This is a genomic window from Rouxiella aceris, assembly GCF_012933545.1.
Lineage (GTDB): Bacteria > Pseudomonadota > Gammaproteobacteria > Enterobacterales > Enterobacteriaceae > Rouxiella > Rouxiella aceris.
Window position 1 is genome coordinate 400,137 of record NZ_JAADJU010000004.1, and the last position, 47,805, is coordinate 447,941.

Sequence of the window (47,805 nt, forward strand, 5' to 3'; positions counted from 1 at the left end):
AGGAAATAAAAGCCCTGATCCACGCTTCATAGTTTCGTCCGCAATACTTTGTGAGATGGGTACCGAGCGTTTCTTACCGCCCTTAGTCTCCACGAACGTCACTCTATTATTAACGATATGCTCAGATTTAAGATTCACCACTTCCCCCCAACGCCCGCCCGTGCTTAAACACATGAGAGCAACGAGACGATTCTCTCCCTCCAGCCGAGCCAACAACCTTGTAATTTCATCGTTAGTCATAAACGACATGGCTGACTGGGATTCTTTTAGTTTAGCGATGCCACGCAATGGGTGCTCCCCATGATACAGGCCTGCATCGATGAGGAAAGTAAAGACCCCACCCAACAAAACTAAGTTTCGATTGACGGTGGAGGACTTAACACCCTGCGACAAACGTCTGGCTCTAAACATCGTGATTGCATTTTTATCTAACTGAAATCCACAGGGGTCATTAAGGCACCGATTAATCAATTCCAGCTTAACCTTATCCTGATCGCCGTATTTGGCATTTTTGCCGTTGTACAGCCACCATAGCTCTATCAATTCTGATAGGGGGCGCTTATCTGCCGGTTTAGATAGCCATTCTTTTTCGTGGTAGTTAACCGCGACATATTTCTCGAATGCTACCGCCTCATGTTTGCGATCGAACTTACGCCGGATGCGCTTTCCGTTGCGCCCCTGCGGTCTCATGTCCACTTCATAACGACCGTCGTCGAGCTTCTTAATTGACATAGTGAAGCCCTCCAAAATCGACGGAACTGCAAATACTTTGTAACTCTATGAAATGCAAAAAATCATTGTGTAACGTTAGCCAGTCTTTTGGCCGGAGTGCGGCAAGGTTTTGTTGTCTTGCCCATAGTGTGCGAGAACCGGCGCTATTTGGCCGGACTCCGGCGCTATCTCATCCGTCATAAACCACAGTGTGTATTTCATAAATTTTGGATGACTGAGTATTTTCATCGCTGCCTCTGCACTCATTCCCTTTGATCTAGTTTCATAGCTAGACAACGTGCTATAGGGAACGCCGGTTAACTCACTGAATTCCTTCCTATTCAATCTTTCTGATTCACGAATCAGCTTGATCTTCTCTGAAATGTCTATTGACATAATTCCCCCATTGCATGAAACTTTGCAAATCGTAGTAATTACTTGTTGTTTGTAGTAACTACACCATAATCAATTAAAAGCCATTACAGGCAACTAATTGCACTATTGGAGAGGGTAACAGATGAGTAAACAAGTCGTAAGTCTTTCAGATGCACTGCCATATCAAGAATTTGCTAAAGCAATTGGCAAATCGTCGGATGCAGTCAGAGGGATGATTGAAAAGGGAAAATTACCAGTCGTTGAAATGCGCAATCCAGAAAATCCAACTGCACGTGGTGAATCATGGATTTACCTTCCTGCTTGGAACGCTGGCATGAAGTTGGCTTTTGAAAGTCGTCCGAAGGAAATCCGTGACGGTTGGCTAATGTGGCTAGGATTGGGTGAGCCGCAATGATCCATTCAATTAAACAACCGATTTCAATAGCGCCATTGCTTTGGAATAACCAATGCCAGCGTGTATTAGATTCAAAAATCACACATGGTAAAGGTCGCAAGGGCGTGATTATTCGCACCCGCCGCAAAAGCCGTTTGCCTTGCCTTAAGAATGCTTTTTCATGGGGGTCGAAATGACAGTAATCACTATCGCCACTGTAATGAATCAACCCGCCGGTTTACGTGCTGCTGTTGGTGAGCGTTTGGCTCCGGCTCGTTGGGAAAGCTCCTGTGATTTTTACAACAAAATGAGTGAGCGTGAACGCTTAACCGTCTGTTTCCACGCTCAGTTAAAACAGCGTCATTCTGTTATGAAACTGCAAGAAATGAATGAGAGTGACCGAGAGCGTATCGTGTGTGCGATTGATGAGCTGCGTGCTGCCTTTGCAAAGTACCGCAGCCGAGGGATTAGCAAGTCGGGGTTTATTGGTCGCCTTACTATTAGCGAGCGCCGCTCTTTATTCTTTCAAGCTGAATTAAGTGAAGAGGAATTTAGTCAACCTTATTGGCGTATTGACGATGAGCACTGCACATGGCGCGAAGCGCTTTTCCGAGCATTAAGAGAGCTGTTTAGCTTATTTGAAAATGCGCCAACAGTATTAACATCGGTAAGACCTGAAACTTATCTGCACTAATTAAATATAGCCATTTTTTAGAGGCGCTTGATTGCGTCGGAATTCCTATTATCTGGAGTTTAGAAACCTATGTATCAGACTATCGGCCAAGATATGCGAAATAAAGCGAATAACGACACACGAAACTGGATTTTGAATAAAGCGAGAAATGAAGCAAAGGCCGACGCCGCTGTCAGTTTCTCATCCCATCTTGATCGGCTGGCGACCCATGCAGCAGTCAATCACCTGTCTGATATCGAAATTATTGAGCTTCTGCGCCAAGAGTCTGAAAAATTCGACCATGCAGCGCGTACCCATAGTGTAGGGGGCAATCATGGGTGAGTGTCCGCGAGTCATCATCAATGGCGTATACGCCATCATGAAAACTAACAGTACCGATTACATTCTTGCTGACGTAAAGACGGATAAGAAAACACGTCAGGTTTATTACCCGAGCGTTGCAGTTTATTCGAGTGAGTTAAAGCTCACCGCCGACATTATCAATCTCTGCGCTAAGCGCGCTGTATTCCTCAAAACCATCAACAGTATTCGCGAGTTAATGAGCGAAGGGCATCGTATTGCTGAGCTTTGCCAGCAAGCCATTAACCAATTAAATAAAGAATCGGAGCAATAACAATGCCGGATTTAATGGATTTAGTGCAGGAAAGAGAGCTTGAGGTTTTACGTCACCAGATTGCGGCAAGTCGTATCACTGGCGGCATATCTGCGTCAATTTGCGAAGACTGCGACATGCCAATCCCCGCGGCCCGTCGTGCAGCGTTCCCCGGCGTGATGCGTTGTGTCCCATGTCAGGAACTCACCGAGCAGCAGCAAAAACATTTCAGGAAATCATGATGATTAATATTCCGGTTGGCGATAAGTGGGGCATCACCAGTGACAGCTTGCAGTTTATTTTAAACAAAACAAAAGTAGCGCAGTCAGGGACCAAGAAAGGACAAGAGTATTTAGAAGCCGTGGGGTATTACCCGCGAATGTCTCAGCTCGTAAACGGCCTAATGCATTTTCACATCCGCGATTCAGACGTTAAGAGCTTTGTCGATTTGTCTGATGAGGTAGAGCGCATCAGTGCCGTCTGTGGCGAGGCATTTTCACAGGTAGGTGAACTGAGTGCCGGCTGATTCAAGGGGGCAACATGCCCCTACGTCACCCCCTCCATTTAACACCGCCGACAAAGCCCCGTTTGTCGGCGCGTATCCTTGGAACGCCCCACGCCCGGCCATTTCAAAAGAGAGACCGCTTACCCGTGATGAATACCATCAGGGGCAAGATGCCTTATGCAAGATTGCTGCCCTGCCTAACTTCATCGGTGGTATTTTTTCCGGCCGCCATGAATACCTGCTTAAAAACTCTGGGCTGCTGACTGCACATCGTTTTTTACTCAACGTTTTTATTCCGCGTATCTGGCCGCGTATCCAGAGGATTAATGCTAAATATGCGATGAAAACAGACGGGAAAGCCTATCCGCTATTTGTTGATGACATGGCCCGTTTGGCGGGTATGAATGACAAGCAGCTAAAGCAGCTCGCCGCCCGTATTGCAGCCCATCATTTTGTCGGTTACGAAACGCTGAGCGATGCCTATATTAAAGAGCACGGCGGAGAACAAGCCGCTCTTTTCACCGATCGGGCTCAGGCTACGATTTACGGGCAACTAGCCGGTGATGTGCTGGATTTTAACGTCATACCCATGCACTGGAAAAAGTACTGTAAGCGCAAGTTAGATATGCGTTGTGTATTTTCCAGTATTGCCCGTCTGGTTAATGATGAATGGTGGATCCGCCAACTTAAAGCGCAGCGCACGCAGTGGCGTGAATCGCTGCTTATCGCCGCCGGTGAGGTGAGCTTACAGAAATCAGGTTATGCCAGTAAGCAAGCCATCCGCGACGTACGCGCGCGTCGTATGGCAAACATGGAATATCTGAAATCCCGCGAACTGGAGAACGTAGATACCGGTGAGCGTATTGATCTCATCGACAAAGTGATGGCCAGTATTTCCAATCCTGAAATTCGCCGTATGGAGCTCATGAGCACGATCGCGGGCATTGAAAAATATGCGGCCAGCGTGGGTGATGTAGGGATGTTTATCACGATCACCACCCCATCGAAATATCACCCGACACGCATGGTTGGTAAGAAAGAAGACCGCCGCGTTAACTTCAATCACCGCTGGGACGAAGAAGCATTTTCTCCGAAAGACGGCCAGCGCTATCTGGTGAAAATCTGGGGCAAGATGCGCACCGCGTTTAAAGACCACGGGCTAAAGGTCTACGGTATGCGCGTTGTAGAACCTCATCACGACGCAACACCGCACTGGCACATGATGCTTTTCTGCGATCGGGCTCAGCGTCAGGCGGTCATCGATATTATGCGCAGCTACGCGCTGAAAGAAGACGGTCACGAACGTGGCGCACAAAATCAGCGCTTTGAGTGTAAGCATCTGAACAAGGGCGGTGCTGCGGGCTACATCGCTAAATATATTGCGAAGAATATCGACGGTTACGCGCTCGATGGCCAGCTTGACCATGAAACCGGTCAAGCTCTGTCTGATACTGCCGCCGCCGTTACCGCGTGGGCGTCGGTCTGGCGCATCCCTCAATTTAAATCTATTGGCGTTCCTACCATGGGCGCTTACCGCGAATGTCGACGCATCCGTGGCGTTAGCCTGACCGCAGACTTTGACGAGCTTGTAGAGGCTGTGAGAGTCGCAGCGGATGCCGGTGATTTTGCGGCATATATAGAGGCACAGGGTGGCGCGAATGTTCCTCGCAATACGCAGACCGTACGAACGGCCCGCCACGTTATAGACGAGCTCAACGAGTACGACGAAGAGGTGCAGAAAGTCATCGGTATTTTTGCGCCACACCTCGGCGCTGATCACGTCCATGAGACACGCACGACTAAATGGCAAATTGTCGCTAAGTCTGTGGCCGTTGCCCCTCATCCTTTGACTTTAAAAAGCGCCTTCGGCGCGCCTCGGAGTCCTGTCAATAACTGTGGGGAGGTTCAGACAGGACTCGGACAGTGTTTGCCTTCTAAGCCTTCTGAGTATGCCGCAGCGGTGATGAAATTAGTTGAGCGCGGGGATTTGGGTGGAATGAGCCGGACGTCGCCAAGGTGCTGGGAGGTGCTGCAAGACGGCAATCACCAGCAATAAATCGCCAGCAACAAAGCTTTAATCCGTCAAAACCTCGTGAGCTGGCCCCGTCAGCGCGATTAACAAAGAAGGAGCGCGTAAAATTGGTCCGAATTAAACATAATTTGACTCAATACGGCATTTCTCCTACTCGATGGGAGCTTGAGGCGTTAGCCCGTGGAACTGCGATGAGTATAAATGGTAAAAGATTTTCCTATCAAGCATTTGATAAGGAAGAAATCGTTGAGGATATAGGTTGGGGTTGTTATTGATTTCCTTGCTTATTATACAATTTTGAATGAATGGTTTTTTGACAAATACACTGTGTTTTTTACCACTATCCAAAATTGATATTTATTGTTATTTTCTTTCGTTAGTACATACTGTTGCGCGAAATCAATAGTTTCTGTTGTACTGAAGTAAAAAACTTTAAAAACGGCCTATTGACCAATAGTAAGTTAAATTTAATGTGTCCTGTTCTTTGCACATTGATAAATCGTGAATTATTCTAATAACAAGCATATACCTACATCAAATGTATTCATTTAAATGGCTGATTGTTTGGTCATGCAGGTTTAAAGGAGATTAAACCTATGTTACAGCAAGCAAATGCAGTTCAGACTCAACAAGGCGTAGCAGCATCGCAAAATACGCAATCAGAATATCACTATCAGGTTGATATTGGACAATTACCACAATGCCCACCTGCTACTGCTCTAGCATTAAACAAAGACGGTTGGAGGTTTACTTCTAACCCTTTGACTAATAACTGTTTCGCTCCTGCACTTAAAAAAAGTCCGGCGAGGTCTTTCTCTTCTCCTTCTCAGGCTTGCTCTATGTGGGGGCTTTCGATGTATGAATCGGAAGCAGAGGCAAAAGATGCATATGCTAAGTTGAAAAAATCCATAAAAAACATAAAGAAAGTAATTGGTGATCATCTTTCAGTGGGCCAGTTGACCGTTGATGACGGCAAATGTACCCAGACAGGTAGCAATGGACACTTCGATTTTCACCCATTTGTTAATGTACCTTTCACTCAAAAATTTCACATTGTCTGTCAACTGCCATGATTAAATTAAAATCTAAGCGTATCAAGGCTACACATTTCAGCGAGTATACTTGGTTTGCTGATCTAATTGAGTTCGAAGGGCCTCTTCTTAGCCTTTACCGAGGGAGCGGATATAAAGATGCTTTATATTTCTGGTTGGATAACTCAGAACGTGCAAATAGATGGTGTTTCGTACCTGTAGAAAGAGCTGATTTAGATGATTACATTGCTCAGAGAGTTACTCTGAGTGATTTAATATTAAAAAATGATGAAGTTGTTATTTGTAATCATTATGCCGCTACTGATAGGAAAAACTATAACGTTTTGAAAATTGCCGACTTCCCTGTCGAGTATCGTCCGGATGATGACTCATACCTTTATGAGGAAATAGCAACGCAAGATGCTTTAAATTTAAGAGCTGAGCAGACGCAAAGTTTTATGCTTGGTCTTGATAATCAATTGTTTATTGATGACCTATCAATTATTCCGCGTATTTTCCAGCAACTCTATTGTTTCCATTATGGGTTAGCCCATCTTGGTATGACATCTGTGAGGGATGTTATGGGGAAATTGTTAGGTAATTGGACTGGTGGTGCATCTGCTGTAAATATCTTTACAGGTTTAAAAAATATAATTCCTGTAATACATCGGCCTCAGATTGCTTCACTACAGTTCAATTCCCCCGGCCATATCGAGTTGAATTTGTTACCAAATTTAGCACTCAGTATTGAACAGGTTGCTGCAAGGCTTTCAAGCCCGATTCGAACGAAACGAGCTGATGCTTTATATAAAAATACTTACTCGTACTTTAAAGATAATGGTCTTTCGGGATTTGATGATGAAAGGGGGTTGGAAGTCAGAGATATTTCCCCTGAAACATTGGAGAATATAGTTCAGCGGGTTAGGATTTTCTTTAAATGTTTTGGGTGGACAGATTACCACTCGAAATTTAATTTGATTGATGCACACCCACTTCAGCAGTTGAGAGCTGTTTTGGCATACTATCGGCGTTTAAAAATACTTAATCAGTATATTATTGACGATAAGCTTGAAATAGGACGTTCTCGGGTAGTTGGACGGTGAGTATTTCAATAGTGCTGTCTCTATATTATGTGATTAATTTATGAAGCACCTTTGTTATACGGGCATTGACACAGTTGTCATGCTATTTTGAATGCCATTGATAGTGTTTTATTTTTAAAGTATTTGGAGTGATGTGAGTGCTGAGTAAAGTAATTTAATAGCTGCATTTATAGTGCATGATATTGCATTGAATTATCCGTATGCTGTATATCAAGCCGTGCCTCTTCTGGCGCGGTTTTCATTGGGTCGGGCAACTGCATTAAAAGCGACACATAAAGCGGGCAGGCGTGGCGGGGATAGCATTGCGCGCAAAGGGTGTTTGCAGGGTTTTATTCCCGCGCCTGAACGGGCCGTGGTGAGGTTCTCTATTCTTCACGCGATGTTGATGTGCGTCGGCGCTTTCGCGGCGTGTGGTGCATCTGGTGGCCTCATGGCGCAGGTGTAAAAAAGCCGCCCTGTCAGGCGGCGAGGTCATATCTGTTCTGGGTTTATAATTCGTAGTCGGTGAAGCGGATCACCTCCTGCCCTACCCACTGGTTTAATTCCTTCATCCGCTCCTGTAGCGGTACCAGTTCGTTACGCACAAACACCTTGGCCGCTTTCTCAACGTCACCAAAACCACCGGTATTGCTGGGAATAATCCCCATCATCTGCGGCGGGACGCGGTGCGCACTGAGTAAGTCGTCGCGCGTCGCGTTCTTGATGTTAAAGAAATCATCTTTGGTTGCCACTTCGCTGAGCGGGATGATTTTAATCGCGTCGGGTTTGCCGTTCGGCGCGTGATAAAAAATGTTCCTGAAATTCCCGTCGCCTTTCGATTTGCTCATCATGTCGCGCAGTGCCGAGATATCTTCTTTGTTTTGCGCGGGGTCGGTCACGTACATCACGTAGCCCGCGTGCGCGCCGTTCTGGTAATACTTGCGGCGGTATAGCGTTGCCGACTCGTTGAGCCATGCGCTGTTTAAGGCGCTGAGGTATTCGGGAAGGCCGTAAAGCTCCTGATTAATATCAGGCTCTTGCAGATGGAAGATGGTATCCGGTGCAAAGGCGTGCGGTGCGATATAATTTTCGACGAACCAGTAAAGCCCCTCCTCCACGCCGCGACGGGTATATTTGGCCGGTGACGTTTCCAGTCTCAGTAACTGGCCGGAGCGGCTCTGGCGCTGTTCCATAAACCCGTTGCCAAAGACAATATAATCCAGCGCATAGCGGCTGAACTGCTGCTGAGAAAGCAGCGGGTGCGGGATAAAGGTGCTGGCGAGAATATTACGCTTCACGTACATCGGCGAGCTGTGATGAACAGCGGCGCGCATACTCTTTGCCAGCCCCGGAAAGCTGACCGGCGGCTCGTACCACTTTCCGTTATTGATGCACTCCACGTAATTGAGAATGTCGCGGCGATCCATCACCGTGGCCGGTTCATCAAAGCGAAAAAATTCGCTCTGCTGTACGTTGCTGGTCGGGGTGAGTTTCCGGGCTTTGCGTGATTTTTTGCTGGTCATATTAGTGCCATTCAATCGTAGATTTATATTGCTTACCGGAGCCCGCGGTTAGCGGCTCGTTGATGAGCGCGTGCATCGTCGCCCACGCCACGTCGGCGTGGCTGGCTTCTTCGCTGCGACTTGCCACATAGGTGGACTTTGCGCCGCTGGCGGTCATGGTTTTGCGGATAGCCATAAACGACGCGGTGATGTCGCTATAACCGGCGTCATACTGCAAACAACCGCGATGAATGGTGTTTTTGGCTTTCAGCACCATCTCGGTTTTTACTTCTGGTGTGTACTTAATTTCACGCGCCGCCGGGAAAAACTGCCTGACGAGCTGATAGACGCCCTGACCGACGGTGGTCGCATCAATGCCGATATATTCCACATTGTATTTTTCAGTGAGCGCCTCAATCGCTTTGGCCTGTGCGTCGAAATCCATGCCCTGCCACTGGTGGCGCTCCAGAATGCGGAAAATGCCGCCCTGCTGCTCTGGCGGGGCAATCACCACGCATCCAGCACTGTCACCGCCGTTGGCTTCTGACGGGTCGTAACCGATCCACACCGGTTTATCCTCAAACGGGTGAAAGGCGTAGGGGTTGAAGTCCAGCCATTCTTCTAAGCTGTCCACCATGCAGCTCTGCAATTCCTCAAACGGAAATACTGACGCCTTATCATCGACAAATTCACACATCAGCAGGTTTTGATATTCCGACGGGCTGTATTCGAGTGAAAGCTGGTTGATGTCGAACAGGTCGCAACCGCCCGCCAGTGCGTCATCAATCGTGACAATCTGCCGCCACTGGCCGTCAGCACACGTGACGCCCCCGGCTAAATGGCTGTGACTGAGGTCGAGCTGAATACGTTCGTCTTTGTTGCGTCGGCCCTTGTTAAATAGCTCGCCTGACCAGAACGAATAGGCGCTGTGCGTCAGGCTGGAGGGCGTTGAAAAATAGGTAGTCCGCCATTTTTTGTGCAGCGACATCCCGGAGGCGACTTTGCGCAGCTCCTGAAATTTGGGGATCCAGAAATATTCGTCCAGATATAAATTGCCGGTGTAGCTCTGCGCGGTGCGGATATTCGTACCAAGAAAGAACAGGCGCGCCCCGTTAGGGAGCTGCATCGGGTCGCCTTTCAGGTCAACGTCAACCAGCCGGGCAAAGTCGATGATGTAATTTTTAAAGACGTGCGCCTGTGACTTACTGGCCGAAATAAAGATTTGGTTACGGCCGGTTTTCAGCGCATCGAGCAGAGCCTCGCGGGCAAAAAAGAAGGTCGCGCCAATCTGGCGAGACTTAAGAATATTGCGGATACGGTGCTGTAATCCCGCCTGATACCAGCCGCGCTGATATTCGAATGCATCCTCGATAAACACCTCGCCAAGTTTGGCAATGGCTTCATCGCTGAAGACGTTTTTCTCGACCTTCTTGCGCTCCCCCTTGTTGCGGTTTGCTACCGCCGGATTGAGATCCGCCTCGCTGCCCGTCGACATATAGCGGTTCACCCGTGCCAGCCGCTCAATCTGTCGGCCTAACAGGTCAATTTCTTTGAAGTCCTGCCCGTCTTTTTTGCTTTTCATCACGAGCTGGACGACCCGCGCCTCGATGCTGGTTTCAATGCGGGAAATCGGCGCCACGTGGTCCCATTTATCCCGCTGTTTCCAGCTCTGCACCGTCGGTTTTTTCAGGTTCAGCGTCTCAGCGATTTGCGCCACGGAAAACCCCTGCCAGTAAAGCAGGGTGGCCTGCCTGCGCGGGTCACTGATGAGTGTCGTGCCGTTGTTGTCGTTCATGCTTTCGCTCTGGTTGGAAAGAATAAACGCCACGCTACGCACCACAGCAACCCCGCGCATTACGCCGCTGTTGTATCAAAGATCGTCAGACGGCCATCGCTGGTCGTCGGGGCGTTAGCTCGGGAAACTGGCCCTCTCAGAAATACCCAACGAGTGGAGTCAGTCAGATGGCAAAGAAAGTATCGAAATGGTTTCGTATCGGTGTCGAGGGTGACACCTGCGATGGCCGCAATATCGAGGCAAGCGACATCCAGCAAATGGCCGCGTCGTTTGACCCGCGTGTTTACGGCTGCCGTATCAATCTGGAGCACATCAAAGGCTTATTACCGACGGGCGACTTTAAACGCCTCGGCGACGTCAGCGAAGTCAAAGCCGAACAGATTGATGATGATTCGGCGCTTAACGGTAAATGGGCGCTGTTCGCCAAAATCACCCCGACTGACGAGCTGGCCGCAATGGTCAAAGCCGGTCAGAAGATTTACACCTCCATGGAAATTCGTCCGAATTTCGCCAACACCGGTAAAGCCTATCTGGTCGGGCTGGCCGTCACCGATGACCCGGCCAGCCTCGGCACCGAAATGCTGGAGTTCAGTGCCCGCGCCACGGTAAACCCGTTCGCCGGTAAGAAAGACCAGCCCGAAGACCTGTTTTCTGTCGCGACGCTTGCTGTGCTGGAGTTTGAAGAACTCCCCGACACGCTGCTGACCAGCTTCGCCGAGAAAATAAAAGGCATGTTCAGCATCAGGCAGACCACCGACGACGCCCGTTTCACCGACGTGCAGAACGCCATCACCGTGGTGGCAGAAACCGTGCAGGCCGAAGGCGAGAACGCAGCGACCCGTTTCTCCGCGCTTGAGCAGCAGATAGCGGGGCTGAAAATCGAGGTGACCGCCGGTAGCGAGGCGTTTGCCACGCTGAAAACCTCACTGGATAACACCGAGAGCTATAGCCAGCCGCGCCGCCAGCCATCAGTCGGTGGTAACGGTGGCACCACGCACATGACCAACTGCTGACCGGCTTTGCCCGGCAATCACTCCCTATTTTGACTGAGAGACACTATGCGCCCGAATACCCGATTTAAATTTAATGCCTACCTGACCCGCTTGGCCGAACTGAACGGCATCGCCGTGGTGGATTTAAGCAAGAAATTCAGCGTGGAGCCGTCCGTCACGCAAAGCCTCATCACCACCGTGCAGGAGTCATCCGAGTTCCTGAGCAGCATCAACATGGTGCCGGTGGAGGAAAGCGAGGGGGAGAAAATCGGCCTCGGCGTGACCGGCTCCATTGCCAGCACGACCGACACCGACAGCGGAAAAACGCGCAAAACCGCCGACTTTATGGCGCTCAAGTCGCGTAAATACAAATGCGAACAGGTCAATTTCGATTTCCACATTCGCTATAACACCCTCGACCTGTGGGCGCGCTATCAGGACTTCCAGATCCGCCTGCGTGATGCCATCGCCAAGCGTCAGGCGCTCGACTACATCATGGCCGGATTTAACGGCGTGACCCGCTCGGACGATTCAGACCGCGCACAGTATCCGCTGTTGCAGGACGTGGCCGTCGGCTGGCTGCAAAAGCTGCGCAACGAAGCGCCTGAACGGGTGATGGATGAGGTCACCGATGAAACCGGCAAGGTGATTTCTGACAAAGTGCGCATTGGTGCGAAGGGCGATTTTGAGAACATCGACGCTGCTGTGATGAATGCCACCGATTTTCTGCTGGATGCGTGGCACGCCGAAGACCCCGGCTTAGTGGTGGTGTGTGGCCGCAAAATGCTGTCGGACAAGTATTTTCCGCTGATTAACAAGACGCAGGAAAACAGCGAGAAGCTGGCCGGTGACATCATCGTCAGCCAGAAACGCATCGGCAACCTGCCCGCCGTGCGCGTGCCGTACTTCCCGGACAACGCGCTGTTAATCACTCGTCTCGACAACCTGTCTATCTACATCATGGACAGCGCACACCGCCGCCATATCGATGAGGTTGCCAGCCGTGACCGTATCGAAAACTACGAGTCGCTGAAAGTGGACTTTGTGGTCGAGGACTACGGCTGTGCGGCGATGATTGAAAACATCGAGCTCGGTGATTTCACGCCGGTGAAGCCGGAAGAAAAAGCCGTCAACAACGGTGAGACCGTCAAAACCGAAAGCGAGGCGTAAACCATGCTGAGTCCCGCACAGCGTCACATGATGCGGGTCTCTGCACAACAAGCCTCAGCGCAGCGGAAAAGTGATCCGCTGCGTTCGGCACTGCCTTACGGGCAAATGCTGGTGAAGCTGCGCGGAGACCGTCTGAAACTGAAATCCATCCGTTCCGTGGAAAACAAAGCGTTGCACAAGCGCGCCATGCTGCCGTCGTATGCACCGTGGGTCGCTGGCGTACTGGCCGGTGATGCCGGTACACAGGACGACGTACTGATGACCATGCTCCAGTGGACGCTCGATGCGGGCGACATTTCCGGTTCGTTTGAGATGGCCCGTTATGCCCTGAAATACGGCCTCAGCGTGCCGCATAACCAGCGCCCCGTCGGTTATCTGTATGCCGAAGACGTGGCGCTGGCCGCCATGCGTGCCTTTAAAACCGGCGAACCGGTGGCGGCTTCCGACCTGCTGACCGTTATCGAGATGACCCTCACCGCCGATATGCCGGACGAGGTGCGCGCCAAACTGCATAAAATCACCGGGCTGGTGCTGCGCGCGGACCAACAGCCCAAGCAGGCGCTGGCCCATCTGAGCCGCGCGATGCAACTCGACATTAACACCGGTGTGAAAAAAGACATTGAACGACTGGAGAGAGAACTTAAGCCGGTGCTGCCTGCCGCGGCGGCCAAGCCCAAAGCCGCCCCGAGTGCGCGCAAGGTCAAGCCGAAAATGGCACCGGCCAGGCGCGGACGCCCGCGCAAGGTTTAACTCTCCGGTTGTGAACAGAACGCGCCCCGCGCCGGACGGCACGCAGGCTGATGCAGGTTTTAACCTTGTCTGATGCCTGCGTCCACCGTCCACCTATTGAGGTTTCAAAATGGACATTGTTATGACCGCAGCAGCGGACAGCGCCACGGGGGTTATTCCGCCCGTACCGGTAGACAGCCCGGTCATTACTAACACGTTTTTCTTTCCCGACGTTGACCCCGTACAGGTCAGTGAGCGGGTGCGTCTGGGCCACGTTGTCACCGATGAGCGAATGAGAGCGGCCATTAAGTCGGCCATGGCGGAAGTGAATGCCGAACTTTATCTCTACCGCGAACAGCAAATCCGGGATGGACATAAACGGCTTGCAGACGTGCCCGCCGAGGTGCTCGACGGCGAAAGTGTGAAGTGTTTCCACTACCTGAGCGCCGTCTGTGCGATGACTACCGCCGTGATTTTTGAACGCTATCGCAGCTATGACTCCAGCGCAAAGGGGGACAAAAAAGCCGAGGCGCTGGAGGTGTCGGTTGATGACCAGTGGCGGGATATGCGCTGGCACCTGTCGCGCTTGCAGGGGCAGGCGCGCGGCATGGTGAGCCAGCTCTGATGAAAGTTCTCGCACAACAGGGGGAGACACTCGACGCACTGTGTTACCGACATTACGGGCGCACCGGGGGCGTGGTCGAGTCGGTGCTGGCCTCAAATTTCGGGCTGGCTGAGCTCGGCGATATTTTGCCGCACGGTACCGCCGTCGAGCTTCCCGATGTCGATACCGCCGCCACTTCTGAAACCGTTCAGCTATGGGACTGACGATGGAAAAAATCACTTCTTCGATGGCCTACGCTATCGCCACCTTTCTGGCCTTTCTCGGCGCGTTGACGCCGCAGGATGTTGCTTTCTTGGTGGGTGCCGCCGTGGCCGTTGGCACCTTCTTTGTAAACTGGTACTACCGCCGCAAAAGCTACAAGTTGCTGGAACGTAACGGTCTGACGCGCGGGGTTTACGATGAGCTCAATCGTTAGACGTTGCAGCGTGGCCGGGGTGCTGGCGCTGGCTTTACTGTTGCCAGACCACCGCGCGGTTAAAACCTCCGATGCGGGTCTGGCGCTGCTGGCCAATCTGGAAGGGTGCCGCCTCAATCCCTACCAGTGCAGCGCCGGTGTCTGGACGTCGGGCATCGGCCACACCGCTGGCGTCAAACCCGCACAGGCGATCACCGAGCCTATTGCGGCGCAAAACCTGATTAGCGACGTGCTGATGACCGAGCGGGCCGTCGATAAGTGTATGCGCGTTGCCATGCCGCAGCCGGTGTATGACGCGGTGGTCAGCTTCGCGTTTAACGTCGGCACTGCTGCCGCCTGCCGCTCGACGCTGGCGTTTTTCATCAACAAAGGCGAATGGGGCAAAGCCTGCCAGCAACTCCCGCGCTGGGTGTTTGTCAACGGCGTGAAAAGTGATGGCTTAATCAACCGGCGCAGTGCCGAGCTGAAACATTGCCTTAAGGGGGTGTCATGAAAGTGGCTGTGTGTTTTTTACTGGTCACGCTGCTCCTGCTGGCCGCTGCGCTGACCGGCTTGCAGTCAGTGAGAAACAAGCTGACGGCGGCCAATGACAGTATTACGCAGCTCAAGCGCGACTTAAAAACCAGCGGTCAGGCGCTGGATGAGTTAAAAGCCAGCGCCGCGCGCAACGAGCGCGCGCAGGTTGTTTTACGCGGCCAGATTGCCGCCGCGCACACACTCGCCACACGCCGTAACCAGACCATCACGAGACTCCTCAATGAAAATGAAACCCTGCGCCGCTGGTATCAGTCTGCTTTGCCTGATGACGTTGCAAGGCTGCACAACCGCCCCGGGTTCGCCACCCCCGACGGTTATTTACGCTGGCTGTCCGAGGGTCAGCAGTTGCCCGATGCCGGCCAGCCAGCCGAAAACGAACGGCGACCTGAGTGATGATATTCGCCAGCTTGAGGGCGCGCTCGTGAGCTGTGCGCTGCAGGTTGAAACCGTGAAACAGTGTCAGGAGAACCATGATGTTAAAACCGGCCAGCCTCAAAAAAGCGCTCTTTAAATCGGTGCCGCTGCTGCGACAAAACCCCGACATGCTGCGCTTGTTTATTGATAACGGCGCGATTGACGGGACGCTGGCCGCCTCGCTGTCGTTTGAAAATCGCTACTCGCTGGACGTCACCATTACCGATTACACCGGTGACATGAATCTGCTGCTGGTCCCGGTCAATGCGTGGCTGCGTGAGAACCAGCCCGACATCATGACCAGCGATGAGGGTAAGAAACACGGCTTCACCTACGTCGCCGATATTAATAACGATGACAGTATCGACCTGCGTATGTCGTTACGCCTGACAGAACGCACCATCGTGAAGGAGACCGGCGGCGCGCTGCACGTCACTCAGCTCGGGGAGCCGCCGGAGCCGGTACCGGTTATTCGCCCAACGGCGCTTTATATCAACGGCGAACTGGTGAGTCAGTGGGATGAGTGAGTTTAAAGCCTTTGACGACAAACTGGCCGGACTGCTGGCCAGCCTTTCACCGGCCTGCCGCCGCCAGATGGCCGCCGAGATTGCCAAGCGGTTACGCGCCAACCAACAGCAGCGTATCAAACGCCAGCAGGCACCGGACGGCTCCCCGTATGCGGGCCGTAAACGCCAGCCTATCAGGGGCAAAAAAGGACGGGTGAAGCGGGAGATGTTCGCCAAGATGCGTACCACCCGCTACCTCAAGGCCAAAGGTTCGACCGAGGCGGCGACGGTGGAGTTTGCAGGCAAGGTTCAGCGCATTGCACGCATCCACCAAGAGGGGCTAAAAGACAAGCCGAACCGCCATAGCCAGCCGGTGCAGTATGAGGCGCGGCCATTGCTGGGATTTAGTGCGGCTGACCGTCAGATAGTTGAAGATGTGATCCTTTCCAGACTTATTGAATAAAAGGCCGCATGGGAAATGTGAATTACTTAATGGAATAGTATTGAAGCAAGATAAAATGATACAGTCGATTAAGATCTAGGATCTTATGTTATGCCTCAACTGCAAAACCATGATATCTAGATGAGTTGGCGCAATTAAGTTCGTGCGTAACGAGGAACCCGTCTCATAGCAAAACGGCCCTTAAAAACAAAGGCCGTTTGTATTTTATTTCATGCTTGCTGAATGTTAGTAAATATCTTTTCGTAATAGTCGATGGCCGACGTAGACATGAAGTTGCGCGGTGCCTCACTAAAATGAGCAAAGGCAATGTTTTTATAAATTGAAAAACTCTTTGAATTTTGCTCAAAAAATTGACAAGAACTATTTAACTGATGAATTGCCTCCAGTGCATAAAATTCATACGCATGCCCTTGAATTAAATATCCAGGGTGTGAGTAAAACTTCCTTTTAAGAAATTTATTGGTTGTTCTTGTTTCTGGCGTAAAATGCACACCAAATCCATTCCACAAATTCTTCACACGCAAAGTACAGCTTGGGTCAATCACAAAAGATCCATTTATGTATTTAAAGATAACACCACACAATCCCCCAAAATTGAAAATTTGCTGCCCATTAACTTTCGACAGTAAATTAAACTTATGAATAAACGATATCTTTTTTTCCAGCTTTTTCCAATCGTTAATGAAGCCATCGATTTTTGGATTTCCCGCAAGAAGAGATGATAAGATTTTTTTCAAAACTTTACTTGTCCAAAAATCATTTTCATAACTATATCCGAATGTGTAAAAAACAAAATCATTATCAATTAAACCATTTGATAATATTTCGTCGTGGTCTCGATCCATGAAGATAATGTGAGAATCTCCATCTGACAATGACGACAAATTTTCCACTATGGATTTAAGTGTTGTTTTTCCTCCTTCAACTTTTATCTCATACTTTCCATCAAAGAAGTTAGATATAATTGAATTATAAAATATATAGTCTGGAAGCTTAGTGATGTCGTTGCTTTCTCCTTTGCCTTCAATATGGAAAATTAAACTAACATCTCTGACTGTTGCCTCTGCAAACAATCCGTTTGGAGTTCTTGAAATGAAATCGTCTTCCATAACCTATACCTTTAATGCGAAATTTCTTCTTCTACCAATAACATCAGGAGAATGAGTGGCTAATAAAAACTGAGCATTAGGATTGATAGTCATAAGAGCATCAACAATTTTATCTTGCCATTTAACATGCAATGATACTTCAGGTTCATCTGCAATATAGAGGATAGGCTTGCGTTCACTGAGGTATATCTGACCAAGTAAAATTATCATCTGCTTTTCACCAGACGAAAGTTCATTCAAGCTAATATGACCATTCTTAGCCTTCATTACCAACTGATTTTGACTGGACAGTATTATCTCTTTATCACTAGGGAAAAATAGTTTAAATACATCGAAAAATTCATTTTGAGTTCTAAATATATCCTCTTTTTTCTTTTTGAGGTTCTCGTAATCTGCGATTAATGAGCTGGTTCTCCAAGCGTTAAACATTATCCCAAAGTCCGACACTGAAAGGTTATTACTTTTCTCCTCAATACTAGACATAACACCGCGTAATTTTTGGAAATAATTCTCTAATCTCTTGTTGCTACTACCCTCTTTTTGCGGAGACATAAAGTTAGATATTTCGCGAAGAGAAGCTTCCTCTTTATCTAGTTTATATGAATCGTTAAAAAAACTAAGCTCATTCTCCCCAGGAACTTCGAGCAATTTATTAAATATATCCCTCTGAAAGTTGCTAGCTATCTTGTTATATATTTTTGATTGTCTGGAAAATTTATTAATAAGCTCATTCTTTATTATATCAAGCTTGGTGTGTACCGGATCCGAATGTGGATCCGAATCCGAATCCGGAAAGGGGTCGTATTCATATTCTTTTCTTCCTGTTCTGGATAGAGGTAGAAAGTCCATCATTGAAAACTTAGATATCAAATTCTTAGCTTCATCAATCTTTTGATCCATGATATAGTTATACTCATCATCCTCTAGGTTAAACGTAAAAAAACTATCTTCGTAACTAATGATGAAATCAACGCTTGTCTTGCTTTTTTTCTCTACCCTAACCATTTCCCCTTTTGCGAATGAAATCAATAGCTCACTAAATGGCATTGTGAGCAACTGACTAACATCAACAGAAAGAGTATTACTTATAATGTTTATTATTGTAGTTTTACCAGAACCATTAACTCCGATGAGGAAATTAATGGATTCGTTTAGTTCTAGGTGGACGTTTTTATAACCCCACATCTTCTCAATGTGAATATAATTTATTTTGCTCATGTTTAATTTTCCAAGTTAAGTATTATGACCATCCCTAAGTCGAACCATTTTTTTGTTGTTTAAGCATCCATATACGACAAAGCCTAATGGACGCCATATTCTATGACTCAACGTCCATCTCTATCCCCTTATGCCTTTGTACATATCATCTATATGCCTGAAGATTTGCTTTGCTGAATTTTTGATGTCCATTTGGTGATGCATTTAGTAATCTCATATCAGTAGTTATCATCAAGAGGTGAAGAAGCTTGAGCTTATAAATTCTTGCTCGTTCAAAACAGGCTTGCAGCCAATGATTGTACTCAGGCCTGCACCAACGGATGGTTCTATATGCACATTTACGATTTTCTCAGCCTCAGTATAGTTGCGGCCAGAACAATAGTCAGCAACGATTTCTTATGCATTCGTAAAGAGCAGCCCGCATCCCGTAATCGTCAGGTATTGCTTTCAGACTGCAATCCAAGCTTCGTAACATTCGGCTTTAATATTATGAATTTTAACGGCTACCATGCTAGTCCTAATCTATAGGACTAGCATGTCTTTTCTAAAGCTACCCTTGCAAGCCATTCGCATCTAGCTAGGGAGTTTCAATGCCCATTTTAGAAATGTGCCTGAAATGCAAACGTCCGCTTTGCACAAAGACGACTGACAGATTAGTTTTTTCTCGCTTCAACAAAACATTAGATTAAATATGAACCCGTGCAAATTTGTCACTACAAAGAAGCACAACATTAATAAAATCATTCGATTTACTAAGTGCTTGTTGTACCACCGGCAGTCCTACGCCGCCACGTTGCCGCCGGATCTCACTATCGGCATCCTTTCCCTCATGAATACACTCGAAACCCTCTCTGAACTTGCCCGCGCGGTGCGCGACCTCATCCGAATTGGCGTGGTATCTGACATTGATACCGGGCAGGCACTATGCCGCGTGCAAACCGGCGAGCTGGTGACGAACTGGCTGCACTGGCTGACGCCGCGCGCCGGTAATGCACGCACGTGGTGGGCCCCCTCGGTGGGCGAACAGGTATTAATTTTGTCGCTCGGCGGCGAGCTCGATACCGGCTTTGTGCTGCCCGCTATCTACAGCGACGATTTTCCCGCGCCGTCGGTCTCCGCGCAGGCGTATCACATCCGGTTTTCTGACGGTGCCGTGATGGAGTACGAGCCAGACACCGGAACGCTGGCCGTCAGCGGCATTAAAACCGCCAGCGTGGTGGCGTCTACATCGGTCAGCGTCACTGCACCAAACGTCACCGTCATCGCCAGTCAAAAAATCACGCTGGATACGCCGGAAGTGGTCTGCACCAACAAGCTGACCACGGGCTCGCTGGAGGTCAAACGGGGCGGCGCGATGACGGGCAATGTCACCCATTCTGGAGGCGCATTTACGTCTAACGGCATTCAGGTTGATACCCATAAACACAGCGGCGTGCAGGCCGGTGGCGGACAAACGCAGGGGCCACAATGACCAACTCAAAATACATCGGTATGGCCCGCGAGTCAGGCCATGCCATTGAAGACATGGCGCATATTCGCCAGTCGGTCAGCGATATTTTACAAACGCCTGTCGGCTCTCGGGTCATGCGCCGTGATTACGGTTCTCTGATTTCTGAGCTGATTGACCGCCCGCAAAACGCAGCACTGCGCCTGCAAATCATGGCAGCTTGTTACGGGGCAATCCTCAAGTGGGAGCCGCGCGTCATCCTGAGCGCTCTCACCATTGACACGACGGTTGACGGAAAAATGGTGGCCAATATCACCGGCGCTCGTAGTGACACCTCCGTCGATTTCTCTCTTACCGTTCCAGTGAGCTGACACCATGGCAACGATTGACCTGAGCCAGTTACCCGCCCCGACCGTGGTCGAGGCAATTGATTACGAAGTGCTGTTAGCCGAGCGTAAAGCGACGCTGGTGTCACTCTATCCGCCCGAGCAGCAGGTCGCCATGGCGCGCACCCTGACGCTCGAGTCTGAACCCATCGTCAAGCTGTTGCAGGAGAATGCTTACCGCGAGGTAATGCTGCGCCAGCGGGTTAACGAAGCGGCGCAGGCGGTCATGGTGGCCTATGCCGTCGGCGCTGACCTCGACCAGCTTGGTGCAAATCAAAATGTCCCGCGTCTGGTCATGGTTGAGGCTGACGCTGCTGCGATACCGCCGGTGCTGGCCGTGATGGAGTCAGACAGCGACTACCGCCGCCGTATCCCGCAAGCGTTTGAAGGGCAGAGCGTGGCCGGGCCAACCGGGGCGTATGAGTACCATGCGCGCAGCGCAGACGGGCGCGTAGCGGATGCGTCGGCAATCAGCCCGTCACCGGCCAATGTCACCATTACGGTGCTGTCGCGTGAGGATAACGGCGAGGCCAGTACCGACCTGCTGGCGAGGGTTAATGCGGCGCTCAACGATGAAGACGTGCGTCCCGTCGCAGACCGCGTGACCGTGCAGTCCGCTGTCATCGTCGATTACGCCATTAGCGCCACGCTATATCTGTATCCGGGACCAGAAGCCGAACCCATTCGCGCCGCCGCCGAGTCAAAGCTTATCAGTTATATCAGTGCACAAAACCGCTTAGGCCGCGACATTCGCCAGTCGGCGATTTATGCCTCGCTGCATGTGGAAGGTGTCCAGCGAGTTGAGCTGGCATCACCGGTCACCGATGTGGTACTGGACAAAACACAGGCCGCCTTCTGCACCGGTTATCAGATAACGGTCGGCGGTTCGGATGAGTAGCCGCCTGCTGCCGGTGGGGTCGTCACCGCTGGAAGTGGCTGCCGCCAAAGCCTGCGCAGACATTGAGGCCCTGCCGGTGCCGCTGCGCGCACTCTGGAACCCGGACACCTGCCCGTTACGGCTGCTGCCCTATCTGGCGTGGGCATGGTCAGTTGACCGGTGGGATGAAAGCTGGCCCGAAGCGACAAAACGCTCGGTGGTGCGCGCGGCGTACTTTGTTCACCGCCACAAGGGAACCCTTGGTTCACTGCGCCGCGTGGTGGAGCCGCTCGGCTATCTCATTAAGGTGATTGAGTGGTGGAAAACTGACGAGCCTCCCGGCACTTTTCGTCTTGATGTCGGCGTGCTGGAAACCGGTATCACCGATGACATGTATCAGGAGCTGGAACGCCTGATACATGACGCCAAGCCGTGCAGCCGTCACCTGATTGGCCTGTCCATCAACCTCGACGTCACCGGCGTGTCACCGGTTGCCGTGGCGAGCTATGGCGGTGACCTGCTGACCGTTTACCCCTACACCCCTGAAATGATTACCGTATCCGGCGCGGGTTATTCCCCCGCGGCCATTCACATCATCGACACAGTGAGGATCAACGCATGACAGCAAAATTCTTCGCCCTGCTGACCAACCAAGGGGCCGCCAAGCTGGCGAATGCCGCCGCGCTGGGTACAAAAATTCAAATCACGCAAATGGGCGTCGGTGACGGTGGCGGCACGTTGCCAACCCCTACGAGAGCGCAGACCGCGCTGGTGAATGAAAAGCGCCGCGCTGTGCTCAATGGGCTGAGCGTGGACGCGGCCAACAGCAGCCAGATTATTGCCGAACAAATTATTCCCGAGAACGAAGGCGGATTCTGGATCCGCGAAATCGGCCTGTACGACAGCGACAACACACTGATTGCCGTGGCGAACTGTCCGGAAACCTATAAGCCGATGCTGGCCGAGGGCAGCGGACGAACGCAGACCGTGCGCATGATTTTAATCATCAACAGCACGGAAGCGGTGACGTTGAAAATTGATCCGGCGGTAGTGCTGGCAACGCGCCAGTATGTCGATGACAATACGATTGAAATGAAAATCTTCGTCACTGCCGCGCTAAAAGAGACGCTGTTGAAAAACCAGAACGGCGCGGATATTCCTGATACTGCGCAGTTTGTTAAAAATCTTGGGTTGGGGGATGGCTCCGCATTACCTGTTGGCATTCCCGTGCCCTATCCGCTGTCAACACCGCCATTAGGTTGGCTAAAATGTAACGGTGCAGCTTTCAGTAAAAACCAATACCCTAAACTGGCCCTCGCCTATCCAACGGGTTTTTTACCTGACTTACGCGGTGAATTTCTTCGCGGGTGGGATGATGGGCGTGGGGTCGATGGCGTGCTTAACCGTGCATTGCTGTCATGGGAGCCTGCCACACTCATCGTCAGTGCCGTCGGGCCAGATGCTGCGCAACAAGCCGTTATTGAAGGGGGGGAAACTAACACCGCAACGGTGGCCCAATATAATTCAGGGTTAGGGACAGACTTTGTCAATGACAATGACTACGGGTCATCATTTAAAGGCTTTACGGCGGCGGGGGCGGCGTCTTCATATCCGGGAAACTCAGCCGGTGCCAATCCAGATCCGTACCAATCAAGACCCATTAATGCGAACCAATATTTACTGGCGGGTGGCGCACGCCCACGCAACATTGCATTTAACTACATCGTGAGGGCTGCGTAATGATTCAGGCCATTTTAAATAAGGACAATATAGCGATCCGCGCGGGTGAGATAACGGTATTTAGTTTTGATGGGTCAACGCGAGAATATTTATCCTCATCCGTTGAATATTTAGCAACCGGCGTGGGTGTGCCTGCCAATGCATGTATCGACAAGCCACTGGAAAACAAAGCAGCATATGCGGTTTGTCGTACCGCTGATTTCTCTCAATGGGAATACGTGCCAGACCACCGGGGAGAAAGGATTTACAACACTGAAAATGGAATGACTGCAATCGTGATGATGCTCGGTGACTATCCCATCCAAAGTACATGCGTTCCTCCGGTAACCCAGTATGACGCATGGAATGGTAAGGCATGGGTCACTGATATTAATGCACAAAATGCAGCCAATATCGAAGCCGCCGATGTAAAGAAACAGCTGTTACTCACCACGGCACAAAACACAATCAGTGAATGGCAAAGCGAGCTGCTATTGGGTGTTATCAGTGATAATGATAAAGCCCTACTGACCGCGTGGCTGGCTTATATTAAAGTATTGAAAACTGTTGATGCATCAAAAGCACCGGATATTGTCTGGCCCGAAATCCCTGCCTGACCACCGCCCCGAAAGGGGCCTTTTTGTATCTGTTGTGCCAATCCCCACAAGACACCCACACCTCGCCCTCATTGTACTGAAACAACAAAATAGCCTTGCAAATCCATTACGGAGCTAACCCGATGAGTGACTTTCACCACGGCGTGCAGGTTGTTGAAATCAACGACGGCACGCGTGTTATTTCCACCGTTTCAACGGCCATCATTGGCATGGTCTGCACGGCCAATGATGCCGACGCTAAAACCTTTCCCCTGAATACGCCGGTACTCATTACCGATGTGATCGCGGCACAGGGCAAAGCAGGGAAAAAAGGCACGCTGGCCGCGTCCCTGGCGGCCATTGCCGACCAGTGCAAACCAGTGACTATTGTTGTGCGCGTGGCGGAGTCTGAAAAGACTGATCCCGTCGAGGCGCAGGCTGAAACGCTGTCTAATATCATCGGTGGCGCAGATGAAAATGGCACCTACACCGGCATGAAAGCGTTGCTAACCGCCGAGGCCGTCACCGGCGTGAAACCGCGTATTCTCGGCGTGCCGGCACTCGACTCTCTTGATGTGTCCACTGCACTGGCGAGTGTCTGCCAGTCGCTGCGCGCCTTTGGTTATATCAGCGCGTGGGGATGCCGGACGATTTCTGACGCTATCACGTACCGCGACAATTTCAGCCAGCGTGAACTGATGCTTATCTGGCCGGACTTCCTCGCATGGAATACCACGGGCAATGTCAGTCAAAAAGCCTACGCCACGGCCCGCGCGCTGGGGTTGCGCGCCAAGATTGACCAAGAGACGGGCTGGCATAAAACCCTGTCAAACGTCGGTGTGAATGGCGTGACCGGTATCGATGCCTCGGTATTCTGGGATTTACAGGCGTCCGGTACCGATGCCGACCTGCTCAACAAGGCCGGTGTGACCACGCTTATTCGCAAAAACGGCTTTCGTTTCTGGGGTAACCGCACCTGTTCCGATGACCCGCTATTCCTGTTTGAGAACTACACCCGCACCGCGCAGGTACTGGCCGACACCATGGCCGAGGCGCATATGTGGGCGGTGGACAAACCGATGACGGCCTCACTTATCCGCGACATCATCGACGGTATTAACGCCAAGTTCCGCGAGCTCAAATCTAACGGTTACATCATTGATGGCACCTGCTGGTTTGATGAGTCTGCCAACGATAAAGAGACCCTGAAAGCCGGGAAGCTCTATGTCGATTACGACTACACGCCGGTGCCGCCGCTGGAGAGCCTGACCCTGCGTCAGCGTATCACCGACACCTATCTGGTCAATCTGGCCTCCTCCATTAACAGCTAAGGACCCCTGAGACATGGCACTCCCTCGCAAACTGAAATACCTCAACCTGTTTAACGACGGTCTGAGCTACATGGGCGTGGTGCAGTCGGTCACGTTGCCGAAACTGACCCGCAAGCTGGAGAACTACCGGGGCGGCGGCATGAACGGCTCAGCCGCGGTGGATTTAGGGCTGGACGATGACGCCCTGACCGTTGAGTGGTCAATGGGCGGCCTTCCTGACGAAACCGTATGGGCGCAGTACGCGGCGGCAAGTAGCGCCGCCGTTCCGCTGCGCTTTGCCGGTTCATTCCAGCGCGATGACACCGGTGACGTGTCTGCCGTCGAGATCGTGCTGCGTGGCCGCCATAAAGAAATCGACCTTGGCGATATGAAACAGGGTGAAAACACCGAAAGCAAGATCTCGACCCAATGCACCTATTACAAGCTGGTGATTGACGGCAAAACCCTGATTGAAATCGACACCGTGAACATGATCGAAAGCGTCAACGGTGTGGACATGCTCGAGCAGCACCGCCGCAATCTCGGCCTGTAATATTCTGGCGATCAGCACGCTGGCCGCCCACTCCCTTTGTGACGATAAAGAGATAAAAAATGAAACAAGAAAATGCACAGAACACCACCGAAAATCCCAATGTCGTGATGCTGGACACCCCGATTAAACGCGGTGACACGGTTATCGAGTCCATCACCATGATCCGCCCGAATGCCGGTGCACTGCGCGGGGTGGGACTGGCCGATGTGGCAAGTTCGAACGTCGACGCGCTTATCACGGTATTGCCGCGCATCACTTACCCCAGCCTCACCAAAGAGGAATGCGCCGCGCTGGAGTTACCGGACTTTATTGCGCTCGCCAGCAAGGTGATCGGTTTTTTAGCGCCGAATTCGGCCCAATAAGCTACCCGCCACGCTTGGGGGTTGATGACCTGATGGCCGACGTGGCAGCGGTCTTTCACTGGCCGCCGTCAGAACTCTTTCCGATGAGCCTGACCGAGCTCATCAACTGGCGCGAAAAAGCGCTCGAACGAAGTGGACACACCAATGAGTAACAACGTGACGTTGCAGGTATTACTCAAAGCCGTTGACCAAGCCAGCCGCCCGTTTAAATCCGTCCAGACAGCGAGCAAATCGCTGTCTGATGACATCCGAAAAACGCAATCCTCCATCAAAGAGCTGAACGCTCAGGCCGGACGCATTGAGGGTTTTCGTAAAACCAGCGCGCAGCTCGCCGTCACCGGTAACGCCCTGAAAGAGGCCAGACAGGAGGCCGCACAGCTTGCCATTGCGTTTAGAAATACCGAAAGACCAACCCGCGCACAGGTGCAGGCGCTGGAGGCCGCCAAGCGCTCAGCCGCCGAGCTGCAAACCAAGTACAACGGCCTGCGCCAGTCAGTGCAGCGCCAGCGGCTTGAGCTCTCACAGGCGGGCATCAATACCCGCACGCTGTCCGAATCCGAGCGCCGTCTCAGAACCTCTCTGAGTGAAACCAACAGTCAGCTTGAGCGCCAGCGCGCATCGCTTGCCCGCGTCAGTGCGCAGCAGGCCCGCCTCAACGGTATTCAGAACCGCTATCAGGCAGGTAAGCAGCTTGCCGGAAGCGTCACCGCCGCCGGTGCCGTCGGGGTTGGGATTGCGACTGCTGGCGTGATGGCCGGTGGCTCGCTGCTCAAACCCGGCTATGACTTTGCACAGAAAAACTCTGAATTGCAGGCGGTGCTCGGGTTAAAGAAAGACTCGGCGGACATGCAGAGCCTGAGAAAACAGGCGCGCCTGCTCGGGGATAATACGGCGGCCAGCGCCGATGACGCCGCCGCGGCGCAAATTATCGTGGCGAAATCCGGGGCAGACAAAGACGGCATTCTGGCGGCCACCCCCACCATCCTGAATCTGTCATTGGCGAACAAGCGCAGCATGGAAGAAAACGCCACCCTGTTGATGGGCGTGAAATCTGCGTTTGGTATGAGTAACGACAAGGTCGCGCACATTGGGGATGTTATCTCAACGACCATGAATAAGTCGGCGGCCACGTTCGACGGCCTGAGCGACACCATGACCTATGCCGCCCCGGTGGCAAAGAACGCCGGTATCAGCGTCGAGCAAACCGCTGCCATGGCGGCGGCGCTGGCGGACGCCAAAATCACCGGGTCAATGGCCGGTACCGGCAGCCGTGCGGTTATTACCCGGCTTCAGGCACCCACCGGCGGCGCCGCCACCGCGCTGAGTGAGCTGCGGGTCAAAACAGCGGACAGCAAGGGGAACATGCGCCCGCTGTTTGTCATTCTGAAAGAAATGCAAAAGAGCTTTGAGAAAAACAAGCTCGGCGACTCGCAGCGTGCGCAGTACATGAAAGCCATCTTTGGCGAAGAGGCCAGCTCAGCGGCGGCAGTGCTGATGTCCGATGCCAGCTCGGGCAAACTCGACCAGCTCACGAAAGCGCTGCAAACCTCGGACGGCAAAACCGCCGAGCTGGTCACTATCATGCAGGACAACCTCGGCGGTGACTTTAAAGAGTTTCAGTCAGCCTACGAGGCCGTCGGTACTGACCTGTTTGACCAGCAGGAGGGCTCGCTGCGCAATCTGGTACAGACCGCCACCCAGTACGTGCTCAAGCTGGATAAATGGATAGTTGAGAATAAAGAACTGGCGGCCACCATCGGCAAGCTGGCCGGTGGCGCGCTGCTGGTTGTGGGGGCGCTGGGATTGATTGGGCTGGTTGTCGGGCCGGTGCTCGGCGGGATAAATGCCATCGTGATGGCGGCGAGTTTCCTGTGGTCGGGATTAACCGCCGTGGGCAGTGCCATCGTGAGCGTGATTGCCGGGCTGACGTGGCCGATTGTGGCCGTTGGTGTGGCTATCGTCGCCGGTGCGCTGCTCATCCGAAAATACTGGGAACCTATCAGCGCCTTCTTCAGCGGCGTAGTTCAGGGGCTCGGGGCGGCGTTTGCGCCGGTCAGCGAGCTGTTTTCACCGCTCAAACCGGTGTTTGACTGGCTTGGCGAAAAACTTCAGGCCGTAGGGCAGTGGTTTAAAGACCTGATTGAGCCGGTGAGGTCGACACAGGAAACGCTCGACGGCTGCAAAAATGCGGGCGTGATGTTCGGTAAGGCTATCGCGGACGCACTGACCACACCGCTGATCGCATTCAACAAGCTGCGCGAGGGGGTTGACTGGCTGCTGGAGAAAATGGGCCTTATCAAAGATGAATCGGCAGACATCGATAAAAACGCCGATAAGGCGCGCGCAGGGGATAAAAACAATGGCGGGCGTGACCCGTCTTATCTCCCGCCGGGCGGACTGCTCGGCGGGGGTTACGCGCCGGTGTCAGCAGGCGGTGGGCGTAGTTATCAGGATAACAGCACGCACACCTACCAGATTATGACCGACGGCAGCGGAAACGGGCGGGACAGTGGTCGGGAGATCCGCGAACAGCTCGACGCGCGTGACCGTCAGCGCCGCGCCGAAGCCCGCTCACGTATGGGCCATGATTAAGGAGCATTTAGCATGATGTTAACACTCGGCTTTTTTGTCTTTCAGTTGCAGACCGTGCCTTATCAAAGCCTGCAACGCAGCGTGGATTATCGCTGGCCGTCAAACAGCCGTATCGGCCAGCGCCCGACGGTACAGTTTCTCGGCGTCAGCGAGGAGAAAATTACGCTTTCCGGCGTGCTGATGCCGGAAATTACCGGCGGACGCTTGTCCCTGCTGGCGCTCAACATCATGGCCGACCAAGGCAAAGCGTGGCCGCTGCTGGAGGGGAGCGGCACCATTTACGGCATGTTTGTGGTGAACAGCATCAGTGAAACCCGCACCGAGTTTTTCAGCGACGGCAGCGCCCGAAAGATTGAGTTTACGCTGACGCTCACCCGCGTGGATCAGTCGCTGACGGCCATGTTTGGCGATTTAAAGGCACAGGCTAATGACCTGCTGACTAACGCCGGTGATTATACGAAGGGGTTGCTATCGTGATAACGGGGATGACACTCGACGCGGGGGCTAAAATTGCGCCCGCTTTTATGCTGACGATGGGGGGAAACGACCTGACACGCGATATCAGTCCACGCCTGCTTTCACTGACGCTGACGGATAATCGCGGATTTGTGGCTGACCAGCTCGACATCGAGCTCGACGACGCCGACGGGCTGGTTGCTATGCCGCCGCGTGGCGCGGTGCTGTCACTGTTCCTCGGCTGGCAGGGTGCGGCGCTGATTGGCAAAGGTGATTTTACCGTGGATGAGATTGAGCACCGGGGCGCGCCTGACACGCTGACCATTCGGGCGCGCAGTGCTGACTTTCGCGGTACGCTCAACTCCCGCCGCGAGGTGTCTTACCACGACACCACACTCGGTCAGGTGGTTGAACAGATTGCGATGCGCAACAAGCTAACGGCCAGCGTTGCCGGTTCGCTTTCGGCTATCAAAGTGCCGCACATTGACCAGTCGCAGGAGTCCGACGCCAAGTTTTTAACACGGCTTGCCACGCGCAACGGGGCGGAGGTGTCAGTCAAGGCCGGTAAGCTGCTCTTTCTGAAAGCGGGCAACGGCACTACGGCCAGCGGAAAACCCATCCCCGCAATGACCATCGAGCGCAGCGACGGAGATCGCCACCAGTTCGCCATTGCTGACCGAGGGGCTTACACCGGCGTCACGGCAAAATGGCTGCACACCAAAGACCCAAAACCGAAAACGCAGAAGGTGAAAATTAAGCGCAAACCCAAACAGCAGTTTTTGCGCGCACTCCAGCACCCCAAGGCCAAGGCCGCCCCGAAGGCAAAAGCCCCGACCAAAGCGCCGGAGGCCAAAGAAGGCGAATACATGGCCGGTGAGGCGGATAACGTTTTTGCCCTGACCACCACGTATGCCAGCAAGGCACAGGCAGTACGTGCCGCCGCAGCCAAGTGGGACAAGCTGCAACGCGGCGTAGCGGAGTTCTCCATCAGTCTGGCCATGGGGCGTGCCGATTTATACCCCGAGACGCCGGTCAGCGTCAGCGGGTTTAAGCGCGTCATAGACGAACAGAAGTGGGTCATTACTAAAGTGACTCACTCACTCAACAATAACGGCTACACGACGAGCCTGGAGCTTGAGGTCAGGCTTTCTGACGTGGAGTATGAAACAGAAGATTAATTCACCAAAATAAACCATAACCATTTGTTTTAAATGATTTAAATAGTTAAAATACCTTTATTGAAAGGCAACTGATTGAGGTGATCCCATGTTCCATTGTCCACTCTGCAAATACGCTGCACATACCCGCTCAAGCCGTTACCTGAGCGAGAACACGAAAGAACGTTACAACCAATGCCAGAACATCAATTGCGGGCATACGTTCAAGACAATGGAGTCATTCGACGGATCAATCGTGAAGCCGAGTCTCATCTGCGCCGTGATGCCTCACCCGACGACCCACGGTCAGCAAACTTTCCTGATGTAGGATGCAAAAAAAAAAGCCCCGCACTTAAAAATGCGGGGCTTTTTGTTAACTTTATTTCTCAACGTGGTCAATGCGTGGACATTGATTAAAATAAATCCTTTTATTTTAATTGGTTAATGCTTTATAGCTAGGCCTCGGTTGAGGCCTTTTTTATTGCCGCTGCATCAGCTACAGATGCAAATTGTCTGCAGGGGATTCTGCGGCAGAGGTAGTGGTTATCATTTTAATCAGGTCCTGCATGCCCAGATTAACCCGGTTGATCACCTCACCGGTATCGCGGCTCAGGGTCACGCCCCCCGCAGCTTGCATAACACAGCAATCCATACTGTCGATGGCGGCCAATACACCCTGGCGAATATGTTGCGTCAATTCATCTATTTCAATCGCCGCTTTACGGGATTGATCGGCAAGAGAACGAACCTCTCCGGCGACAATGGCAAAACCACGCCCCAAATCTCCGGCATGGGCCGCCTCGATGGTGGCGCTCATGGCCAGTAAATTGGATTGTGAGGAAATTCTACGGATAGCATCGACCATTTCGCCAATTCGTGCCGACGTTTGCCCGAGCTGACCGATAATTTGCGAGGTTTGTTGTGCCAGCGTCTCCACCTCCTGCATGCCCGCTACCGCATTTTGCACGATGGTCACCCCTTCGGACGCTGTTTTATCGGTACTGAGTGACAGCCGATGCAGATGAGCCATCAGGCTCTCTTGCTGATGCTGCTGATTGATTTGTTGGGTGACATTCTGGGCAATTTTCACCACCTTGATTACCCGCCCCTCATCGTCCAGCACCGGGTTGTAGCTGGCATCCAGCCAGACAGACCGGCCATGAATATCGACTCGCTCAAAACACCCGAGGATAAACTCGCCGTTTTGCAAACGTAACCAATGCCTGGGGTAATCTTCGGAATCACGCCACTGCGAGGTACATAATATCGCATGGGGTTTGCCAACAATTTGGCTAAGCGTATAACCCATCAATTGCAGAAAATTATCATTGGCATTCAATATATTGCCATCGGGGGTAAAACTAATCAGCAACATGGTTCGATTTATGGCCTGTAATACTCCCTGATGATTTTGAGACTCATTAATTCTGTCTGTGATATCACTGGCAATTTTAATAATTTCTACCACTTTTCCTTGGGTATTGGTTACCGGGGCATATATTGCTTCCAGCCAGATAATTGAGCCATTTTTATGAACGCGTTTTATATTGCCGCTGATGGCTTTGCCTTGATTGAGTCCTTGCCAGTGCAGCTTATAGGCAGCGCTGCCAGCAAACTCCGGCGTGCAAAAAAGGCTGTGGGGTTGACCGATGACCTCTTCACGAAGGTAGCCCATGATATTGAGAAACTGATTGTTTACATCAACGACAATGCCATCGTGGCTAAAAACAATCAGCGGAACAGCCTGTTGAATTGCCAGAAATTTATCACGCGCTGCGCTGCTGATTTGATGAGTAAATCGTTGCATATCTGACACGCCCTTAGCGCAAAACAACCAGACAAAGACACCGCGCTAACAGACTTTCTGTAAGAAAATAGTCTGTTTCAGTGAGCCTGGGATTTTTCCTGGCATGGAAGTATGAAGAACACCGGCAGGAGAAACCTGACAAAAGCGCGATCAATACGTTGCGGTCAGTGAATGTCAGAAAATAATCATCTTGATTAATTATAAACTGACAAACTGTCCGGTAGTTGATATTACCGTCTCTCAAAAATCGCTATCTCAATGATAAGGATTTTTTGTATGTTCAGAATTAATCATAATTTATTTAGGTTAAAAAGAAAGGAAGATTAAAAAAATTTTTAGCCTGTTGCGGAGAAGAAAACAGGCTAAAGGGTATGGCGGGGAATTTTTGAATTTAACGCCAGCGTTTAACTGACCAGGCCTTTTGCTGCGCCGGTGTCAGGAAGGTCCAGGCAACAAAGCGGCTAATTTTCTGGCCTTGCGCCATTTCAACAGTGCGCACATTGCTGGCTCCCGCTTCTTCCAGTGCCTCATAAATCAAGGGCAGCGTGGTTTTTTTGGAGATAAGCACGGTGTACCACAGGCAGTTATGGGATTTAGCAGCGCTCTCTTCGACCATACGCACCACAAATGCTTCTTCACCCCCTTCACACCACAGCTCATTCTGCTGGCCGCCAAAGTTTAATTCTGCTTTATCATTACGGCGATCCAGCCCCAGGTTTTGACGCTTGCGCTGGGTACCCGCTGCCGCTTCGGCAGCAGAGCCGTGGAATGGTGGGTTACAGATCACAGCATCATAACGTTCGTCATGGCGAATAATGGTTTCAAAGATGCGTGGCGGTTTTGCCTGCAAGCGAAAACGCACCTGATTGGTCAACAGCGGGTTGGTGGCAACGATCTTCTTGGCAGCAGCCATCGAGACTTCATCAATTTCGCTGGCAGTAAAACGCCAGCCATATTCGCGCAGTCCAATAATCGGATAAATGCAGTTGGCCCCGACACCAATATCGAGGATCGCCACATTCTTGCCCTGCGGGATCACGCCAGCATTGCTGTCTGCCAGCAGATCGGCGAGATGGTGAATATAGTCGGCACGACCCGGGATCGGCGGGCAAAGGTAGTCGGCCGGAATATCCCAGTTTTCGATTTGATAGAAATGGCGCAACAAAGCGCGGTTTAATGTTTTGACCGCCATTGGTGCCGCAAAATCGATCGACAGGTCGCCCCATTTATTTTCAGCGACAAAAGCCCCAAGCTCTGGACTACTGGCGATCAACGCCGGAAAGTCATAGCGGCTACGATGGCGATTTCGCGCGTGAAGCCCGCTTTTTTCCTGCGGGAAAATAATCTTTTTATCCTGCGGAATCGCTTTCTTTCTTTCCACCTGAATGACTCTCCAATATCAATGTTAAGCTAACCTGGCCCCTGACGGTAAATGCGGTAATGTCGGCACCAGGTGAAATTCTGGCGCGTACGATACCATAAACCGCCGCACAACACTGTCAGCATGACACATAAGGCTACTGACAAAACGGGATAACTTTGGTTATCGTGCCGGAAATATCCAAATCAATCGAGGAATGCTGAACTATGAGCGCTGATGACCGCTATTTTTATGAGCCTGCCAAAGGACATGGTCTGCCCCACGATCCCCTTAATGCCATTGTCGGCCCGCGGCCCATTGGCTGGATCTCTTCGCGTAATACCCTGGGACAACGTAATCTCGCGCCATACAGCTTCTTCAATTGTTTTAATTATCGTCCACCGATCATTGGTTTTGCCAGCAGCGGCTGGAAAGACAGCGTCGCCAATATTGTTGAAACCGGTGAATTTGTCTGGAACCTGACCACCCGCAGCCTGGCAGAAAAAATGAATGAAAGTTCGGCCTCTCTGCCCGCCGGTTGTGACGAGTTTGAGTTTGCCGGCCTGACCCCGCTGCCGGGCAGCCGGGTGGCGGCCGATCGCGTCGGCGAAAGTCCGGTCAACTTTGAGTGCAAATTGACGCAATGCATCCAACTGCAAAGCGCGGCAGGTGAAAAGATAGAGACCTGGCTGGTATTAGGCGAAGTGGTGGCGGTACATATTGCGCGCCACCTGCTCGATGAAAATGGCATCTATCAAACTGCACTGGCGGAACCAGTACTGCGCGCAGGCGGCCCTTCGGCCTATTACGGTATCTCGGAAGCACTGCGCTTTGACCTGATCCGCCCTGATGCACGCTAAATGCGGTCCGGCCAGGCTGGCCGGACCCGATCACTATTTGCCTAAATAGGTTTGTGCCACAAAGTCGGCAAAATCCTGGCACATCGCTTCATCCCCTTCGGCATTGTCGGCCAGGATGCGCTTGCCGTCGATCACGGTAATATGCACATCGAGGTCAAAATCTGCGTCCGGTTGCTCACGGCTGGCGGCATCGGCAATCACTTGCCGGGCTTGTTGCCAGGCGGATTCGACGGTCTGGTTACAGGCCTGTGCCAGATAGTCCGGATTAAAACCTTCCCCGGTAAGGCTGCGCAGCGTCTGGTCGTGGCTGACGCTATTGCCTGGTGACCAGTAATGCTTGGCCAGATCCGGGCCAATGGCCGGATTATCGGTCAGATAGCCATCACGTTTCAGGAAAAAGGCCCGTGTCTGTTCAACCGCCATCATGGCCAGCAAATAGCCCTGATAGGAGCAGGCCGACTCCAGCGAAAGCAGATGGGGAACGGCCAGTGTCGGACGCGGGCTGCCCGCCACACCGAGAATATGGGTTTCAACATCTCGCGCCAGGGCGGTGATCGCTTCCGGCGTGCATTTCTCTTCCGGCCATTGGTATAGCTGCCACTCAAAGTAGGGGATCAGCAAAATATGCCGCTCATTAAACGCCCTCATAGGCTGACGGGCAGCGATGCTTTGCTCGATTAATTCGTCCGGCACCGCTTCGCCCCGATCATTTTTGGCGTAGCGTTTTAGCCAATCAGCATCCTCGAGCAGGCTGTCACAAAACATGGATTGCGTTTCAGCATAGGCCATTGAGGTCGGTGGAAATTCCTGGGAGAAACAGGGGGCATTTTGCCGAATATTGGCAAAATGCGCGGCATGACCGCCTTCATGGAACAGAGTATTTATGCCGCTGGCGCCGCTGCCCACCTGGTCGGGTTTCGCCAGGCTGGTGAAGTTGATCACCGCCGGGATCCAGGTACCCTGGTCAACAAAAGCGGGCACCGGGGCATGCATAAAGCCATTTTCATATTTACCGGTACGCACCAGCAAATCCAACTGCATTTCAGCACCATTAAAACCGATATGCAGGCGTTTGAAGCTGTCGATCCAGCGTCTTAACGACTCGGCAAAAGGGAAATAGGGGTCGAGCTGACGGGTAACATCCCCGGCGCTGGCAAAACGGATATTCCACGGCAGCAAAGCAGCGCTCCCTTCACGAGCGGCCAGCTCATTGAGGCTGCGGACGTTGGCTTCACGGGTTTGTTCTTCAAAGCGATCGAGAATGACAAACAGCTGCTCCGGCGTCATCTGCTCGGTTTTATTCACTTTGTAATCAAAATAGTTGCGATAGCCGAGCTGGCGGGCAAAGCGGTTGCGCAAGGCAATAAGTTCAGGGAAACCATTATGCAGCAGCCACTGCTCCAGATCGCGCAGGGCAATTTGTGAACTGCGGCGATAGGCTTCATTTTCGTTATTGGCCTGATTGGTCAATAACTCTCCAAGGGAGGCATAGACCCTTTCGGCTTTGCTATTAATATGCGTCAGGCGATGCTGCTTGCGCTTGCTGTACAGCGCAGACTCTGCCTGAATAATATCGTCGAGCATAGCCTGAGCTTTGGGATCTTCAATGGCATTGCAGTCAAAAAATCGGTACCACCCACGCAAACCTGCCAACAGAGCCTGTTTGGCTTCGCTGTCAGCCTCGGCCTCCACGCTGGCAATATGTTCACGCAACTGTGCCAACCGCGAAGGATCGGCTATAAAGCGTTTATAGGCGCTTTCCGCAGCAGAAAAACGTTCTGAGACCGTCTGATCGCCGGTGCCCATATAATTTTGCCAGAACAGCTCTTCTTTGGTGCGATGTACCTGCAAATAATCGTGATTCAGTGTCGCAAAGTATTGCTGTGACTGTTTCATAACGCCCTTCTCGGCTGATAATAAAAGAAATTATTATCTGAGTGTAATTTCTGCGTTGGGATCTGTCGATACCAGGCAAAGGTTTGTCGCCAAGAAGAAGATAAAAGCAGCTAAATGATAAAGCATAAATAGCCTGCTACCCGTAAAAACGGCTTATGCCACCCGCGAGGGATTGGTACAGATACAGTTTCTGCCCTGGAGTTTGGCCTGATATAGCGCAGCATCGGCACTGGCATAGAGATCGTCGAAACGGGTCTGCGGTGCTGCCCAGCTAATGCCGAAACTTACCGTGACTTTTTGCTGAGGTAGCGCCGCCAATACTCGGGCATTGAGATCGGCATGCAGACGAGTGGCAATAACCAGCGCCTGATCAATATCCATATTTTCCAGCAGCACGGTAAATTCCTCGCCGCCGACGCGACCAATGATCCCCATTCCCTGCAAACAACAGCGTAATCGCTCAATCAGACCGCAGATCACCGCATCCCCTTTCGGATGACCATAAGTATCATTCACCTGTTTAAAGTGATCGATATCGAGAACAATCAACGAAGCGGGCCCGTTTTCCAAAGCCTGGCTAATACGATCGATAATGGCACCGCGGTTAAACACCTGGGTTAGCGCATCGTAGGAGGCTTTATATTCCAGGGTCTTGGCCAACTGGTGCAACTGGGCATTAAGCCGCGACATCTCGCGCTCGGCGCGATCGCTGCGGGCAATCATCCGCTCAGACTCACGCACCAGCCGCCGATAGCTCTCGCTGAGGATCAGCAGATGCCTGCGATAATATTCACCCGGCATCGCCTCAGACTGTCCAGCCAAAAGTGCCTGGTTCAAGATATCATGCTCTTTGATAAACAGTTCTGAAGATGACATAGATTCACTCAAGGATATGGTGATGAACGTTCAAGGCCTGGAAATCGGCATGCAATTCTTCGCCGAACTCCTGAGAAATATCATCCTCTTTATCGGCATACCAGTGAAAATTGATAGACAATCCTTCGCTTGCCGCTTTATTGAGAATATCAAACAAGGTAAACAACATTTTGGTGCTGGAACTGTTGAAATAGACTAATGAAACATGCACTTCAGTGATCAGGATCTGTTCCGCTACCCTTAACTGAGCCAAATACTGCTCTACCTGCTCGATTAACGGCCGGTAAAATGAGGAGGCATTTTCAGGGTAAGATTCACCATCAAGGGATAAATGGTGATTTTCAAACTGAAAATCCACCCTGGGAGTGGAAGAGGTTGCGGCAATATACAGATTTTCTGTTTTTGTTATATTCATCATCTCAAATAACCACTTTCAGATAAAAAACGGATTGTCCCGTTGCCTCTTGAGGTCGAAACGTAAAATCCAGAGGCTCAGTCGCATCCCTTGCCAGCGTCAGTAGCCCGATATTGGCTCCTTTACTGGTTGAGGGCGCCTCAAGCCGCAACGCCTGTTTATAAGCCTGTTTAATTTCATCCAGGCTTAGCGTCTGCAGTGTGCTTAAGCGAATATACAACTGTTCAGCCTCGCTGAAGCAGATACCATTGGCCGATAATAAAAAATATCTTCCGTCTTCAAAACCGATGCACACCACTCCGTGGCGCACTTCCGCCTGGTCACCTTCCTGCGTCAACGCCTCGGCGGAGTAGCGCGAAATATTTTGTACCATCTCGATAAATGTCGAAAACAGCTTGCGACTGATGTCTTTGGGGACATCATTTTTCTTGAAATAGAGACGCAGGGTTTCCGCCAGGGCGGTGATCACGTCCTGAGAGAAATATCCAGCATAGTATAAAAAGGCACTTTTGGGCCTGATGCGATCAAAAGAGGCAATATCCTGTTGTTCAAACATAATCAACTTTCACAGCAATGAATACACAAGGATTCAATAGCGGAATCCCCAAAATGTCACATCATCACGGCGTGGCTCTTCTCCCTGATATAATTGCCACTCCGCCATTAGGTTTGTTGCCAATTCAGGCATCGGCAAGCTTTGATAGCGCTGTAACAGATCGCGCAATCGACGCTTACCAAACATAATGCCTCGTTCACCGCCCACCTGGTCGGTCAAACCGTCAGTCATGGTAAAAAAGATATCCTGTGGATTGATGGTCAATTGCTCACAGGGCCAGACATAGTCGTAGGGGGTATCGGTATAACCCACGCCCATACGGTCAACCGACAGCGCCTGGGTATGCCCCTGCTCTGCCGACAAGATAAAGGCTGGAATACGGGCGCTCACCCACTTTAACGTTGAGGAGAGTGTATTCAGCGCCAGTATCATCACGTCACAGCCATCGTTGGACAATGGCCGCGGCTGGCCTTCTTGCTGAATCTGCCCCAGCGTCTCTTTGATATGTCGATTAATGGCGGATAGCAGCAACTCTGGTCGCTCGCTGCCATGCTGGCTCAATGCCTGATTCAGGGCAGATGCAAAGATCAGGGTCATAAAGGCACCGGGTACGCCATGGCCAGTACAGTCCACCAGCACCATCAGCCAGCCGTTTTCCCGCTGAATAAAATAGTAATAATCGCCACCGACCGTATCGCGAGGTTGCCAAAGCAGAGACCAGTCGTTGAGTGCCAGCGTCATGGCCTGACGGGAGGTCGCCAGCATGGCGCCCTGGATCACGCTGGCGTATTCAATACTTTGCACAATTTGCTGATGTTGCTGCTCATGAACATCAGACACCATTTTCACCAGGTCTAATCCCAACCCAATGCCGAGATATTCCCCTTCGCGGGTAATAATAAAACCGTCAGATAACGACTTGTCACCGGTGATCACCGTTTGTTCGGCCACCGCCCCCAGCGTCGCGGCATGGTCAATAATCAGTGGCGATTTATCCATAAAAGCAATGCAGCTTTTTTTATCGTAAAGTTCACGATAAAAGGGGCGAGACATTTGCGATAAAAACAGATGGCGGTTTATTAAACCAAAGGGACGACGATGTTCTACTACCGGCAGACTCGGTAATTCTTTATGCAAACTAAATAAGGCCAGTACTGCGGCATTATCCGTTTCGGGAGAGATTGAAGGCGCAGAAATACACAGATCCAGTGCCGTCGGACCCGCTCTGCTGCGTGACAATGATTTTGAAACCGGCATGAATGCGATCCATTATAATCAAAGGATAATAAAATCTGGCCTCAGATTAATGGCTCTTTGTGACGAAATTATTACATCCCTAATCGCATCCGCTGGAGATAAGCCTACAAATAGCAGGGATAAATCCTCTTTTGCTACCGCCACATCGACAATAAGTTGCCTTATGGCAAATTAGCGCTTCTCTGACAAAAATAAACAAAATAAAAAAACATATTATCTTCGCCCAAAATAATTTGGGCGAAGGTCAATGACTGGCGGCAGTACAAAGACTCAGGGCATATAACGGCCCTGGACTTATAACAGTTGATCGACCAGCAGCGCGGCTTCGGTCATATCGGCTGCCATAGAAGTGGCCACCAGACAGCAGGCCAGCTGGTTAAGGATCGCCTGCGGGATAGCGACTCTGGCTTGCAGACAGTCATTGATCCAGTTGGCGGTAGTTTGTGCATCTTTGGCTTCGGGTAATGCCTGATCGGTGAACACATAACGTTCGAGCAAAATCTGTTGCCCTTGCTCGCTGATCCAGTTCACTTCGGCACTGCGCAGCGGATTGGCATAGACTTCCCCTTCGGTTCCCTGGGCCAACAAGGCGCACCCGCCGATATCACGGAAAAAGGCCGAAACTCGCTGGATATATTCCGGATGAGAGACACTGGCCAGTCGCAGCGCCGCTTGATCGCCAAAGGGGGTGGCCAGCTTTGCCAATGTATGGCTACTGTTGCGTACGCCCATTTGCCAGCGCAACTGTAATTGCTGCTCGATAGGCGGACAGAGCACGGAAACAGGAATAAACACCGGTCCCTGACCGGCGTTGAGCATTTCCTGCGCCTGCTCGGTTGCACTCGCGGCAGTGATCCCTAATGCCTGAAAAATTTCATGGCTGGTCACACGAGCGGGATCGGCGCTGACGCCGTGAACCACCACCGGGATCCCCAAATGATGCAGCAAAATAGCCAGCAATGGCGTCAGATTTGCCTGCTTGCGTGCGCCGTTATAACTGGGGATCACCACTGGCATAGGCTTGCCGACCGGGGCCTGCAGTCTGATGGTCTGTTCGGCCATTGCCTGATAAAAGCCCAACATTTCCTGCTCGGCTTCGCCCTTGATGCGAAAAGACATCAACAGTGCGCCAAGTTGTAAATCAGGGACTTCGCCAGCCAGCATTAAACGATACAGCGCCAACGCCTGCTCACGGTCGAGATCGCGGGCATGGTTTTTGCCGCGTCCGACTTCTTTAATAATCTTGGTGTAATCCATTTTGCTTGCCTCACGGGGGTATCTCCCCAGCATAACCCAGCACCCCGGGGAGAGAAAACCTTGTCCTGCGTCTTTCTCCAGACTATCACCGGGTTGCAGGAACCGTGATTAGCGACGTTTGGCGCGTTTTCTTACGGCCGTTTTCGGTTTGGCAACCGTGGCGGGCACTGGCAAGGCCCCTGGCTCAGGCATCTCTCGCTGCTCTATGGGAAAAACAGGCAGCGCCGCCAATAAGCGTGAACCGTAATTTTTGGTGATCAATCGCCGATCGTAGATCACGATTTCACCATGGCATTCGTGACTGCGGATCAGGCGACCAACCTGCTGGATCAGATTAAACGAGGCGCTGGGCAAACTTTGCACCTCGAAGGGGTAGCGCTTAAGGGTTTTTAGCCACTCGCCCTCAGTGAGGATCACCGGACTGTCGATGGGGGGAAAGGCGATTTTATGGATATGCACCTGGGTTAATAATTCCCCTTTCAGATCCAGCCCTTCGGCAAAAGATTGCAATCCCACCAGCACGCTGGCCTTACCGGCCTCCACCCGCTGGCGATGTTCTTCAACCAGGCGGTAGCGCGGCTGGTCACCCTGTACCAGTAACATCAGCCGCAGATCCGGCAGCAGACCCACAAACTGTTGCAAGGCGCGATTGCTGGAAAACAGCACCAACATGCCGCGGTGTTTTTCCGTGGCCAGTTCAGCGCGGAAAAAATCGCTCATTTCCTGAATATGCTGCGCTTCATTGGCCATCAGCGGCTCGGTGCGCATTAATGGAATAACAATTTTGCCCTGCTCGACATGATTAAATGGTGAATCCAGGCTGATAAAACGATCGCCCGCCTTTTCGTTCAGGCCGCTCATCTCCTGCAGACGAGAAAAACTGTTCAGCGAACGCAAGGTAGCTGAGGTGATCACTACATGCGGTACTTTGCGCCACAGCATTTTTTCCAATTGCTCACTGACCCGGATACCTACGCAGTGGAATATCAGGTGCGTCTGATTATCAAAATATTCCCGCGTCACCCATTTACCAATCGGGGCATTAGAGGCTTTCTCCATCGCTGCCAGACGCCAAAGCTTGGTCATGGTTTCCAGGTAACCCAGCACACGGCTCATTTGTAAAATGGTGCGGTGCAAACGCACAATGTCGTGTTTGCCGGTTTTTTCGCTGAGATCGTTAAGCATAAATTCAGCCAATCCGCGCAGCCCATCGGTCAATTTAAACAAGCGGGCACAAAGTTCGGTAAGTTCGGCAGGCAATGCCCCCATCTCGAAACGGTGCTCAGCCTGCGGCACATCGACAGGCAGAAACTGAGTGACCTGCTGTTCAATCAACAACAGCAACTCACGCATCTCGCCACAATGCTCCTGCAGACGTTCGGCGTTAGCCAGAGGAGGTGGATTTTTCGGGGTGAACAGCGTCAGGCATTGCTCAATCTGGCGCATAAAATTATCGAGTTGCAGATGATTCCACACCGCGCTGATATCGGCTTCGACCTCCAGCGCGTCGCGGGCAACATCGGGAAGATGATGGCCTTCATCAAGCACCAGCAGGAGATCTTTCGCCGGAGGCAACACCGATTCCGATTCCAGCGCCGCCATCACCAGCGCATGGTTGGTCACCACCACATCGGCGCTCTCGATCTCTTTACGCGCCACGAAGTAAGGGCACTCGCGAAAATAGTGACAGTTGCGGCCGAGACAATTGGCCTTATCAGTGCTGAGTTTCAGCCACAGTGGATCCTGGATGGTTTTTTTATAGTGATCGCGCAGACCATCCCATTCATAACGCGTCAGCGCTGTTTCCAGCGTCTTGCACAGCTTTTGTTCTTCAGAACTCGAGGGGGCCAGTTCATCGCCGAGAAAAAGGCCGAGATCGCCCTGCACCTGTTCCGTGCTCATCATCGACAGATTGCGCGGGCACACATAGCGCCCACGGCCAAAGGCCCCGGTAAATTTGAGGTCAGGAATAATTTTTTTAAGCAGCGGCAGATCTTTACTGAAGATCTGATCCTGCAGCGCCACATTCGCCGTGCTTATCACTAAGGGTTTTTCTTCCGCCCGACTGACAGCGATGCCAGGGATAAGATACGACAGGGTTTTCCCCACGCCGGTCGGCGCCTCAATAGCCAAATGGCGCGCGGCATCGCTGGTCAATGCCTTGGCCACCTCGGCGATCATCTGACGCTGGGGAGCTCGGGAGATAAAATCCGGGATTTGCTGCTGCAGGGCTTTGTACCACTGACTGATCTGATCTTTTACTGCGGAGGACAGCGCCATGCATCTCTTTTCATCTGGGAAACTTGGCCTTATTGTCCCACACTCCCCTGCTCGCGTCAGCTTGCAAATTAAATAGTTCGCAAGATAGCTAGTTTGCTTATTAAAATCATTCTCTTAAAAAAAAGAAAGTTCATTTTCCATTGTCATAAATCGATAACAAATATCAGGTAAAAAATCCTCGCTGAGACAATTTCCGCTCAAGATGGAAATGACAGTACACATGATGAATAGCGTCTTTTAATTAAAAATGTTTAAGACAATGTCTAAACAAAAATACAGGGCTTAAAATGAAACGTAATCTTCTGGCAATATTGATCCCTTCATTACTGATTGCATCTGGCGCACACGCAGCAGAAATTTATAACAAAGATGGCAATAAACTTGATCTCTATGGTCGCGTGAAAGCCGAGCATTATTTTTCTGATTCAGCCAGCAGTGATGGTGACCAGAGTTATGTCCGTTTGGGCTTTAAAGGTCAGACAAAAATCAACGATCTGATCACCGGTTACGGCCAATGGGAATACCAGGTTGCTGCCAACGTTTCAGAAGCTCAAGGTACCTCTGGTTCCAAAACCCGTCTCGGCTTTGCCGGTTTAAAATTCAATGAATTTGGCTCATTCGACTACGGCCGCAACTATGGCGCATTGTATGACGTTGAAGGCTGGACCGATATGTTCCCTGAATTCGGCGGCGACGGCTATACCAAGGCTGACCGCTTTATGACCGGACGTGCTAACGGCCTGGCAACTTACCGTAACCGCGGTTTCTTTGGCCTGGTTAACGGCTTGAACATTGCGTTGCAGTATCAGGGCAAAAACGACGATTCCAGCAGCCGTGCTGCCAGCACCGCCAACGGTGATGGTTATGCTCTGTCCGCGACCTATGATATCGGTGCCGGTATCAGTGCCGGTGGTGCCTATGCCTCCTCTGACCGCACCAACACCCAGGCCGCTTCAACTTTGGGTAAAGGCGATAAAGCCGATGCCTGGACCGGTGGTTTGAAATATGACAATCACGGTGTTTATTTAGCCACCATGTATGCTGAAACCCGCAATATGCTTCCTGTGTCGGTTCCTGCCGGTCAGTCAAGCCTGACGACTGCAGCAGTGAGCGGTTATGCTAATAAAACTCAGACCTTCGAAGCCGTTGCACAATATCAATTCGACTGGGGTTTACGTCCATCCCTGGGTTATGTGCAAACCAAGGCGAAAGATATTGAAGGTGTAGGTGATGCTGACCTGACGAAATACATTGACGTTGCGGCAACCTATTATTTCAACAAAAACATGTCTACCTTTGCTGAATATAAAATCAACCAACTTAGTGACAACAATAAACTGGGTCTGAATAACGACGACGTGGTTGCTGTTGGCATGACTTATCAGTTCTAAGAATACCACCCCTCGCTTCATTATATTTTAATTGATTTTCTTGCCGGGCTCATCCCCCGGCTTTTTTTCGTCTGCGCCAGCTATTTTACCAAAGTTTTCTTACCATTGTCTTTTCCAGCCCGCTGAATCTGCTAAAGTTTTAGACAGCATCTCCCACAACACCTTTCACAGGAAAATTAAATAATGATAAAGAATACGTCGTTGTATAGCATCAGTGCACTGGTTGTTTTGGCCCTGAGCGGTTGTGCGCAACAACACCAGCCGGATGCCGCAGCCCAGCTTAACGATCAGTCGGTAATGGCCCTTAACTGGTTTCAGCAATCAGGGGAGTATCAGGCATTAACTTATCAGGCATTCAATACCGCTACGGTAGCCTTTGATCAGGCGCCGTCACTCACTGGCAAACCGAAGGCGGTGGTGGTGGATCTTGATGAAACCATGCTGGATAACAGCGCCTACAGTGCCTGGCAGGTAAAAGCCAACAAGCCGTTTGACAGCAAAAGCTGGTCAGCCTGGACGCAGGCCAAACAGGCCAACGCCGTACCGGGAGCGGTCAGTTTTGCTCAGTATGTTGTCAGTCACGGCGGGACGTTGTTCTACGTATCTAATCGCGATCAAAAAGATTACGCCGCAACCGTCGCCAATATGCAACGTCTTGGTTTTCCAAACGTCAATGAAAAAACCGTGCGTTTAAGTACCGGGACATCCAATAAACAGGCGCGTTTTGACGTTATCAAAAACGAAGGCTACAACATTGTGCTCTACGTCGGCGATAACCTGAATGACTTTGGAGCCGCCACTTATCATAAGGGCAATCAGGAACGTCGTGACTTTGTGAATAAAAACCATCGTCTGTTTGGCACGCAATTTATTGTTTTGCCCAACCCTCTCTATGGCGACTGGGAAAGCGGCATGGCGGCGGACTATAACAAGTTGACGCCAGAGCAGAAGCTGCGGGTCCGGGCGGCGGCGTTAAAATCATGGGGTGGGGCTTAAGTGTCAATTTATGGCTTAAAAGTCAATTAACTCCGAGGAGCTGTATCGGGTTGGGCTTAAATGGCAATTTTCTGTTTTAAAACTAATTGGCTTTAGAGGAGCTGTTTCGGTTTTATCATTGCAGTGGCCACTTAATCCGCTGTGCCGAACCGAGTTAAGGAGCGCTGGCCCGCTCCTTAACAATCCTGGGCCTTTTGGTGTTGTTGATTCGTCTGCTGCCTATTACCGGCTATGTTTCAGTGACTCCCAGCGTGGCACGAGCCGCGCTGCTCCGCAGTCCCCTTGCTCGGTCGGGAGCCAAAAGCGTCTCCCTCCGCTTCGCGCGGCGCCGTCTCTGAATGTGCCAGTCAACTATGTAAACAGTATCGGTTTGGCTTAAAGTCAATTAACTCCGAGGAGTTGTATCGGTTTTAGCTTAAATGGCAATTTATGGCTTAAAGTCAATGGGCTATGAGGAGCTGTTTCGGTTTTATCATTGCGGTGGCAACTTAACCCGCTGTGCCGAACCGAGTTAAGGAGCGCTGGCCCGCTCCTTAACAATCCTGGGCCTTTTGGTGTTGTTGATTCGTCTGCTGCCTATTACCGGCTATGTTTCAGTTACTCCCAGCGTGGCACGAGCCGCGCTGCTCCGCAGTCCCCTTGCTCGGTCGGGAGCCAAAAGCGTCTCCCTCCGCTTCGCGCGGCGCCGTCTCTGAATGTGCCAGCAAACTATCTACACCGTACCGTTTCAGACAAAGATTTTTCGTCTTTTCGTCTTTTTGTCTTTTTGTCTTTTTGCCGTTGACCTTTAATGTTGCCGGTGTTGCTTTAAATGTTTCCTGGCCGATTCAAAACCTACGCTGAGCGACGTGGAGCGAGACGCTTTTGGCTCGCGACCGAGTGAAGGGACCGCGCAGCGGCGTGGTTTAGGCCACACACCGATGTCACTGGAAAGAACTACAACCGAGGGCACGACACTTATCAATTTGGACAAGGCGCAGGATTCCAAAGGAGGCGCGCCTTCGCCTCCTTTGGGCGGTCTGGGCCGCCGCCCAGTGAGCGCAGCGAATGCCCTTGACCTTGACCTTGAATTAAAAAACAAATTTGCAATTAAAAATCCCCCCCAATGATTTTGTACATCACACTGGTCGCCTCGAAAACCCCCTCCGTCGACAACGCATAACCTGGGATCGTCCCGGATAATTCATACCCCAATGATTGATATAACCCCTGGGCATCACTGCCGGTCACAGTATCTAACACCAATAACTTCTTGCCCGCCGCCAACGCCAGTGCCTCAATTTTTTGCATTAACTGCCTGGCAATCCCCTGCCTTCTGGCATCAGGGTGAACCAGTAATTTGACAACATCACCGCGATGCTGACCATTGCCAGGCATTGCCACCACCAGTTGTACTGTGCCGACAATACGACCATTGATACGCGCCACCAAAATACGTCGATCTCCGGCGCTAAAAGCCGGTAATAGCTGGTGCCAGAAAACCAATGCTTCTGCCTGGCCAAAAGGTGGCACAAAACCCACACTGGCCCCGAGCCTGACACAAGCCACAAGCGTTTCGCTCAGATCCATAAAATCAGCGCGGGAAAAATCCTGTGAATAAGGTTCTTTTTTCAATTCACTGATCGTCAACACGTTGTTAATCCTCATTATTAAGAGCGGCAAATCACAATATTATAATGGGCATCATCTGGGCCAGGGACGTAAAAGGTCGATGTGCCGTAAAGATGAAAACGCAGGCAATCCCCGGTTTCCAGGCGATAAAGTTGTGTATCAAGCCTGAGTTCCAGCACGCCAGACAGCATCCAGATATGTTGCTCAAGACCAAAAACCGGCGGTGCATCATAGTGAATGGAAGCGCCGGCGCCCAGCCTGCCTGACATCAGCTCCGCCTGAAAGTCTCTCGCCGGAGGGGAAATTGAGCGACGTTCAAAACCCGTATGCACATCCTGCCACACCGGCTGTTGTGCCTGACGGATAAGCTCCGCCGGATTGTCTTCTACCGCCATCAGCAAGCGCGACGTTGTCAGGCCATAAACCGCGCTCAATTTACCCAGCAAAGTTGCTGTCGGGCTGGTTTCTGCACGTTCGATACGAGATAACGTTGCCCGACTGATACCGCTTTTTTCTGCCAGCATTTCCAGCGACCAACCCTGATTGACCCGCAGCATTGAAAGCCGCTGCGCCAGCTTTTGTTCATCAATCATTATATGACTCATGGTAAATTCTCATTATTGAGAATGTATCCTTAATATGAGACAAGAGCAACATTGATGGCATCAATTTGTACAATCATGGGGATGGGCTTAAATGTCAATTTACTACTTAAAAGTCAATTAACTCCGAGGAGTTGTTTCGGTTTTATCATTGCAGTGGCAGCTTAACCGACTGTGCCGAACCGAGTTAAGGAGCGCTGGCCCGCTCCTTAACAATCCTGGGCCTTTTGGTGTCTTTGATTCGTCTGCTGCCTATTACCGGCTATGTTTCAGTCACTCCGAGCGTGGCACGAGC

The 47,805-nt window shown here is 51.4% G+C and carries 52 protein-coding genes and 2 pseudogenes (1 of these 54 cut by a window edge); 37 read left to right on the plus strand and 17 right to left on the minus strand.

Annotated elements, in window-relative coordinates:
* Positions 1–732 carry the 5' portion of a phage integrase gene (locus tag GW590_RS09990; protein WP_169402880.1) on the minus strand. 252 nt of this gene lie to the left of the window's left edge, so 732 of the gene's 984 nt are visible here — the first part of the coding sequence; it begins with the start codon at positions 730–732; its stop codon lies off the left edge, out of view.
* Between the two features lie 75 nt (positions 733–807).
* Positions 808–1,107, minus strand: a complete 300-nt coding sequence (locus GW590_RS09995) for a helix-turn-helix domain-containing protein (protein WP_169402881.1) — start codon at positions 1,105–1,107, stop codon at positions 808–810.
* A 121-nt stretch (positions 1,108–1,228) separates the two neighbouring features.
* Here GW590_RS09995 and GW590_RS10000 point away from each other — a divergent pair, with 121 nt between their 5' ends.
* From GW590_RS10000 to GW590_RS10040, 9 genes and pseudogenes are all read left to right on the plus strand, one after another.
* Positions 1,229–1,501, plus strand: coding sequence for a Cox family DNA-binding protein (locus tag GW590_RS10000; RefSeq protein WP_169402882.1), 273 nt, complete (start codon positions 1,229–1,231; stop codon positions 1,499–1,501).
* A 172-nt stretch (positions 1,502–1,673) separates the two neighbouring features.
* Positions 1,674–2,174, plus strand: coding sequence for a replication protein B (locus GW590_RS10005; RefSeq protein WP_169402883.1), 501 nt, complete (start codon positions 1,674–1,676; stop codon positions 2,172–2,174).
* Positions 2,175–2,243: 69 nt separating this feature from the next.
* Positions 2,244–2,495 carry a DUF2732 family protein gene (locus GW590_RS10010; RefSeq protein WP_169402884.1) on the plus strand — a complete coding sequence of 84 codons (252 nt, stop codon included), beginning with the start codon at positions 2,244–2,246 and terminating at the stop codon, positions 2,493–2,495.
* Positions 2,488–2,787, plus strand: coding sequence for a DUF5405 family protein (locus GW590_RS10015; RefSeq protein ID WP_169402885.1), 300 nt, complete (start codon positions 2,488–2,490; stop codon positions 2,785–2,787). The genes GW590_RS10010 and GW590_RS10015 overlap by 8 nt, the downstream gene beginning before the upstream one ends.
* Positions 2,788–2,789: 2 nt before the next feature.
* Positions 2,790–3,008 carry a TraR/DksA family transcriptional regulator gene (locus GW590_RS10020; protein WP_169402886.1) on the plus strand — a complete coding sequence of 73 codons (219 nt, stop codon included), beginning with the start codon at positions 2,790–2,792 and terminating at the stop codon, positions 3,006–3,008.
* A complete protein-coding gene (locus GW590_RS10025) occupies positions 3,005–3,292 on the plus strand; it encodes a DUF5405 family protein (protein ID WP_211186697.1) in 288 nt (95 codons plus the stop codon). Before GW590_RS10020 ends, GW590_RS10025 begins: the two co-directional genes overlap by 4 nt.
* Positions 3,282–5,578, plus strand: a pseudogene (locus tag GW590_RS10030) (replication endonuclease). The gene GW590_RS10025 and the pseudogene GW590_RS10030 overlap by 11 nt, the downstream one beginning before the upstream one ends.
* Before the next feature lie 321 nt (positions 5,579–5,899).
* Positions 5,900–6,376 carry a hypothetical protein gene (locus GW590_RS10035; RefSeq protein WP_169402887.1) on the plus strand — a complete coding sequence of 159 codons (477 nt, stop codon included), beginning with the start codon at positions 5,900–5,902 and terminating at the stop codon, positions 6,374–6,376.
* The gene (locus GW590_RS10040; RefSeq protein ID WP_235955901.1) at positions 6,373–7,437 is read left to right on the plus strand and encodes a hypothetical protein; all 1,065 of its coding nucleotides are present in this window, start codon (positions 6,373–6,375) and stop codon (positions 7,435–7,437) included. Before GW590_RS10035 ends, GW590_RS10040 begins: the two co-directional genes overlap by 4 nt.
* Positions 7,438–7,925: 488 nt before the next feature.
* On the opposite strand, the gene GW590_RS10045 is transcribed toward GW590_RS10040, so the two are convergent.
* Positions 7,926–8,939, minus strand: a complete 1,014-nt coding sequence (locus GW590_RS10045) for a phage portal protein (protein ID WP_169402888.1) — start codon at positions 8,937–8,939, stop codon at positions 7,926–7,928.
* Between the two features lies 1 nt (position 8,940).
* A complete protein-coding gene (locus GW590_RS10050) occupies positions 8,941–10,713 on the minus strand; it encodes a terminase ATPase subunit family protein (RefSeq protein WP_169402954.1) in 1,773 nt (590 codons plus the stop codon).
* 167 nt (positions 10,714–10,880) lie between these two features.
* Between GW590_RS10050 and GW590_RS10055 the strand changes: the two genes are divergently transcribed.
* The 11 genes and pseudogenes from GW590_RS10055 (at position 10,881) to GW590_RS10100 (ending at position 16,564) form a co-directional block, all read left to right on the plus strand.
* Entirely contained in the window at positions 10,881–11,726 is an 846-nt protein-coding gene (locus tag GW590_RS10055; RefSeq protein WP_169402889.1) for a GPO family capsid scaffolding protein, read from the plus strand.
* A 45-nt stretch (positions 11,727–11,771) separates the two neighbouring features.
* Complete coding sequence (locus tag GW590_RS10060) at positions 11,772–12,875, plus strand: phage major capsid protein, P2 family (RefSeq protein WP_169402890.1); 1,104 nt, start codon at positions 11,772–11,774, stop codon at positions 12,873–12,875.
* 3 nt (positions 12,876–12,878) lie between these two features.
* Complete coding sequence (gene gpM / locus GW590_RS10065) at positions 12,879–13,625, plus strand: phage terminase small subunit (RefSeq protein WP_169402891.1); 747 nt, start codon at positions 12,879–12,881, stop codon at positions 13,623–13,625.
* Between the two features lie 109 nt (positions 13,626–13,734).
* Entirely contained in the window at positions 13,735–14,229 is a 495-nt protein-coding gene (locus GW590_RS10070) for a head completion/stabilization protein (protein ID WP_169402892.1), read from the plus strand.
* Positions 14,229–14,432, plus strand: coding sequence for a tail protein X (locus GW590_RS10075; RefSeq protein WP_169402893.1), 204 nt, complete (start codon positions 14,229–14,231; stop codon positions 14,430–14,432). Before GW590_RS10070 ends, GW590_RS10075 begins: the two co-directional genes overlap by 1 nt.
* Positions 14,433–14,434: 2 nt before the next feature.
* A complete protein-coding gene (locus tag GW590_RS10080; protein ID WP_169402894.1) occupies positions 14,435–14,644 on the plus strand; it encodes an HP1 family phage holin in 210 nt (69 codons plus the stop codon).
* On the plus strand, positions 14,628–15,137 hold the full coding sequence (locus GW590_RS10085) for a lysozyme (protein ID WP_169402895.1): 510 nt from the start codon (positions 14,628–14,630) through the stop codon (positions 15,135–15,137). The genes GW590_RS10080 and GW590_RS10085 overlap by 17 nt, the downstream gene beginning before the upstream one ends.
* Positions 15,134–15,481: pseudogene (gene lysB, locus GW590_RS10090) on the plus strand (Rz-like lysis system protein LysB); the annotation flags it as partial. The gene GW590_RS10085 and the pseudogene lysB, both read left to right, overlap by 4 nt.
* The gene (gene lysC / locus GW590_RS24335; RefSeq protein ID WP_235955902.1) at positions 15,402–15,692 is read left to right on the plus strand and encodes an Rz1-like lysis system protein LysC; all 291 of its coding nucleotides are present in this window, start codon (positions 15,402–15,404) and stop codon (positions 15,690–15,692) included. The pseudogene lysB and the gene lysC, both read left to right, overlap by 80 nt.
* Positions 15,655–16,122 (plus strand): phage tail protein, encoded by a 468-nt coding sequence (locus GW590_RS10095; protein ID WP_169402955.1) that lies wholly within the window; start codon positions 15,655–15,657, stop codon positions 16,120–16,122. The genes lysC and GW590_RS10095 overlap by 38 nt, the downstream gene beginning before the upstream one ends.
* Positions 16,115–16,564: a phage virion morphogenesis protein gene (locus GW590_RS10100; protein WP_169402897.1), complete on the plus strand. Its 450-nt coding sequence runs from the start codon at positions 16,115–16,117 to the stop codon at positions 16,562–16,564. The genes GW590_RS10095 and GW590_RS10100 overlap by 8 nt, the downstream gene beginning before the upstream one ends.
* Before the next feature lie 209 nt (positions 16,565–16,773).
* Here GW590_RS10100 and GW590_RS10105 read toward each other — a convergent pair whose 3' ends face one another.
* Together GW590_RS10105 and GW590_RS10110 are read right to left on the minus strand one after the other, a co-directional pair.
* Positions 16,774–17,673 (minus strand): DUF4435 domain-containing protein, encoded by a 900-nt coding sequence (locus GW590_RS10105; protein WP_169402898.1) that lies wholly within the window; start codon positions 17,671–17,673, stop codon positions 16,774–16,776.
* A 3-nt stretch (positions 17,674–17,676) separates the two neighbouring features.
* Positions 17,677–18,891: an ATP-binding protein gene (locus tag GW590_RS10110; RefSeq protein ID WP_169402899.1), complete on the minus strand. Its 1,215-nt coding sequence runs from the start codon at positions 18,889–18,891 to the stop codon at positions 17,677–17,679.
* A gap of 829 nt (positions 18,892–19,720) precedes the next feature.
* Here GW590_RS10110 and GW590_RS10115 point away from each other — a divergent pair.
* The 14 genes from GW590_RS10115 to GW590_RS10180 all read left to right on the plus strand — a co-directional run bounded on the left by GW590_RS10115 (position 19,721) and on the right by GW590_RS10180 (position 30,674).
* On the plus strand, positions 19,721–20,362 hold the full coding sequence (locus GW590_RS10115) for a phage baseplate assembly protein V (RefSeq protein WP_169402956.1): 642 nt from the start codon (positions 19,721–19,723) through the stop codon (positions 20,360–20,362).
* Positions 20,359–20,709, plus strand: coding sequence for a GPW/gp25 family protein (locus GW590_RS10120; protein WP_169402900.1), 351 nt, complete (start codon positions 20,359–20,361; stop codon positions 20,707–20,709). Before GW590_RS10115 ends, GW590_RS10120 begins: the two co-directional genes overlap by 4 nt.
* Before the next feature lie 4 nt (positions 20,710–20,713).
* A complete protein-coding gene (locus GW590_RS10125) occupies positions 20,714–21,622 on the plus strand; it encodes a baseplate assembly protein (protein WP_169402901.1) in 909 nt (302 codons plus the stop codon).
* Positions 21,615–22,223 carry a phage tail protein I gene (locus GW590_RS10130; RefSeq protein ID WP_169402902.1) on the plus strand — a complete coding sequence of 203 codons (609 nt, stop codon included), beginning with the start codon at positions 21,615–21,617 and terminating at the stop codon, positions 22,221–22,223. The genes GW590_RS10125 and GW590_RS10130 overlap by 8 nt, the downstream gene beginning before the upstream one ends.
* Positions 22,220–23,341 carry a phage tail protein gene (locus GW590_RS10135; protein WP_169402903.1) on the plus strand — a complete coding sequence of 374 codons (1,122 nt, stop codon included), beginning with the start codon at positions 22,220–22,222 and terminating at the stop codon, positions 23,339–23,341. Before GW590_RS10130 ends, GW590_RS10135 begins: the two co-directional genes overlap by 4 nt.
* Entirely contained in the window at positions 23,341–23,937 is a 597-nt protein-coding gene (locus GW590_RS10140; RefSeq protein ID WP_169402904.1) for a tail fiber assembly protein, read from the plus strand. Before GW590_RS10135 ends, GW590_RS10140 begins: the two co-directional genes overlap by 1 nt.
* A 122-nt stretch (positions 23,938–24,059) precedes the next feature.
* Entirely contained in the window at positions 24,060–25,247 is a 1,188-nt protein-coding gene (locus GW590_RS10145) for a phage tail sheath protein (RefSeq protein WP_169402905.1), read from the plus strand.
* Positions 25,248–25,260: 13 nt separating this feature from the next.
* On the plus strand, positions 25,261–25,779 hold the full coding sequence (locus tag GW590_RS10150; RefSeq protein ID WP_169402906.1) for a phage major tail tube protein: 519 nt from the start codon (positions 25,261–25,263) through the stop codon (positions 25,777–25,779).
* Positions 25,780–25,838: 59 nt separating this feature from the next.
* Positions 25,839–26,141: a phage tail assembly protein gene (locus GW590_RS10155; RefSeq protein ID WP_169402907.1), complete on the plus strand. Its 303-nt coding sequence runs from the start codon at positions 25,839–25,841 to the stop codon at positions 26,139–26,141.
* A gap of 32 nt (positions 26,142–26,173) precedes the next feature.
* Complete coding sequence (locus GW590_RS10160) at positions 26,174–26,293, plus strand: GpE family phage tail protein (protein ID WP_211186698.1); 120 nt, start codon at positions 26,174–26,176, stop codon at positions 26,291–26,293.
* Complete coding sequence (locus tag GW590_RS10165) at positions 26,286–28,733, plus strand: phage tail tape measure protein (protein WP_169402908.1); 2,448 nt, start codon at positions 26,286–26,288, stop codon at positions 28,731–28,733. The genes GW590_RS10160 and GW590_RS10165 overlap by 8 nt, the downstream gene beginning before the upstream one ends.
* Positions 28,734–28,745: 12 nt before the next feature.
* Positions 28,746–29,210, plus strand: a complete 465-nt coding sequence (locus GW590_RS10170) for a phage tail protein (RefSeq protein WP_169402909.1) — start codon at positions 28,746–28,748, stop codon at positions 29,208–29,210.
* Entirely contained in the window at positions 29,207–30,367 is a 1,161-nt protein-coding gene (locus tag GW590_RS10175) for a phage late control D family protein (RefSeq protein ID WP_169402910.1), read from the plus strand. The genes GW590_RS10170 and GW590_RS10175 overlap by 4 nt, the downstream gene beginning before the upstream one ends.
* Positions 30,368–30,455: 88 nt before the next feature.
* Positions 30,456–30,674 (plus strand): DNA-binding transcriptional regulator, encoded by a 219-nt coding sequence (locus GW590_RS10180; protein WP_169402911.1) that lies wholly within the window; start codon positions 30,456–30,458, stop codon positions 30,672–30,674.
* A 168-nt stretch (positions 30,675–30,842) separates the two neighbouring features.
* Here GW590_RS10180 and GW590_RS10185 read toward each other — a convergent pair whose 3' ends face one another.
* Positions 30,843–32,153, minus strand: a complete 1,311-nt coding sequence (locus GW590_RS10185; protein ID WP_169402912.1) for a methyl-accepting chemotaxis protein — start codon at positions 32,151–32,153, stop codon at positions 30,843–30,845.
* A gap of 391 nt (positions 32,154–32,544) precedes the next feature.
* Positions 32,545–33,534 carry a 23S rRNA (adenine(1618)-N(6))-methyltransferase RlmF gene (gene rlmF, locus GW590_RS10190; protein WP_408014924.1) on the minus strand — a complete coding sequence of 330 codons (990 nt, stop codon included), beginning with the start codon at positions 33,532–33,534 and terminating at the stop codon, positions 32,545–32,547.
* Between the two features lie 206 nt (positions 33,535–33,740).
* Between rlmF and GW590_RS10195 the strand changes: the two genes are divergently transcribed.
* On the plus strand, positions 33,741–34,373 hold the full coding sequence (locus GW590_RS10195; RefSeq protein ID WP_169402913.1) for a flavin reductase family protein: 633 nt from the start codon (positions 33,741–33,743) through the stop codon (positions 34,371–34,373).
* A 33-nt stretch (positions 34,374–34,406) separates the two neighbouring features.
* On the opposite strand, the gene GW590_RS10200 is transcribed toward GW590_RS10195, so the two are convergent.
* From GW590_RS10200 to dinG, 7 genes are all read right to left on the minus strand, one after another.
* A complete protein-coding gene (locus GW590_RS10200; RefSeq protein ID WP_169402914.1) occupies positions 34,407–36,269 on the minus strand; it encodes a M3 family metallopeptidase in 1,863 nt (620 codons plus the stop codon).
* Positions 36,270–36,422: 153 nt separating this feature from the next.
* Positions 36,423–37,145: a GGDEF domain-containing protein gene (locus tag GW590_RS10205; protein WP_169402915.1), complete on the minus strand. Its 723-nt coding sequence runs from the start codon at positions 37,143–37,145 to the stop codon at positions 36,423–36,425.
* 4 nt (positions 37,146–37,149) lie between these two features.
* Positions 37,150–37,563, minus strand: a complete 414-nt coding sequence (locus GW590_RS10210) for a DUF1987 domain-containing protein (protein WP_169402916.1) — start codon at positions 37,561–37,563, stop codon at positions 37,150–37,152.
* Position 37,564: 1 nt separating this feature from the next.
* Positions 37,565–38,116, minus strand: a complete 552-nt coding sequence (locus GW590_RS10215; RefSeq protein WP_169402917.1) for a SiaB family protein kinase — start codon at positions 38,114–38,116, stop codon at positions 37,565–37,567.
* Positions 38,117–38,149: 33 nt separating this feature from the next.
* Positions 38,150–39,382: a SpoIIE family protein phosphatase gene (locus GW590_RS10220; RefSeq protein ID WP_408014929.1), complete on the minus strand. Its 1,233-nt coding sequence runs from the start codon at positions 39,380–39,382 to the stop codon at positions 38,150–38,152.
* Between the two features lie 285 nt (positions 39,383–39,667).
* Positions 39,668–40,630, minus strand: coding sequence for a DNA-binding protein YbiB (gene ybiB, locus GW590_RS10225; protein ID WP_169402919.1), 963 nt, complete (start codon positions 40,628–40,630; stop codon positions 39,668–39,670).
* Positions 40,631–40,738: 108 nt separating this feature from the next.
* Positions 40,739–42,910: an ATP-dependent DNA helicase DinG gene (gene dinG, locus GW590_RS10230; RefSeq protein WP_169402920.1), complete on the minus strand. Its 2,172-nt coding sequence runs from the start codon at positions 42,908–42,910 to the stop codon at positions 40,739–40,741.
* A 287-nt stretch (positions 42,911–43,197) separates the two neighbouring features.
* Between dinG and GW590_RS10235 the strand changes: the two genes are divergently transcribed.
* Positions 43,198–44,301, plus strand: coding sequence for a porin (locus tag GW590_RS10235; protein WP_169402921.1), 1,104 nt, complete (start codon positions 43,198–43,200; stop codon positions 44,299–44,301).
* Between the two features lie 183 nt (positions 44,302–44,484).
* Positions 44,485–45,297: a 5'-nucleotidase, lipoprotein e(P4) family gene (locus tag GW590_RS10240; protein WP_211186700.1), complete on the plus strand. Its 813-nt coding sequence runs from the start codon at positions 44,485–44,487 to the stop codon at positions 45,295–45,297.
* A 1,089-nt stretch (positions 45,298–46,386) separates the two neighbouring features.
* Here the strand turns inward: GW590_RS10240 and GW590_RS10245 are convergent.
* Together GW590_RS10245 and GW590_RS10250 are read right to left on the minus strand one after the other, a co-directional pair.
* The gene (locus GW590_RS10245) at positions 46,387–46,866 is read right to left on the minus strand and encodes a GNAT family N-acetyltransferase (protein WP_235955916.1); all 480 of its coding nucleotides are present in this window, start codon (positions 46,864–46,866) and stop codon (positions 46,387–46,389) included.
* A gap of 80 nt (positions 46,867–46,946) precedes the next feature.
* Positions 46,947–47,513, minus strand: coding sequence for a helix-turn-helix domain-containing protein (locus GW590_RS10250; protein WP_235955903.1), 567 nt, complete (start codon positions 47,511–47,513; stop codon positions 46,947–46,949).
* Between the last annotated feature and the right edge of the window lie 292 nt (positions 47,514–47,805).

Bases quoted from the DNA above. Each gene is read 5' to 3' on its own strand.
- GW590_RS10140 (WP_169402904.1), top strand. From the start codon at position 23,341: ATGATTCAGGCCATTTTAAATAAGGACAATATAGCGATCCGCGCGGGT.
- GW590_RS10165 (WP_169402908.1), top strand. From the start codon at position 26,286: ATGAGTAACAACGTGACGTTGCAGGTATTACTCAAAGCCGTTGACCAA.
- GW590_RS10000 (WP_169402882.1), top strand. From the start codon at position 1,229: ATGAGTAAACAAGTCGTAAGTCTTTCAGATGCACTGCCATATCAAGAA.
- GW590_RS10040 (WP_235955901.1), top strand. From the start codon at position 6,373: ATGATTAAATTAAAATCTAAGCGTATCAAGGCTACACATTTCAGCGAG.
- GW590_RS10185 (WP_169402912.1), bottom strand. From the start codon at position 32,153: ATGCAACGATTTACTCATCAAATCAGCAGCGCAGCGCGTGATAAATTT.
- GW590_RS10120 (WP_169402900.1), top strand. From the start codon at position 20,359: ATGACCAACTCAAAATACATCGGTATGGCCCGCGAGTCAGGCCATGCC.
- GW590_RS10205 (WP_169402915.1), bottom strand. From the start codon at position 37,145: ATGTCATCTTCAGAACTGTTTATCAAAGAGCATGATATCTTGAACCAG.
- GW590_RS10050 (WP_169402954.1), bottom strand. From the start codon at position 10,713: ATGAACGACAACAACGGCACGACACTCATCAGTGACCCGCGCAGGCAG.
- GW590_RS10010 (WP_169402884.1), top strand. From the start codon at position 2,244: ATGTATCAGACTATCGGCCAAGATATGCGAAATAAAGCGAATAACGAC.
- GW590_RS10125 (WP_169402901.1), top strand. From the start codon at position 20,714: ATGGCAACGATTGACCTGAGCCAGTTACCCGCCCCGACCGTGGTCGAG.
- GW590_RS10070 (WP_169402892.1), top strand. From the start codon at position 13,735: ATGGACATTGTTATGACCGCAGCAGCGGACAGCGCCACGGGGGTTATT.
- GW590_RS10110 (WP_169402899.1), bottom strand. From the start codon at position 18,891: ATGAGCAAAATAAATTATATTCACATTGAGAAGATGTGGGGTTATAAA.
- GW590_RS10130 (WP_169402902.1), top strand. From the start codon at position 21,615: ATGAGTAGCCGCCTGCTGCCGGTGGGGTCGTCACCGCTGGAAGTGGCT.
- GW590_RS10055 (WP_169402889.1), top strand. From the start codon at position 10,881: ATGGCAAAGAAAGTATCGAAATGGTTTCGTATCGGTGTCGAGGGTGAC.
- GW590_RS10080 (WP_169402894.1), top strand. From the start codon at position 14,435: ATGGAAAAAATCACTTCTTCGATGGCCTACGCTATCGCCACCTTTCTG.
- GW590_RS10250 (WP_235955903.1), bottom strand. From the start codon at position 47,513: ATGAGTCATATAATGATTGATGAACAAAAGCTGGCGCAGCGGCTTTCA.
- GW590_RS10235 (WP_169402921.1), top strand. From the start codon at position 43,198: ATGAAACGTAATCTTCTGGCAATATTGATCCCTTCATTACTGATTGCA.
- GW590_RS10085 (WP_169402895.1), top strand. From the start codon at position 14,628: ATGAGCTCAATCGTTAGACGTTGCAGCGTGGCCGGGGTGCTGGCGCTG.
- GW590_RS10100 (WP_169402897.1), top strand. From the start codon at position 16,115: ATGAGTGAGTTTAAAGCCTTTGACGACAAACTGGCCGGACTGCTGGCC.
- GW590_RS10195 (WP_169402913.1), top strand. From the start codon at position 33,741: ATGAGCGCTGATGACCGCTATTTTTATGAGCCTGCCAAAGGACATGGT.
- GW590_RS10045 (WP_169402888.1), bottom strand. From the start codon at position 8,939: ATGACCAGCAAAAAATCACGCAAAGCCCGGAAACTCACCCCGACCAGC.
- GW590_RS10215 (WP_169402917.1), bottom strand. From the start codon at position 38,116: ATGTTTGAACAACAGGATATTGCCTCTTTTGATCGCATCAGGCCCAAA.
- gpM (WP_169402891.1), top strand. From the start codon at position 12,879: ATGCTGAGTCCCGCACAGCGTCACATGATGCGGGTCTCTGCACAACAA.
- GW590_RS10160 (WP_211186698.1), top strand. From the start codon at position 26,174: ATGGCCGACGTGGCAGCGGTCTTTCACTGGCCGCCGTCAGAACTCTTT.
- GW590_RS10035 (WP_169402887.1), top strand. From the start codon at position 5,900: ATGTTACAGCAAGCAAATGCAGTTCAGACTCAACAAGGCGTAGCAGCA.
- GW590_RS10155 (WP_169402907.1), top strand. From the start codon at position 25,839: ATGAAACAAGAAAATGCACAGAACACCACCGAAAATCCCAATGTCGTG.
- GW590_RS10115 (WP_169402956.1), top strand. From the start codon at position 19,721: ATGAATACACTCGAAACCCTCTCTGAACTTGCCCGCGCGGTGCGCGAC.
- GW590_RS10105 (WP_169402898.1), bottom strand. From the start codon at position 17,673: ATGGAAGACGATTTCATTTCAAGAACTCCAAACGGATTGTTTGCAGAG.
- GW590_RS10005 (WP_169402883.1), top strand. From the start codon at position 1,674: ATGACAGTAATCACTATCGCCACTGTAATGAATCAACCCGCCGGTTTA.
- GW590_RS10240 (WP_211186700.1), top strand. From the start codon at position 44,485: ATGATAAAGAATACGTCGTTGTATAGCATCAGTGCACTGGTTGTTTTG.
- dinG (WP_169402920.1), bottom strand. From the start codon at position 42,910: ATGGCGCTGTCCTCCGCAGTAAAAGATCAGATCAGTCAGTGGTACAAA.
- GW590_RS10150 (WP_169402906.1), top strand. From the start codon at position 25,261: ATGGCACTCCCTCGCAAACTGAAATACCTCAACCTGTTTAACGACGGT.
- ybiB (WP_169402919.1), bottom strand. From the start codon at position 40,630: ATGGATTACACCAAGATTATTAAAGAAGTCGGACGCGGCAAAAACCAT.
- GW590_RS10095 (WP_169402955.1), top strand. From the start codon at position 15,655: ATGTTAAAACCGGCCAGCCTCAAAAAAGCGCTCTTTAAATCGGTGCCG.
- GW590_RS10020 (WP_169402886.1), top strand. From the start codon at position 2,790: ATGCCGGATTTAATGGATTTAGTGCAGGAAAGAGAGCTTGAGGTTTTA.
- GW590_RS10025 (WP_211186697.1), top strand. From the start codon at position 3,005: ATGATGATTAATATTCCGGTTGGCGATAAGTGGGGCATCACCAGTGAC.
- GW590_RS10210 (WP_169402916.1), bottom strand. From the start codon at position 37,563: ATGATGAATATAACAAAAACAGAAAATCTGTATATTGCCGCAACCTCT.
- GW590_RS10135 (WP_169402903.1), top strand. From the start codon at position 22,220: ATGACAGCAAAATTCTTCGCCCTGCTGACCAACCAAGGGGCCGCCAAG.
- GW590_RS10075 (WP_169402893.1), top strand. From the start codon at position 14,229: ATGAAAGTTCTCGCACAACAGGGGGAGACACTCGACGCACTGTGTTAC.
- GW590_RS10015 (WP_169402885.1), top strand. From the start codon at position 2,488: ATGGGTGAGTGTCCGCGAGTCATCATCAATGGCGTATACGCCATCATG.
- GW590_RS10145 (WP_169402905.1), top strand. From the start codon at position 24,060: ATGAGTGACTTTCACCACGGCGTGCAGGTTGTTGAAATCAACGACGGC.
- GW590_RS10245 (WP_235955916.1), bottom strand. From the start codon at position 46,866: ATGGATCTGAGCGAAACGCTTGTGGCTTGTGTCAGGCTCGGGGCCAGT.
- GW590_RS09995 (WP_169402881.1), bottom strand. From the start codon at position 1,107: ATGTCAATAGACATTTCAGAGAAGATCAAGCTGATTCGTGAATCAGAA.
- GW590_RS10180 (WP_169402911.1), top strand. From the start codon at position 30,456: ATGTTCCATTGTCCACTCTGCAAATACGCTGCACATACCCGCTCAAGC.
- GW590_RS10200 (WP_169402914.1), bottom strand. From the start codon at position 36,269: ATGAAACAGTCACAGCAATACTTTGCGACACTGAATCACGATTATTTG.
- GW590_RS10060 (WP_169402890.1), top strand. From the start codon at position 11,772: ATGCGCCCGAATACCCGATTTAAATTTAATGCCTACCTGACCCGCTTG.
- GW590_RS10170 (WP_169402909.1), top strand. From the start codon at position 28,746: ATGATGTTAACACTCGGCTTTTTTGTCTTTCAGTTGCAGACCGTGCCT.
- lysC (WP_235955902.1), top strand. From the start codon at position 15,402: ATGAAAATGAAACCCTGCGCCGCTGGTATCAGTCTGCTTTGCCTGATG.